The sequence below is a fragment of the Pseudomonas lini genome (assembly GCF_001042905.1).
Taxonomy (GTDB): domain Bacteria; phylum Pseudomonadota; class Gammaproteobacteria; order Pseudomonadales; family Pseudomonadaceae; genus Aquipseudomonas; species Aquipseudomonas lini.
Genome location: NZ_JYLB01000003.1, coordinates 341726 through 399396 on the forward strand (window position 1 = coordinate 341726; position 57671 = coordinate 399396).

52 protein-coding genes and 1 pseudogene (2 of these 53 running past the window's edge) are annotated in these 57671 nt (G+C 59.0%); 37 read left to right on the plus strand and 16 right to left on the minus strand.

Annotation, left to right across the window (positions count from 1 at the left end; genetic code table 11):
* The 5 genes and pseudogenes from pcsA to TU81_RS10265 all read left to right on the plus strand — a co-directional run.
* A protein-coding gene (pcsA, locus tag TU81_RS10245) for a phosphatidylcholine synthase (RefSeq protein ID WP_038983922.1) crosses the window boundary here: on the plus strand, window positions 1-451 show its 3' portion. 272 nt of this gene lie to the left of the window's left edge; the window shows 451 of its 723 coding nt (coding positions 273-723); its start codon lies off the left edge, out of view; it ends in the stop codon at window positions 449-451.
* An 11-nt stretch (window positions 452-462) separates the two neighbouring features.
* A pseudogene (locus TU81_RS10250) lies at window positions 463-844 on the plus strand (DUF488 domain-containing protein).
* A gap of 327 nt (window positions 845-1171) precedes the next feature.
* Window positions 1172-2353: a DUF4236 domain-containing protein gene (locus tag TU81_RS10255; protein ID WP_162232624.1), complete on the plus strand. Its 1182-nt coding sequence runs from the start codon at window positions 1172-1174 to the stop codon at window positions 2351-2353.
* Between the two features lie 64 nt (window positions 2354-2417).
* Window positions 2418-2876 carry a GNAT family N-acetyltransferase gene (locus tag TU81_RS10260; protein ID WP_048394897.1) on the plus strand — a complete coding sequence of 153 codons (459 nt, stop codon included), beginning with the start codon at window positions 2418-2420 and terminating at the stop codon, window positions 2874-2876.
* Window positions 2877-3278: 402 nt separating this feature from the next.
* Window positions 3279-4205, plus strand: a complete 927-nt coding sequence (locus TU81_RS10265; protein WP_048394898.1) for a universal stress protein — start codon at window positions 3279-3281, stop codon at window positions 4203-4205.
* Between the two features lie 116 nt (window positions 4206-4321).
* Here the strand turns inward: TU81_RS10265 and TU81_RS10270 are convergent, their stop codons facing one another.
* From TU81_RS10270 to TU81_RS10290, 5 genes are all read right to left on the minus strand, one after another.
* Window positions 4322-5134 (minus strand): class I SAM-dependent methyltransferase, encoded by an 813-nt coding sequence (locus tag TU81_RS10270; protein ID WP_048394899.1) that lies wholly within the window; start codon window positions 5132-5134, stop codon window positions 4322-4324.
* Window positions 5135-5171: 37 nt separating this feature from the next.
* Window positions 5172-5444 (minus strand): DUF4242 domain-containing protein, encoded by a 273-nt coding sequence (locus tag TU81_RS10275; RefSeq protein WP_048394902.1) that lies wholly within the window; start codon window positions 5442-5444, stop codon window positions 5172-5174.
* Between the two features lie 185 nt (window positions 5445-5629).
* The gene (locus tag TU81_RS10280; protein ID WP_048394903.1) at window positions 5630-6841 is read right to left on the minus strand and encodes a cytochrome c biogenesis protein DipZ; all 1212 of its coding nucleotides are present in this window, start codon (window positions 6839-6841) and stop codon (window positions 5630-5632) included.
* Window positions 6842-7013: 172 nt separating this feature from the next.
* The gene (locus tag TU81_RS10285; protein WP_048394904.1) at window positions 7014-7235 is read right to left on the minus strand and encodes a hypothetical protein; all 222 of its coding nucleotides are present in this window, start codon (window positions 7233-7235) and stop codon (window positions 7014-7016) included.
* 48 nt (window positions 7236-7283) lie between these two features.
* Complete coding sequence (locus tag TU81_RS10290; protein WP_048394907.1) at window positions 7284-7547, minus strand: DUF2790 domain-containing protein; 264 nt, start codon at window positions 7545-7547, stop codon at window positions 7284-7286.
* A 302-nt stretch (window positions 7548-7849) separates the two neighbouring features.
* On the opposite strand from TU81_RS10290, the gene TU81_RS10295 reads away from it, so the two are divergent.
* Entirely contained in the window at window positions 7850-8590 is a 741-nt protein-coding gene (locus tag TU81_RS10295; RefSeq protein WP_007896007.1) for a response regulator, read from the plus strand.
* Window positions 8587-9897, plus strand: coding sequence for an ATP-binding protein (locus TU81_RS10300; protein ID WP_048394909.1), 1311 nt, complete (start codon window positions 8587-8589; stop codon window positions 9895-9897). Before TU81_RS10295 ends, TU81_RS10300 begins: the two co-directional genes overlap by 4 nt.
* 138 nt (window positions 9898-10035) lie before the next feature.
* On the opposite strand, the gene TU81_RS10305 is transcribed toward TU81_RS10300, so the two are convergent.
* Both TU81_RS10305 and TU81_RS10310 read right to left on the minus strand, forming a co-directional pair.
* On the minus strand, window positions 10036-10794 hold the full coding sequence (locus TU81_RS10305; protein ID WP_048394911.1) for an HvfC family RiPP maturation protein: 759 nt from the start codon (window positions 10792-10794) through the stop codon (window positions 10036-10038).
* A 3-nt stretch (window positions 10795-10797) separates the two neighbouring features.
* Window positions 10798-11625, minus strand: a complete 828-nt coding sequence (locus TU81_RS10310; protein ID WP_048394913.1) for an HvfB family MNIO-type RiPP peptide maturase — start codon at window positions 11623-11625, stop codon at window positions 10798-10800.
* Between the two features lie 300 nt (window positions 11626-11925).
* Here TU81_RS10310 and TU81_RS10315 point away from each other — a divergent pair, with 300 nt between their 5' ends.
* A complete protein-coding gene (locus TU81_RS10315) occupies window positions 11926-12972 on the plus strand; it encodes a class I SAM-dependent methyltransferase (RefSeq protein WP_048395324.1) in 1047 nt (348 codons plus the stop codon).
* A gap of 129 nt (window positions 12973-13101) precedes the next feature.
* On the opposite strand, the gene TU81_RS10320 is transcribed toward TU81_RS10315, so the two are convergent.
* Window positions 13102-13998 (minus strand): LysR family transcriptional regulator, encoded by an 897-nt coding sequence (locus TU81_RS10320; RefSeq protein WP_038983949.1) that lies wholly within the window; start codon window positions 13996-13998, stop codon window positions 13102-13104.
* 283 nt (window positions 13999-14281) lie between these two features.
* On the opposite strand from TU81_RS10320, the gene TU81_RS10325 reads away from it, so the two are divergent.
* From TU81_RS10325 to TU81_RS10345, 5 genes are all read left to right on the plus strand, one after another.
* The gene (locus TU81_RS10325; RefSeq protein WP_007896014.1) at window positions 14282-14980 is read left to right on the plus strand and encodes a CoA transferase subunit A; all 699 of its coding nucleotides are present in this window, start codon (window positions 14282-14284) and stop codon (window positions 14978-14980) included.
* Between the two features lie 36 nt (window positions 14981-15016).
* Window positions 15017-15682 carry a CoA transferase subunit B gene (locus tag TU81_RS10330; protein ID WP_038983951.1) on the plus strand — a complete coding sequence of 222 codons (666 nt, stop codon included), beginning with the start codon at window positions 15017-15019 and terminating at the stop codon, window positions 15680-15682.
* 11 nt (window positions 15683-15693) lie between these two features.
* Complete coding sequence (locus TU81_RS10335; protein WP_048394915.1) at window positions 15694-16875, plus strand: acetyl-CoA C-acetyltransferase; 1182 nt, start codon at window positions 15694-15696, stop codon at window positions 16873-16875.
* A 181-nt stretch (window positions 16876-17056) separates the two neighbouring features.
* On the plus strand, window positions 17057-17812 hold the full coding sequence (locus TU81_RS10340; RefSeq protein WP_048394917.1) for a hypothetical protein: 756 nt from the start codon (window positions 17057-17059) through the stop codon (window positions 17810-17812).
* Window positions 17813-17899: 87 nt separating this feature from the next.
* Complete coding sequence (locus TU81_RS10345; protein ID WP_048394919.1) at window positions 17900-18487, plus strand: DcrB/PsbP domain-containing protein; 588 nt, start codon at window positions 17900-17902, stop codon at window positions 18485-18487.
* A gap of 11 nt (window positions 18488-18498) precedes the next feature.
* Here TU81_RS10345 and TU81_RS10350 read toward each other — a convergent pair whose 3' ends face one another.
* Both TU81_RS10350 and TU81_RS10355 read right to left on the minus strand, forming a co-directional pair.
* A complete protein-coding gene (locus TU81_RS10350; protein ID WP_048394921.1) occupies window positions 18499-19215 on the minus strand; it encodes an alpha/beta hydrolase in 717 nt (238 codons plus the stop codon).
* Window positions 19216-19459: 244 nt separating this feature from the next.
* Complete coding sequence (locus TU81_RS10355) at window positions 19460-20239, minus strand: ABC transporter substrate-binding protein (protein ID WP_038983958.1); 780 nt, start codon at window positions 20237-20239, stop codon at window positions 19460-19462.
* A gap of 322 nt (window positions 20240-20561) precedes the next feature.
* On the opposite strand from TU81_RS10355, the gene TU81_RS10360 reads away from it, so the two are divergent.
* Window positions 20562-21203, plus strand: a complete 642-nt coding sequence (locus TU81_RS10360) for a type 1 glutamine amidotransferase (RefSeq protein WP_048394923.1) — start codon at window positions 20562-20564, stop codon at window positions 21201-21203.
* A 117-nt stretch (window positions 21204-21320) separates the two neighbouring features.
* On the opposite strand, the gene TU81_RS10365 is transcribed toward TU81_RS10360, so the two are convergent.
* On the minus strand, window positions 21321-21755 hold the full coding sequence (locus TU81_RS10365; protein ID WP_038983962.1) for a rhodanese-like domain-containing protein: 435 nt from the start codon (window positions 21753-21755) through the stop codon (window positions 21321-21323).
* Between the two features lie 101 nt (window positions 21756-21856).
* Here TU81_RS10365 and ftrA point away from each other — a divergent pair, with 101 nt between their 5' ends.
* Window positions 21857-22831: a transcriptional regulator FtrA gene (gene ftrA / locus TU81_RS10370; protein ID WP_048394924.1), complete on the plus strand. Its 975-nt coding sequence runs from the start codon at window positions 21857-21859 to the stop codon at window positions 22829-22831.
* 133 nt (window positions 22832-22964) lie between these two features.
* On the opposite strand, the gene cobF is transcribed toward ftrA, so the two are convergent.
* Together cobF and TU81_RS10380 are read right to left on the minus strand one after the other, a co-directional pair.
* On the minus strand, window positions 22965-23720 hold the full coding sequence (gene cobF / locus TU81_RS10375) for a precorrin-6A synthase (deacetylating) (RefSeq protein WP_048394926.1): 756 nt from the start codon (window positions 23718-23720) through the stop codon (window positions 22965-22967).
* Entirely contained in the window at window positions 23720-24292 is a 573-nt protein-coding gene (locus TU81_RS10380) for a histidine phosphatase family protein (protein ID WP_048394928.1), read from the minus strand. The genes cobF and TU81_RS10380 overlap by 1 nt, the downstream gene beginning before the upstream one ends.
* Before the next feature lie 341 nt (window positions 24293-24633).
* Between TU81_RS10380 and TU81_RS10385 the strand changes: the two genes are divergently transcribed.
* From TU81_RS10385 to TU81_RS10420, 8 genes are all read left to right on the plus strand, one after another.
* The gene (locus TU81_RS10385) at window positions 24634-25488 is read left to right on the plus strand and encodes a MurR/RpiR family transcriptional regulator (RefSeq protein ID WP_038983970.1); all 855 of its coding nucleotides are present in this window, start codon (window positions 24634-24636) and stop codon (window positions 25486-25488) included.
* A gap of 2 nt (window positions 25489-25490) precedes the next feature.
* Complete coding sequence (locus tag TU81_RS10390) at window positions 25491-26135, plus strand: isochorismatase family cysteine hydrolase (protein ID WP_038983971.1); 645 nt, start codon at window positions 25491-25493, stop codon at window positions 26133-26135.
* Window positions 26132-27463, plus strand: a complete 1332-nt coding sequence (locus TU81_RS10395) for a type I glutamate--ammonia ligase (protein WP_048394929.1) — start codon at window positions 26132-26134, stop codon at window positions 27461-27463. Before TU81_RS10390 ends, TU81_RS10395 begins: the two co-directional genes overlap by 4 nt.
* The gene (locus tag TU81_RS10400; RefSeq protein WP_048394932.1) at window positions 27447-28199 is read left to right on the plus strand and encodes an N-formylglutamate amidohydrolase; all 753 of its coding nucleotides are present in this window, start codon (window positions 27447-27449) and stop codon (window positions 28197-28199) included. Before TU81_RS10395 ends, TU81_RS10400 begins: the two co-directional genes overlap by 17 nt.
* 57 nt (window positions 28200-28256) lie before the next feature.
* Window positions 28257-29606, plus strand: coding sequence for an APC family permease (locus TU81_RS10405; RefSeq protein WP_038983976.1), 1350 nt, complete (start codon window positions 28257-28259; stop codon window positions 29604-29606).
* A gap of 119 nt (window positions 29607-29725) precedes the next feature.
* On the plus strand, window positions 29726-30742 hold the full coding sequence (locus TU81_RS10410) for an arginine N-succinyltransferase (protein ID WP_048394934.1): 1017 nt from the start codon (window positions 29726-29728) through the stop codon (window positions 30740-30742).
* Between the two features lie 61 nt (window positions 30743-30803).
* A complete protein-coding gene (astA, locus tag TU81_RS10415; protein WP_038983980.1) occupies window positions 30804-31838 on the plus strand; it encodes an arginine N-succinyltransferase in 1035 nt (344 codons plus the stop codon).
* Window positions 31839-32065: 227 nt separating this feature from the next.
* The gene (locus TU81_RS10420) at window positions 32066-32935 is read left to right on the plus strand and encodes an isocitrate lyase/PEP mutase family protein (RefSeq protein ID WP_048394936.1); all 870 of its coding nucleotides are present in this window, start codon (window positions 32066-32068) and stop codon (window positions 32933-32935) included.
* Between the two features lie 215 nt (window positions 32936-33150).
* Here the strand turns inward: TU81_RS10420 and TU81_RS10425 are convergent, their stop codons facing one another.
* Window positions 33151-34392, minus strand: a complete 1242-nt coding sequence (locus TU81_RS10425; RefSeq protein WP_048394938.1) for a M20/M25/M40 family metallo-hydrolase — start codon at window positions 34390-34392, stop codon at window positions 33151-33153.
* A 289-nt stretch (window positions 34393-34681) separates the two neighbouring features.
* Window positions 34682-35755 carry a diguanylate cyclase gene (locus TU81_RS10430; protein ID WP_048394940.1) on the minus strand — a complete coding sequence of 358 codons (1074 nt, stop codon included), beginning with the start codon at window positions 35753-35755 and terminating at the stop codon, window positions 34682-34684.
* Window positions 35756-35954: 199 nt separating this feature from the next.
* On the opposite strand from TU81_RS10430, the gene TU81_RS10435 reads away from it, so the two are divergent.
* From TU81_RS10435 to hglS, 5 genes are all read left to right on the plus strand, one after another.
* The gene (locus TU81_RS10435) at window positions 35955-36881 is read left to right on the plus strand and encodes an alpha/beta fold hydrolase (protein ID WP_038983986.1); all 927 of its coding nucleotides are present in this window, start codon (window positions 35955-35957) and stop codon (window positions 36879-36881) included.
* A gap of 144 nt (window positions 36882-37025) precedes the next feature.
* Window positions 37026-38525 (plus strand): glycolate oxidase subunit GlcD, encoded by a 1500-nt coding sequence (gene glcD / locus TU81_RS10440; RefSeq protein ID WP_038983988.1) that lies wholly within the window; start codon window positions 37026-37028, stop codon window positions 38523-38525.
* The gene (gene glcE, locus TU81_RS10445) at window positions 38525-39574 is read left to right on the plus strand and encodes a glycolate oxidase subunit GlcE (protein WP_038983990.1); all 1050 of its coding nucleotides are present in this window, start codon (window positions 38525-38527) and stop codon (window positions 39572-39574) included. The genes glcD and glcE overlap by 1 nt, the downstream gene beginning before the upstream one ends.
* Window position 39575: 1 nt before the next feature.
* Window positions 39576-40793, plus strand: coding sequence for a glycolate oxidase subunit GlcF (gene glcF, locus TU81_RS10450; protein WP_038983992.1), 1218 nt, complete (start codon window positions 39576-39578; stop codon window positions 40791-40793).
* 128 nt (window positions 40794-40921) lie between these two features.
* Window positions 40922-42313: a 2-oxoadipate dioxygenase/decarboxylase HglS gene (gene hglS / locus TU81_RS10455; protein ID WP_038983993.1), complete on the plus strand. Its 1392-nt coding sequence runs from the start codon at window positions 40922-40924 to the stop codon at window positions 42311-42313.
* 157 nt (window positions 42314-42470) lie between these two features.
* Here the strand turns inward: hglS and TU81_RS10460 are convergent, their stop codons facing one another.
* Window positions 42471-43148 carry a type 1 glutamine amidotransferase domain-containing protein gene (locus tag TU81_RS10460; protein WP_038983994.1) on the minus strand — a complete coding sequence of 226 codons (678 nt, stop codon included), beginning with the start codon at window positions 43146-43148 and terminating at the stop codon, window positions 42471-42473.
* A 101-nt stretch (window positions 43149-43249) separates the two neighbouring features.
* On the opposite strand from TU81_RS10460, the gene TU81_RS30275 reads away from it, so the two are divergent.
* The 9 genes from TU81_RS30275 to TU81_RS10495 all read left to right on the plus strand — a co-directional run.
* Entirely contained in the window at window positions 43250-43423 is a 174-nt protein-coding gene (locus tag TU81_RS30275; RefSeq protein ID WP_156877865.1) for a hypothetical protein, read from the plus strand.
* A 126-nt stretch (window positions 43424-43549) separates the two neighbouring features.
* Entirely contained in the window at window positions 43550-44065 is a 516-nt protein-coding gene (locus tag TU81_RS10465; protein ID WP_007900657.1) for an Hcp family type VI secretion system effector, read from the plus strand.
* 131 nt (window positions 44066-44196) lie between these two features.
* Window positions 44197-46239 carry a type VI secretion system Vgr family protein gene (gene tssI / locus TU81_RS10470; protein WP_048394951.1) on the plus strand — a complete coding sequence of 681 codons (2043 nt, stop codon included), beginning with the start codon at window positions 44197-44199 and terminating at the stop codon, window positions 46237-46239.
* Entirely contained in the window at window positions 46229-46966 is a 738-nt protein-coding gene (locus TU81_RS10475; RefSeq protein ID WP_048394953.1) for a DUF4123 domain-containing protein, read from the plus strand. Before tssI ends, TU81_RS10475 begins: the two co-directional genes overlap by 11 nt.
* Window positions 46966-51690 (plus strand): RHS repeat-associated core domain-containing protein, encoded by a 4725-nt coding sequence (locus tag TU81_RS10480; protein ID WP_048394954.1) that lies wholly within the window; start codon window positions 46966-46968, stop codon window positions 51688-51690. The genes TU81_RS10475 and TU81_RS10480 overlap by 1 nt, the downstream gene beginning before the upstream one ends.
* 11 nt (window positions 51691-51701) lie before the next feature.
* The gene (locus tag TU81_RS30280; RefSeq protein ID WP_151152235.1) at window positions 51702-52154 is read left to right on the plus strand and encodes a hypothetical protein; all 453 of its coding nucleotides are present in this window, start codon (window positions 51702-51704) and stop codon (window positions 52152-52154) included.
* 589 nt (window positions 52155-52743) lie between these two features.
* Window positions 52744-53550, plus strand: coding sequence for a hypothetical protein (locus TU81_RS30760; RefSeq protein ID WP_048394958.1), 807 nt, complete (start codon window positions 52744-52746; stop codon window positions 53548-53550).
* 24 nt (window positions 53551-53574) lie between these two features.
* A complete protein-coding gene (locus tag TU81_RS10490) occupies window positions 53575-54312 on the plus strand; it encodes a DUF4123 domain-containing protein (RefSeq protein ID WP_048394960.1) in 738 nt (245 codons plus the stop codon).
* Window positions 54312-57671 carry the 5' portion of an RHS repeat-associated core domain-containing protein gene (locus tag TU81_RS10495; protein WP_048394962.1) on the plus strand. Its footprint extends 1323 nt past the window's final position, so 3360 of the gene's 4683 nt are visible here — the first part of the coding sequence; its start codon is at window positions 54312-54314; the stop codon falls past the right edge of the window. The genes TU81_RS10490 and TU81_RS10495 overlap by 1 nt, the downstream gene beginning before the upstream one ends.

The window sequence follows — 57671 nt, forward strand, 5'->3', positions numbered from 1 at the left end:
GTTCATCTACCGTTACATCCCGTTGCCGGACTACACCCTGCTGCTGACCGTGTCGCTGATTCTGGTGTCGTCGCTGTTTTGCTTCTGCAACGTCAACATGAAGAGCAAAGACAACTACTTCCAGGGCTTTCCCGCCGCATGGAACGTGGTCGCGTTGTGCCTGTACATCATCGACCCGTCGCCATGGATTACCTTTCTCACCGTCATCGGCCTGGCGCTGTTGACCGTGACCCGAATGAAGTTCCTGCACCCGTTCCGTGTGCGCCGGTTCATGCCGATCAACATTGCCGTGACGGCCATCTGGCTGCTGTGCAGCTTGTCGCTGGTGGTCAACCACCCGGTTATCAACCCGCTGGTGATGGGCCTGTGGCTGCTGATGTCGGCGTACTTCCTGGGGATCTGCTTCTGGCGCACGGCGCTGGAGTGGTTCGACAGCTCGCGGCTCAAATAGGCACTGCGATCATGCCCATCCACATCGTCCAGCTCGGCTCACCCCGCACCGCGCACGAAGGCCTGCGCCTGGGTACGCCGCCCGCCTCGGGGCGTACCAAAGGCCGAATTTGCCAGCCGGGATTTTTACGACGTGTGGCAACCGCTGCTGTCCCCCAGTCCCGAATTGGTGGCCGAAGCCAAAGCGGCAGAAGATGCCAAAGCCTGGGGAGCCTTCAAGCGCAAATTCAAGGCCGAGATGAACGAACCCGCGCCCAGCCAGATGCTCGACCTGCTGGCCGCCCTCTCCCATCAAACGTCGCTGGCTTTGGGGTGTTATTGCGAGGAAGAGGCGCACTGCCACCGTTCCGTATTACGGGAATTGCTGGAGGCACGGGGCGCGAAGGTTGTTTAGATAAAGAAAACACCACAAATCCCCTGTAGGAGCGAGCGGTGCGGCGATCCGACTTGCCCGCGAAGAAGCCAGCCCATTCAGCATCATGATGACTGACACACCGCCATCGCGAGCAAGCCTGCTCGCGGTTGCCATCAGTGATTCACAGGCGTGGTTGTGCTCGGCTTGCGGGTTTGGTTGCTTCTTTGGGGGGGGGATGGATTGGGGTAATGATCAAGCCCCCGGTCAGCTACCAACCTCAACCAAAAGCCTTGTCAGCCACACAATTCCGGACGATTCTGATTAGCCATCACGGAAGACATGCTTAGGCATATCAGGAGAATGACCATGCCAGTGCGATTCAGGAAATCCATCAAGCTTGCTCCAGGAATCCGCATGAATCTGAGTGGCTCAGGAGTGGGATGGACACTTGGCCCACGGGGTTCCTCCATTGGAATCAGTAAGAGAGGTACACGCTTAAACAGTAGTTTCATGGGGTTTTCTTCCAGTCAAAAACTCACTGGCCCCAAAAAGTCGTCCAGACCTGCAATCGATTCCAAGTCCCAAACGCTGATCTCCCTGACGTGCGAAGTGGACGACGAGGGAAATTTGTCTTTTCGTGATGCCAATGGTGATGAGCTCCCTGAACACGTCATTGACGCTGCGAAAAAGCAAAATCGGGAAGTCATCCTTTCCTTCATTCAACGCAAATGCGATGACATCAATAACGGCATCGAACTGCTCAGTAACATTCACCTCGACACCCCTAATTGTCTTTCCCGTCCGACCTTTACCCCTATGGTTTTCGACGAACCAGAGCCAACACAGCGAAGCCCTAAAAAACCATCACTGTGGGATCGACTGTTCAAAAAGCGGATGCAGCGGATTACGGACCAGAATGCCCATCTTCATGCCGCTTTTCAGGTCGAGTTATATGATTGGCAGCAGCGCAAGGATCTCTTTTACCAACAGGCAGAAATCCATAAGCACATCATTGAGAAAGGAATCTATAACAACACGGCAGACATGGAGGTATGGCTGGAGGACGTTCTGCAAGGCATTACCTGGCCTCGTGAAACCTTGGCTTCATTCGAGATTACTGAGTCAGGTGATAGCGTTTTGTTTGATGTGGATTTTCCGGAACTGGAGCACATGCCGGGAAACACAGCTACTGTGCCGGTCAGAGGCCTGAAGCTTGCCGTTAAACCGATGTCCCCAACAGCAATTCAGAAGCTCTACATGGCACACATCCACGGTGTGGCATTCAGAATCATCGGTGAGACCTTCACCGCCCTGCCTTTGGCTAACACAGTAGTTCTGTCGGGCTACTCGCAACGACCGAATAAAGCCACAGGACGGGTGGGTGATGAATACCTATTGTCGGTGCGCGTAACAAGGAACGAATGGATGAAAATTGCTTTCGATCAATTGGCTCATATTGATGTAGTAGCGTCACTTGAACAATTTGAGCTACGCCGTCAGATGTCCAAGACCGGGATTTTCAAGCCCATTGAGCCTTTTAGTAACTGACACTTCACCCAGAATCCCGGTGCCTGACAATGGGTGCCAAAGACACAAGGAATGAGGTCTTCAAGTGAACACTCAGATTCGAACCGCAACCCCCGAGGATGCGCCAGCCATAAGCCGGGTTATCGTTCAGTCGCTGCGCCGCTCCAATGCCCAGGATTACCCAGCCGAAGTGATTACTCAGGTAGAGAAAAGCTTTTCAACCGAGGCCATTCTCTCCTTACTCACTCAACGCCAGGTCTTTGTCGCAACCATCGATCAATGTGTAATCGCCACCGCCAGCCTTGATCGCGACGTTGTGCGCAGCGTCTTCGTCGAGCCACAGCATCAAGGCAATGGTATTGGCGGACAATTGATGGCAATGATTCGAACCGTCGCCATCAATAACAAAATCGAGATGTTACGTGTCCCATCCTCGATTACCGCAGAAGGTTTTTACTTCAAGTTGGGCTTTCGAAAAGTTCGCGATGAACTCCATGGTACCGAGCGCACGATTGTCATGGAGCAGGCCATTAATTACTCGTAAGGGCTGTATCTGCTTGAGGTGTGTCAGACCAGACCTTTATCGACTGGAAGGCCGTCATCGCGAGCAGGCTCGCTCCCACATTAAAACGTCGGCGTAACACCCATCGCATCAACACCACAAATCCCTGTAGGAGCGAGGCTTGCCCGCGAAGAGGACAGCCCATTCAGCATCCATATCGACTGCCCCACCGCTATCGCGGGCAAGCCCGTCCCACATTAGAACTCCGGCGTACCCCCATCGCATGAACACCGCCGATTCCGTTACTTGCATTGGAGCATTGCACTGCCTTGTACGGCCCGTTCGAGCGGCCAAGCCCCCCAGAGACGGATCATGGTCAATAATCAAGGGATTGAGATGTATTAAACGACCACCGTCTGCTCGTTTACCCACGGGAGGTTTGTCATGTCTGGTCAAGCACGTTTCATGCTGGTCGCCTCGCCCCTGATGGAACACAGCCCCGCCTTCGACCGGGCCGCTGCACTGGCCAAGGCTGAGGATGCGGCCTTGCACATCGTGGCTTTCGATTATCTGGAAGGCCTGGCGACCGCCGGCTTGGTCAATGAAAAGGCTCTGGAGCAGATGCGTCTGGGGTACGTCGAGCGCCACCGCCAGTGGCTTGAGGAACAGGCCCGCCCCCTGCGCAAGATCGGTGTGCATGTCACCACTGAGGTGGCCTGGGTCGAACGCCCGCTGGAAGAAATCCTGACCCACCTCAAAGAGCAGCCGATGGATGTGCTGATCAAGGCGCTGGAACATCAATCGCGGCTGTCGCGGCTGGTATTTACCCCTCTCGACGTGCATTTACTGCGCGAATGCCCGGTGCCGCTGCACTTCGTCAGCCATGCCATTCATGCGTTGCCGCGCAAGATCGTTGCGGCGGTCGACCCCTTCCATAGCGATGATCAATACAAAAGCTTCAACGACCGGATTCTGCACGAAGCGTCAAAACTGGCGAGCGCCTGTAATGCCGAACTCGACGTGGTGTACGCCTATGACCTTTCGTCTATCAGTTCGGACGAATTCAGCTTCGAAAACGGTTCGGCGTTTTTCGCTTCGGACAAGCCCAAGACCCTGTTCAACTTCCAGGAGGATGCCTTCAACGAATTGGCCGCGCGCAATGGCATCGCCCCGGAGCAACGGCACATGCTCATGGGCAGCCCGACCAAGGTGCTGACTCGCTACGCCGATACCAATAATGTCGACGTGATTGTCATGGGCCGAGTCGGCCATCGCGGCATGGGCCGGTTGATCGGCAGCACGGTGGAACATCTGCTGTACAAAATGCCGTGCAGTGTGTGGGTGGTGTACACCGAGCGACTGGATGAGTGATTGCGCCACACGCGGTCCCCTGTAGGAGCTGCCGAAGGCTGCGATCTTTTGATCTTCAAGACCAAAATCAAAAGATCGCAGCCTTCGGCAGCTCCTACAGGGACCGCGTCAGAGGTTTAACGCCGAGTAATCACCACCTCCAGGTATTCACTTGGCACCACCAGCGACCGTTCCCCCGCCCTGTTCAGGCGATTCAGCAGTTCGGTCAGGTCGTTTTCCAGGGCCGCGCCCTCTTCGGGTGGCAGGGTCGCAAAGGCCTTGTGAACCGGCCCATACCAGGTACGGAAGATGTCGATCCAGTGCGCGGCCGAGCGATAGCGGAAGTTGAACAGCCGCCGTGTCACTTGGAGCTGGAAGTCGCGCTGGTCGAAGTGCGAGTTTAACCAGGCTTCGGTGCCCCAGTTCGAAGGTGGTTGCGCTCCCGGCGGTGGCGGCATGTGGCGGCCCAGGGTCTTGAACACCTGGCCGATGTAGCCTTCAGGCGTCCAGTTGGCAAGGCCGATCCGCCCGCCAGGACGGCACACCCGCGCCAGTTCCGCTGCAGCCTTGGGCTGATCGGGCGTAAACATCACGCCAAAGGTTGAAAGCACGGCATCGAAACTGGCGTCCTCGAACGGCAAATCCTCGGCATCGGCCACCTGAAAGGTCACGTCCAGGTGCTCCGCCCGTGCGCGGTCTTCGCCGCGTTCAAGCAGTTTGGCCACGTAGTCGGTGGACGTGACCTTGCAGCCCCGGCGCGCGGCAGCGAGCGTTGCGTTACCGTTGCCGGCGGCGACGTCCAGCACCTGCTCATCACAGAGCAAGTCGCAGGCTTCGGCCAGTTGTTCGCCGACGATCTGTAAGGTGGTGCCGATCACGGCGTAGTCGCCGCTGGCCCACGTGACCATCTGACGGTTTTTCAGGGCAGTGAGGTCAATGGGGGTACTCATGGAGTCTGCTCCGTTGCGGGTTGGAACACGTCCCGGCTCACTCCGCCGTGGTGGGATCGATGATGTTCATGACCCGGGAAACGCTGTTGATGGGAAATTCACCTTTTTGGGCGTGCTCCCTGATCAGTCCCTCGTTCGGCGCGATGTACACGCAGTAAATCTTGTCGCCAGTGATGTAACTCTCCAGCCACTGCACCTCTGGCCCCATCTCACGTAACACATCGCAGGATTTTTGCGAGATCGCTTTGAGCTCCTGTTGCGGCAGTCCGCCGGCACCCGGAAGCTCGCGTTCAATAATGTATTTAGGCATGGCAACTTCCTTTTCTTGGTGGTGATGAGGGGAGTCGACAGTGACCCCGTCCACAAACTATCGCTCCCGGATACGTCGGCGTCCTGCCGATCGTCCGGAGAATTCACGAAATATGGCATTCTCCGATGCATGGTCAGCTATCTGTAACGCGGCATTAACAGATCGCCTTGCTTCGCCGAAACGGGTTACGCGGCAGGCGCTTTGGCCTCTTCCAGCAGTTGCCGAATCATCTGTTCCTGAGTCTCGTACCGTCCCTCGCCAAAGTGGGTGTAACGCACCTGCCCCTTGGTATCGATCAGGTAGTGAGCGGGCCAGTACTGGTTGTCGAAGGCGCGCCAGATCGCATAGTTGTTGTCGATCGCCACCGGGTAGGTGATGCCGAGTTTTTTCACCTGATCGCGGACGTTGTCGATGATGCGTTCGTAACCGTATTCAGGGGTGTGCACGCCGATCACCACCAGGCCGTCCTTCTCATATTTCTTCGCCCAGTCCTTCACGTAGGGCAAGGTGCGCTGGCAGTTGATGCAGTCGTAGGTCCAGAAGTCCACCAGCACCACTTTGCCGCGCAGGGAATCATTGCTCAGCGCTGGCGAGTTGAGCCATTCGACCGCGCCGGAAAGTGACGGCATCGGGCCTTTGGCCGTGTCCATGGTCGAGTCGGCCTTGACCTTGCTGACGAAGTAATCGACCACTTTCGGTACGGTCTCCAGCACCCGCTGTTCAACCGTGGTGACGCCTTCGGACGAGGTGCTGGCGAGCAACGTGTTGTCGGCGCCAGTGGAGATGACAGCTGCTGCGACCAACACCGCAGCCCCCGTGCCGCGGCGCAGCCAACCGGTGAGCGGAATCGACGGTTTCAAGCGATTGACCAGGCCGCGACCGGCGAAGATCAAAGTGCCCAGGGACAACGCGCTGCCCAGGCCGTACGCCACCAGCAGCAGACTGGTCTGGGCGTTGGCGCCTTGCAGCATTGCGCCGGTGAGGATCACCCCGAGGATCGGCCCGGCACACGGCGCCCAGAGCAGCCCCGTGGCGACGCCGATCATGAGCGAGCCAAACGGACCGGAGACTTTGCGAGTGTTGGGATCGATGCGATTGCCCAGCAGCACGAACGGGCGCGCCAGCCAGCCACCGATGCGGGCGGAGATCAGCGACAGGGCGAACAGCACCATCACGATCAGCGCCACATGGCGGCCGGTGTTGCTGGCTTGCACCACCCAATCGCTGCTGACCACGGCCAGGCTGGAGATCAGGGCGAAGGTCAGGGCCATCCCGCCAAGTGTGAGCAGGATCGAAGAACGCGTGCGTTTAACACCGGCAAACAGAAACGGCACGACCGGGAGGATGCAGGGGCTGAGGACGGTCAAAATGCCGCCCAGGAATGCGATGAGAAACATGGGGATCACCTCGAGAATGTGAAGGGCGAAATCACCGCAGTGCCCATGTGGGAGCGGGCTTGCTCGCGAAGGCGGAGTGTCAGTCGACATCAATGTTGAATGTACTGGCCTCTTCGCGAGCAAGCCCGCTCCCACACTGGAACGGCGGGAATTGACAGAACTGTGCCAGGCTTCAGGCCTCCAGTTGCTGGCCCTGTGGCGTCCGGTTGTAGCCATCCTCTGCAATCAGTTGCCCTTGCGGTGTGCGGCTGGAACCATCCTCAGTCAGCAGCGGAGTCAGTTGGAAGCAGGTGCTATTGCCAAAGGTATTTTGTTCAACCGCAGCGTTGGCATGGGCGGCGACGCCCGCTACGGAGAAAACGATGGCGGTCAAAAAGCGGGTGACGTTGTTCATGATGTTCTTCCTGTTTCAAAGGGGATGGGCAATGGGTAGTCGAAGGACTCAGTTGCCTTCGTTGCAGCCGTCAGCGAATTTGCTGTAATCCAGTACCTGGGTTTTTCCTTGGGAATCCAGGTAGGTCATCCGGGCATTCACAATCCCGCAGGCAGGGGTGGCGTCTTGTTTCATCGACAGCACTTTCTGGATGTCCAGATGTGTGCCGTAGGTGTAGGTTTGAGGGGTGACATCGGCTTCGGCGCGGGCCGACAAGGTGCAGATGTTCAGGGCGGCAAACAGGCAGGCGGCGTAGACGGCTTTGGTGTTCATGGTGATTTCCTCAGGGCTTCAATAGGTCAATCGTTGATTGAGCGAGGCGGTTTGGGTTTGCCTCGATGGAACCTATTTGAAACCCGCGAGGTATCTCGTCTATGTCCAAAACAGGCGCGGGTAAATCGCTGTGTATCCGCGCAGGCTGGAGATACACAGCGATACAAAACACCCGAAATCAGCCATTTTTACGTCCCCGTGTATCTTTCGGCACGCCAGATACACTGCAATACAATCGGCGGCAGGCGAGCGGACCGAGGCTCGATAGACTGCGCTATATCCCCCACTTAGAGGCTTGGCTCATGGAACACGTCGATCACATTCTCATCGTGGACGATGACCGCGAGATCCGGGAACTGGTAGGCAACTACCTGAAGAAGAACGGCCTGCGCACCACCGTGGTGGCGGATGGACGGCAGATGCGCTCGTTTCTGGAGTCCACGCCGGTGGACCTGATCGTGCTCGACATCATGATGCCGGGCGACGATGGCCTGGTGCTCTGCCGCGAGTTGCGCGCGGGCAAACACAAGGCCACGCCGGTGCTGATGCTCACTGCTCGCAATGATGAAACCGACCGCATCATCGGCCTGGAGATGGGTGCCGACGATTACCTGGTCAAACCGTTCGCCGCCCGTGAACTGCTCGCCCGCATCAACGCCGTGCTACGACGCACGCGGATGCTGCCGCCGAACCTGGTGATCACCGAAAGCGGTCGCCTGCTGGCGTTCGGTCGCTGGCGCCTGGACACCTCGGCCAGACATCTGCTGGATGAGGACGGCACCATGGTCGCCCTCAGCGGCGCGGAATATCGCCTGCTGCGGGTGTTCCTCGATCATCCTCAGCGGGTACTCAATCGCGACCAATTGCTCAACCTGACTCAAGGCCGTGATGCCGATCTGTTCGACCGCTCCATCGATTTGCTGGTGAGCCGCTTGCGTCAGCGCCTGCTCGACGATGCCCGGGAACCGGCCTACATCAAAACCGTGCGCAGTGAAGGCTATGTGTTTTCCCTGCCGGTGGAAGTGCTCGGTGCGCCGTCATGAATTTTGCGCTGCACTGGCCTCGCACACTGGCCTCGCGGCTGTCGCTGATTTTCCTGATCGGCCTGATCCTTGCCCAGGCGCTGTCCTTTGGCGCTCAGTACTATGAGCGTTACGAAAGTGCGAAAAATACGATGCTGGGCAATCTGGAAACCGACGTCTCGACCTCCCTCGCCATCCTCGACCGCTTGCCCGCCGACGAGCGCGCGAACTGGTTGCAGCGTCTGGAGCGCACCAACTACAGCTATCTGCTGAATGAAGGCTCGCCGGGCACGCCGATGGCAGCCCGCGATGTGCCGATTGCAGTGACCTCGATTCAGGACGCCATCGGCCATGAATACCCGCTGACCTTCACCGACATCCCTGGCCCGAAAAAACACTTCCAGGCTCACCTCAAACTGAAGGACGGCAGTCCTGTCACTATCGACGTGCGACCTTCGATGGTGCCGTTGTCGCCGTGGTTGCCGGCGGTATTGCTGGGGCAACTGGCGCTGATGATTGCCTGCACCTGGCTGGCCGTGAGAATCGCCATCCGCCCGCTCACACGCCTCGCCCAAGCAGTGGAAACCCTCGACCCCAACACCCACGCCATACACCTGAACGAAAAAGGCCCGACTGAAGTCGCCTACGCCGCCCGGGCTTTCAACGCGATGCAGGCGCGCATTGCGGCTTATCTCAAGGAGCGCATGCAACTGTTGGCGGCGATTTCCCACGACCTGCAAACCCCGATCACCCGCATGAAACTGCGCGCCGAATTCATGGATGACTCCAGCGAGAAAGACAAATTGTGGAATGATCTCGGCGAGATGGAACACCTGGTGCGGGAAGGCGTGGCCTATGCCCGCAGCATTCATGGTGCCACCGAGGAGAGTCGTCGCACCGATCTGGATTCATTCCTCGACAGCCTGGTGTTCGACTATCAGGACATGGGCAAAAACGTGCAGCTCGACGGCAAAAGCGCAGCCGTGATTAACACCCGACCGCATGCCTTGCGACGGGTACTGGTGAACCTGATAGACAACGCGCTGAAATTCGCCGGCGCGGCAGAGTTGTGGGTGGAAACGAAGGCTGATGGCAGCTTGTCGGTGAAGGTAATGGACCGTGGGCCGGGGATTGCCGAAGAGGAATTGGCGCAGGTAATGGAGCCGTTCTACCGCGTGGAGAATTCACGTAATCGCAGTACGGGAGGGACCGGTTTGGGGTTGGCGATTGCGCAGCAATTGGCGTTGGCGATTGGCGGATCGCTGACTTTGAGCAATCGCGAGGGCGGTGGGTTGTGTGCGGAGCTCAAGTTACCAAAGCCCCAGTAAACACCACGAATCCAATGTGGGAGCGGGCTTGCTCGCGAAGGCGGTGTGTCAGTCGACATAGATGCTGAATGGGATGGCCTCTTCGCGAGCAAGCCCGCTCCCACATTGGATGTGTGGTGTTTGGGGGATTGTGTGCGGTCAGGCCGCCATGCCGATCACCCCTTCCCCGTGCATCTGCCGCAATAACGCCAATCCGCTGTCGATAAACTCCGGCGCCCCAACCATCCCCGCCTCCACCGCCAGCCCTTCCAGCTGCGCTTGGCCATCGAGCTGAGGAAACTCACCGATCCGCTGCAACAACCGCCACGCCAACGGGCTCAGTTTGGAGAAGCGCACATTCCAGTCCTCGGTCCGACGAACCAATAGCAACGTTGGTTGGGCCGGCGGCGAGTCAGGCCGGTAATCCGGCCCCACTAATTGCACCGGCCAGCCATACGCCAATGGCCAAGCCAGCGGCGAAACCTGCAACGGTCGATCCAGCAGCAACCCGGCATCGCTGGCCCGCAACGGCTCGGCGTCGGATTGTTGCAGCGCCATTTCGACCCATTCGTAATGCGCGAGCTCAACCATGAATGGCGGCCACGCGCCATCGCTCAACGCCAGCGCCTCAGAGGCGAGGAACTCGACAAATTCCTGGGCGATCTCGCCGAATTTTGGTGTTTGAGCCCGGTAGTCCCGCAGGAAGATCCGCACCAGCGAACGCCAATGATCATCGCCGAGAATCTTCACCAGCACCGGAAAAGTCCCGCTGAGTAATGACGACAGATTCGAAAACACCAGGTCGCGATAAACCTGCGCCCGTGCCGCGTCCATCCCGGCAGGCGGCGCGCAGTGGTCGGGGTCGCGCAGGTAGCGAGTCAATGTGTTTTGCTGCTGATACAGCGTCGATTTATCCACGGTTCACCCCTCACCTTGCAGGCGGCGAATGGTCTGTAACTCGCTCACCAAGTCGGAAAATTCGGGAAAGTTGAAATCTCGCTCCAGCAGTGTCGGTTGCACACCAAACCGCGCATACGCCTCGGCCAGCAACGACCAGACCACCGGTTTGACCGAGGCACCATGGGTGTCGATTTTCAGCGTGTCGGATTCATCAAAATGCCCCGCCACATGCATGGCAACCACCCTCCCCGCGTCGATGCCGGCCAGAAACGTCTGCGGATCGAAACCGTGATTAATCGAGTTGACGTAGACATTGTTGACGTCCAGCAGCAGGTCACAATCGGCTTCACGCAACACTGCGTTGGTGAACGTCAGTTCGTCCATGTCCTGCTGCGGCGCGGCGTAGTAGGAGACGTTTTCCACCGCAAGGCGTCGACCGAGAATGTCTTGGGACTGGCGGATTCGAGCGGCAACGTGATGCACCGCTTCTTCGGTAAACGGCAACGGCAGCAGATCGTAAAGATGCCCGTCATCGCTGCAGTAGCTCAGGTGTTCGCTGTACAGCGGCACGTTGTAGTGATCGAGGAAAACCCGCACTTCCTGCAGGAACTTAACGTCCAGCGGCGCCGATCCGCCCAAAGACAAGGACAAGCCGTGACAGGACAACGGATAGCGTTCGGCCAGGGCGCGAAACGCCGCGCCGTGAGCGCCACCGATGCCGATCCAGTTTTCCGGCGCGACTTCCAGAAAGTCGAAAGCGCCCGGCAGGGCCGTTTGAAGGTCCTTCATTAAACCGCGGCGCAAGCCTAGCCCGACGCTCGCCTTCGCTGATGTGAGGGAAGTCTGCATAGTGTCGATTTCATCCTGGGATCCGGTCTCCAGCGCCTGAAAACTCAGGGCTGGCCGGTAGGCCCAGTCAAGCGCCGCGGTGTATCGGGCCTGTGTTCACAAACGCGGTTTTTATCAGGCCACTGTATCGGACAGGCAGTCAGATACAGTGGGATACACGAACTAAACTCAATGGTTACCCCCATCCGGGGGGTCCAGGGCGCGGTTATCGTCCTGTTCATTCCCACGATCACCGCCCAAAGGTGCATGCCTCGACAAACAATGCCTCTGGACCGTGATCCTGCTGAAGGAGCACACATGATGGACGAGGCCAAACTCAATGATTTCATGGGCAAACTGGTAAACGACATGGGCGGCGCGGCGATGCTCGCCAACGTCATCCTCGGCGAAGAACTCGGTCTGTACCGGGCCATGGCCGACAGTCAGCCAGTCACCCCCGAAGCACTCGCCGAAAAGACCGGCTGCAACACCCGCCTGCTGCGTGAATGGCTCAGCGCGCACGCCGCCTCCGGTTATATGGAACACCACGACGGTCAGTTCCGCCTGCCCGAAGAGCAAGCCCTGGCGCTGGCGATCGAAGATTCACCGGTCTATGTGGCCGGCGGAGTCGGGGTGGTCGCGTCGTTTTTCCATGACAAGGACAAACTGGTCAACGCCATGCGCGGCAACGGCGCCCTGCCTTGGGGCGATCACCATCCGTGCATGTTCAGCGGCACCGAGCGGTTCTTCCGCCCAGGGTACAAGGCGCACTTGGTCAGCGAGTGGCTGCCAGCCCTCGACGGGGTGGTCGCCAAACTGGAAACCGGCGCCAAGGTAGCGGACATCGGCTGCGGCCACGGCGCCTCGACCGTGATCATGGCCCAGGCGTTTCCGAATTCGCGGTTCGTCGGTTTCGACTACCACGCGCCTTCTGTCACCGTCGCCACCCTGCGCGCCGAAGAAGGTGGTGTGGAAGGCCGGGCGCGGTTCTTCCAGGGCACCGCCAAGAGCTATCCGGGCGACGACTATGACTTGGTCTGCTACTTCGACTGCCTGCACGATATGGGCGACCCGGTCGGCGCCGCAAAGCATGCCTATGAATCGCTGAAACCCGACGGCACGGTGCTGCTGGTAGAGCCCTTCGCCAACGACACGCTCGACGCCAACACCACTCCGGTGGGACGACTGTTCTACGCCGCCTCGACCTTTATCTGCACGCCCAACTCGCTGTCCCAGGAAGTCGGCCTCGGGCTCGGTGCCCAGGCAGGCGAGGCACGGTTGCGCAAGGTCTTCACCGAGGCGGGATTCACACAATTCCGGCGGGCCACGGAAACGCCGTTCAACCTGATTCTGGAGGCGCGTAAATAAACACCGCTGACTGCTAATTGTAGGAGCTGCCGAAGGCTGCGATCTTTTGATCTTCAGCGATTCCAATATCGCCAAATCAAGATCAAAAGATCGCAGCCTTCGGCAGCTCCTACGGGACCGTGTTGGATTTCAGAGGGAAAGTTGTTGGCCGAGATTTTCGGCCTTGAGAATATCGAACAACGCCTGCGCCGCCGCCGACAGTTCATGCCCCGTCGTCAGCACCCCGATCGCGCGTTCCACCACCGGGTCGCGCAGGGTAATGCAACGCGCGCCCAACTCGCGCATCTGCCCGGCGCACAACGCCGGCACCGCGCTTACGCCCAATCCGCTGGCCACCATCCGCCCGACTGTCGCCAATTGATGGCTTTCAAATTCCACCGGCAATTTCATGCCGCGCGTCTGTAAATGTTCTTCGAGCATCACCCGCACCGTCGACGGTCGCTGCAAGGTAATGAACGGTTCCTTGAGCAAGGTCTGCCAATCAATGTCGTCCAGCTCCGCCAGCGGTGAATCGAGGGGCACCACCGCCACAAACCGGTCGATGTACAACGGAGTAAATTCCAGCGACGAGCTCTGGGTCGGTTCGAACGCCACACCCAATTCCACCTGACGGTCGCGGACCATTTCCAGCACCTGCTCGTTGATCACGTCGTTCACTGTGACGTTGACCTTGGGATAACGCGCGCGAAAGGTCTTGAGAATCGGCGGCAGCAGGTTACCGGCAAACGACGGCATCGCCGCCAGGGTCACGCGGCCGCGCTGGAGGGTGAAGCGTTGGCGCAATTCATCCTCTGCGTTGTCCCAGTCCGCGATCAACCGACGAGCCAGTGGCAGCAGCGATTCACCTTCGGCGGTCAGTGCAACATTGCGGGTATTGCGCGTGAACAAGCGCCCGCCCAAGCCCTCCTCCAGCGCCTTGATGGTCAGGCTCAACGCCGACTGGGACAGGTGCAGCCGCTCGCACGCCACGGCAAAACTCAAACTCTGGGCCACGGCCAGGAATGCACGGATCTGTTTGACGGTCATGACCACTGTCTCCCACGTAATTTCAATGTCTGCGCGCGTTCGGCGAACCACCGCCGCTCAATGTAGGAGCTGCCGAAGGCTGCGATCTTTTGATCTTGATCTTTTGCGATCTAGGTCGTCGAGAATCAAAATCAAAAGATCGCAGCCTTCGGCAGCTCCTACGCATTAGTGAGTTTTATCTATCAATCAACCTTAAAAATCAACTTAACAAATAAATCCTCCAGCGAGACACTCCCTCCCCATCCGGCTAGCCAGCCGCCCACAAAGAATAAAAGAGGTGCATATGGCAGGGTTCGACAAGCGCGTGTATTCCTATGAGGAAGCGATGGCAGGTCTTGAAGACGGCATGACCGTGATCTCCGGCGGCTTCGGCCTGTGCGGGATTCCGGAAAACCTTATCGCCGAGATCCAGCACCGCGGCACGCGTGATCTCACCGTGGTCTCCAACAACTGCGGTGTCGACGGTTTTGGCCTCGGTGTGCTGCTGGTAGACCGGCAGATCCGCAAGGTGGTGGCCTCCTACGTCGGCGAAAACGCGCTGTTCGAGAAGCAACTGCTGAGCGGCGAAATCGAAGTCGTCCTGACCCCTCAAGGCACCCTCGCCGAAAAAATGCGTGCTGGTGGTGCCGGCATCCCGGCGTTTTTCACCGCCACTGGCGTCGGCACTCCGGTGGCCGACGGCAAGGAAGTCCGCGAATTCAAGGGCCGCCAGTACCTGATGGAAGAATCCATCACCGGTGACTTCGCCATCGTCAAAGGCTGGAAAGCCGACCACTTCGGTAACGTGGTCTATCGCCACACCGCCCAGAATTTCAACCCGCTGGCCGCCACTGCCGGCAAGATCACCGTGGTCGAAGTCGAAGAAATCGTCGAACCCGGCGAGCTGGACCCGTCGCAGATCCATACCCCTGGCATCTACGTCGACCGGGTCATTTGCGGCACGTTCGAGAAGCGCATCGAACAGCGCACCGTGCGTAAGTGATCCCCTGCCCCCGGACCGAATGAAGGAATAACAACAATGGCACTTTCCCGCGAACAAATGGCTCAGCGCGTCGCCCGCGAAATGCAGGACGGCTACTACGTGAACCTCGGCATCGGCATTCCGACCCTGGTCGCCAACTACATCCCGGAAGGCATGGAAGTCATGCTGCAATCGGAAAACGGCCTGCTCGGCATGGGCGCGTTTCCGACCGACGCCGAAGTCGACGCCGACATGATCAACGCCGGCAAGCAAACCGTGACCGCGCGTATTGGCGCCTCGATTTTCTCGTCCGCCGAATCGTTCGCAATGATCCGCGGCGGACACATCGACCTGACCGTGCTGGGCGCGTTTGAAGTGGACGTCGAAGGCAACATCGCCTCCTGGATGATCCCTGGCAAACTGGTCAAGGGCATGGGCGGCGCGATGGACCTGGTGGCCGGTGCGGACAACATCATTGTCACCATGACCCACGCCTCCAAGGACGGCGAGTCGAAACTACTGTCGCGTTGCAGCCTGCCGCTGACCGGCGCCGGTTGCATCAAGCGCGTGCTGACCGACCTGGCCTACCTGGAAATCCAGGACGGCGCGTTCATTCTCAAGGAGCGCGCGCCGGGCGTCAGCGTCGAAGAAATCGTCGCCAAAACCGCTGGTAAACTGATCGTGCCTGACCACGTCCCGGAAATGCAGTTCGCTGCCCAGTGAGGAATTCTTCCATGCAAGAAGTTGTGATTGTTGCCGCCACTCGTACTGCCATCGGCAGCTTCCAGGGGGCGCTGGCCAATGTGTCCGCGGTTGACCTCGGTGCTGCGGTGATCCGCCAACTGCTGGCGCAGACCGGGCTGGACCCGGCGCAGGTCGATGAAGTGATCATGGGCCAGGTGCTGACCGCTGGCGCCGGACAAAACCCGGCGCGTCAGGCCGCAATCAAGGCCGGCCTGCCCTTCGCCGTGCCGGCCATGACCCTGAACAAGGTCTGCGGCTCGGGCCTGAAAGCGCTGCATCTGGCGGCTCAGGCGATTCGCTGTGGCGATGCCGAAGTGATCATCGCCGGCGGCCAGGAAAACATGAGCCTGGCCAATTACGTCATGCCCGGTGCCCGCACGGGCTTGCGCATGGGTCACGCACAGATCGTCGACACGATGATCAGCGACGGTTTGTGGGATGCGTTCAACGATTACCACATGGGCATCACCGCTGAGAATCTGGCCGAGAAATACAGCCTGACCCGTGAGCAACAGGACGCCTTCGCGGCCGCCTCGCAGCAGAAAGCCGTGGCCGCCATCGAAGCCGGGCGGTTTGCCGACGAGATCACGCCGATCCTGATCCCGCAGCGCAAGGGCGATCCGCTGTCCTTCGCCACCGATGAACAGCCTCGCGCCGGCACCACCGCCGACTCCCTGGGCAAACTGAAAGCGGCCTTCAAGAAAGACGGTTCGGTGACTGCTGGCAACGCTTCTTCACTGAACGACGGCGCCGCTGCGGTGATTCTGATGAGTGCGCAGAAAGCCAAGGCGCTGGGGCTGCCAGTGCTGGCGAAAATCGCCGCATATGCCAACGCAGGCGTCGACCCGGCGATCATGGGCATCGGCCCGGTGTCGGCCACTCGTCGTTGCCTGGACAAGGCCGGTTGGTCCATCGATCAACTGGACCTGATCGAAGCCAACGAAGCCTTCGCCGCGCAATCTCTGGCCGTAGCCAAGGATCTTGAATGGGACTTGAACAAGGTCAACGTCAACGGCGGCGCCATTGCCTTGGGCCATCCGATCGGTGCCTCGGGTTGCCGGGTGCTAGTGACCTTGCTGCATGAAATGATCAAGCGTGATGCAAAAAAAGGTCTGGCCACCCTGTGCATCGGTGGTGGTCAGGGCGTGGCATTGGCCATCGAACGAGTGTAAGCCTTAGCCCCCTTTGACGAAGGGGCGACTCCCGAAGATCAAAAGATCGCAGCCTTCGGCAGCTCCTACAGGAGCACGCATCCCCATGTAGGAGCTGCCGAAGGCTGCGATCTTTTGATTTTGAACAATCCATCGTCCGCAATGCTAACGTGGCCGGCTCACACCGAATGGAGACGCGTGCGTGCTGATGCTCAAACTGCTGGTGATTCCGGGATTTCTGTTGCTGATTTCCCTGGCCGGTAAACGCTGGGGTCCTAGCGTGGCCGGTTGGCTGTCGGGGTTGCCGGTGGTAGTCGGGCCGATTCTGTTTTTTCTCGCCATCGAGCAAGGCGTGATGTTCGCTGCTCAGGCGGCGACAGCAGCGTTATCGGCAATGTTCGCGATGATTGCTTTCTGCGTGACCTACGCCCAGGTTGCACAACGTTTGAGCTGGCCGTGGACGCTGACGATTTCGCTGCTGGTCTGGGCCATGGCTGCCGGTGTGCTGTCACTGATCCCGCCGTCGTTGGTGTTCTCGGTGATCGCGGCCGCCACCGCATTGCTGACCGCGCCATACCTGTTTCCCTCGGTGCAGCCCATCGCTTCAGGCCCGGTGCCGAAGTCCGACAAACTGCTGCTGCGCATGATGGCCGGCGCCATGCTCACATTGGCCGTGACGTTGCTGGCCAGCACCGTCGGTGAACGCTGGAGCGGTCTGCTCGCGGTATTCCCGGTGCTGGGCAGTGTGATGGCGGTGTTCTCCCAGCAGACTCGCGGCCCGGCGTTTACTGCAGCGTTACTCAGGGCGACGGCAACCGGGATGTATTCGTTTGCGGCGTTTTGTCTGGTGCTGGCGTTGGCGTTGCCGAGATTGGGATGGCTGGGGTTTGTCTTGGGCATAGGCGTGTCGTTGGGGATGCTGGTGATCACCAAACGACTGGCATTGCGTCCAAAGTGAGAACGTAGCAGGCTGCGGCAGCTGCTACCGATCGCGATCCATGGGATGATCGCCGTCAAAGCGCGGATCATCCCCAGGAGAGTTTGAATGTCATTGTTGAGTAAAAAAGCCGTTGTTCTGCTGCTGATGGCGGCTACCAGTCTGGGTGCCTTGAATGTGCAGGCGGCCAAGGCCACTGCCAGCGACAAAGCGCCGGCCCAGAAGGTCTCGATGCTCGGCGGCAAGTTCACCTTCACCCTGCCCAAGGGTTTCATCGCCAACCCACTGCCAGCCGGCGATGCGGCCACCGGCACTGCCGGGGCGACAGGCACGATGTACACCAACCAGACCACCAAAACCGTGGTGATCGCCGCTGAAAACACCATCCCCGGCGGCGCCAACGTCAAGGACAACGACGGTGAGTTCCTCGACGCCACCGTGTCCGCGTTCGCCACCGAGCAACGCAACGCCTTGCCGGATTTCAACAAAACCAGCGAAAAAAGCCTGACCCAGAAAGGCACGGGCCTGGGCCTTCGGCAGATCGACAGCACCGCTACCCAAGGCGGTGGCATGACCCTCGACAGCACGTTGATGGCCGCTTCCGGCACACGCATGGCCATCGTTCAGATCATTTCCCGCCCCACCGACAAAACCGGCCACGAAACGCTGGTGAAACAAATCGTCAGCGGCAAATAAACCCGACCGATTCAGGGATTGAGGCGCTGCAACCAGGCACTCAAATCCTTCACCTCGGTGGCGCTGATGCTGTGACCGACACCCGGATAGGCATGAAACTCGGGCTTGAGTGACAGGCGCTGCAACAGGGTGTCGGCCTCAGTACCGTCGTTGTAGGGCAGGAGTGTGTCGGCGGTGCCATGACCGATGAAAATCGCCAGCTGCTGGCGTTTTTCATCTGGTTTGAGCCCGGACCTGAGCACCGGCAGAATTCGCCCGCTCAGTGCCGCAATTCCGCCCACCACCTCGGGATGACGCAACGCGACCTCGTAGGACATCATCGCGCCCTGGCTGAAACCCACCAGGAATACCTTGTCCGCTTCGGTGTGATATTTCTTCGCCGCTTGTGCGACAAAATCCCTCAGCACCTGCCCGCTGGCCTTCAGGTCGTCCGTCTCGCCGTCATAGGCGCCCTCGCCCTTCTGGCGAAACCACTGGTAACTGCCCTCCTCCAACGTCATCGGCGCCCGCACCGACAGGTAGTTGTACTGCGGCGGCAATTCATCCTTGATGTCGAACAGGTCCTGCTCGTTACTGCCGTAACCGTGCAGAAAAATCACCAGAGGTTGGTTGCGGGATTCAGCGTGGGCCTGCTCCAGGTACTTGAGCGGCAGATCAGTGTGCAGTGGGGTTTGAGCGTGGACGGCGGCGGACGCCAGGAGCGTGAGCAGAGCGAGTAACTTCAACATAAACCTTCCTTCACAGAGCGCAGGATTCGGGGCAAAGCCTAACATCTCTTTCCGCCGACGCACTGTCTCCCGCCGATACACCGTCCCACCGTAGGAGCTGCCGCAGGCTGCGATCTTTTGATCCTGCTTTTAAAACAAGATCAAAAGATCGCAGCCTGCGGCAGCTCCTACGAGAAATGTGTTTCTCAGGGTAATAAAAAAAGTGGCCACCGCGTCAACAGTGGCCACTTTTTTCTACAGCCTATTAATGGCCGTAAACGTCAAAAGCGAAGTACTTGTCCTGCACTTGCTTGTACTTGCCGTTGGCGCGGATTTCAGTGATGGCGGTGTTGAATTTGTCCGCCAGCGCTTTATCACCCTTGCGCACAGCGATGCCGGCACCGCCGCCGAAATACTTGGCGTCTTCATAGGTCGGGCCTACGAAGGCGAAGCCTTTACCGGCGTCGGTTTTCAGGAAACCGTCGTCCAGGTTGACCGAGTCGGCCAGCATCGCGTCGAGGCGACCGGCGACCATGTCCAGGTTGGCTTCCTGCTGGGAAGCGTAACGCACCAGGTTGATGCCGGCCGGCACCAGCACTTCAGTGGCGAAGCGGTCGTGGGTGCTGGCGCGCAACACACCGACTTTCTTGCCTTTGAGCTCGGTCAGCGGGTCCTTGACGTCGGTGCCTTCCTTCATCACGAAGCGCGCCGGGGTGTGGTAGTACTTGATGGTGAAATCGACGTTCTTCTTGCGATCATCGGTGATGGTCATGGACGACAGGATCGCGTCGATTTTCTTGACCTTCAGGGCCGGGATCAGGCCATCGAACTCTTGCTCGACCCAGGTGCACTTCACCTTCATCTGCTCACACAGCGCATCACCGATGTCCACGTCAAAACCGGTGAGTTTGCCGTCCGGGGTTTTCATCGAAAATGGCGGGTAACCGGCTTCGATACCGAGGCGAATCGGCTTGGCGTCATCGGCCACAGCCGTCAGGGACAACATCGACAGTGCCAGGGCACCGAACATCACTCGCTTCTTCATTTATAACTCCTGTGTGCGGAGGCTTTTATTGGCAGCTTTCGATTGGCAACTTTCGGTTAGTGAAGACCGAAGTGGCCGGCAGTCTAGAGTGGCTTCAGGAGGGCCAATTATGTTTAAGCGACAAATATTTATAGAAAAACAGCCGAGGGATTCAAGGCACTTGAAGCGTGCGCCAAGGTGGTGCAAGGGCTGTAGGACAATCCTTTGTTTCAGACAAAACCTACAAGGTTTCGGGCGTGATCCGATTGAACAGTCGCACTGGCGATGAACAATTTTTTGCGGCACATTGACCCCGCCAACCCATTCCCGGAAGAGAAGCGTGATGCCCATGTTGAATCTGATCCAGCATCATCCTGCCGAAGGTCCTGGCGCCATTGCCGAATGGGCCCGGGCCCGTGGCATTACGCTGAATGTGTTTCGCGCCGACCTCGGCCAGTTACCGCCGGTGAGTGCGGCACCCGCGATCCTGTTGGGCGGGCCTTATGAGTCCAATGCCGGGCCGACATGGCTGGAAGCGGAGCGTCAATGGCTGGCGGGCAGTCTGAATCAGGACGCGCCGGTGTTTGCGATTTGTCTGGGCGCGCAATTGCTGGCGCTGAGCCTGGGAGGGAATGTGCGGCGCATGGCTCGCCCCGAAACTGGCTGGACCACCGTGACCTTTGCGGATGGCCAGACGCTGAAGGTGCTGGAATGGCACGAAGACGCGATCGATCTACCGACAGAGGCGCAATTGCTGGCCAGCAGTGACGTGTGTGAGCAGCAGATGTACCGCGTCGGGGCGACGCGGGTGGGGTTGCAGTTCCATCCGGAGTGGAATGCTGAATCGGTGGCAATGCTCAATGAGCACTTTGCCGAGGAATCGCCGCTGCCTCGGGGGTCAGAGGACAGCGCTGCCTATGCAACCGTGTTTGGCTGGTTGCAGGAGACGCTCGACCAATGGTGGGCGGCGCGGACGGCAGTTTGAATCAAGATCAAAAGATCGCAGCCTTCGCCAGCTCCTACAGGGGACGTACAGCCGCAATTTCACCGGTGTACACGGTCAATGTAGGAGCTGGCGAAGCCTGCGATCTTTTCGGCTATATCAACATTCGCAGCCGATCACGGTACTGACCGGCTGTTGCACCGCAACACTCAATTCAAACCCCTCATCCAGCCACCCGGTCACCCCGCCGATCATCTCCTTGACCGGGTAACCCAGCGCCGCCAGTTTCACCGCGGCCTTGTTGGCGCCGTTGCAGTGGGGCCCTGCGCAATAAACCACAAACAACGTGGCCTTCGAATAAGCCGCCAGGCCATCAGCCGTGATCAGTCGACCCGGGATGTTGATCGCGCCCGGCACATGACCGCGTTCGAACGCCAACGGTCCGCGCACGTCCACCAGGACAAAATCCACTTCGCCGGCCTGTTGGCTGCCATGGACGTCGGAACAATCGGTCTCGAAGGTCAGACGGTTGCTGAAATGCATCAGGGCAATGGCTGACGGGGCGGCGGGAATTTCGCGAACCAGGCTGGGCATGGGTTGTACTCCAAAGTCTCGGTGGGTGTGGGAAGACTTTATCTGCCCCGCGCTTGCCGCTACAGTGGCGCACAAGACACTCACCGGGAATTTTCCGCCAAATGCAGCCCACCCCTGGATTGGTCGCGATTCTGGCCTACGACGGCCTCTGCACCTTCGAATTCGGCATCGCCGTGGAGATCTTCGGCCTGGCGCGACCGGAGTTCGATTTCCCTTGGTATGCGCATCGTATCGTCGCTGTCGACCAAGGGCCGATGCGTGCCATGGGTGGCATTCAGGTGCTGGCCGACGGCGGGATGGAACTGCTTGAAGAGGCCCGGACCATCATCATCCCCGGCTGGCGCGACCGCAGCGCGGCGGTGCCTGAACCTTTACTCGCCGCCCTGCGCCAGGCCCATGCCCGGGGCGCGCGATTGCTGTCGATCTGTTCCGGGGTATTCGTACTGGCGGCCACCGGTTTGCTCGACGGTCACGGCGCCACGACGCATTGGCGCTACACCGCTGAACTGGCCGAGCGTTTTCCGGACATTCAGGTGGACCCGGACGTGCTCTATGTCGACTCGGGCCAATTGATCACCTCAGCCGGCAGTGCCGCCGGCATCGATGCCTGCCTGCACCTGGTCGCGCGGGATTTCGGCACTCAGGTGGCCAACTCGGTGGCGCGGCGGTTGGTGATGTCGCCGCAACGCACCGGCGGCCAGGCGCAGTTCATTCCGTCACCGGTCAGCCCGACGCCGCGCAGCGATCTGTCGCGGGTCATGCAATGGGCGCGGGAACGTCTGCACGAACCGCTGGAAGTTCGTGACCTTGCCAGCGAGGCGGCCATGAGTGAGCGCACCTTCCTGCGGCGGTTCACTGAAGCCAGCGGCCTGCCGCCCAAGGCATGGTTGCAACATGAGCGCTTGGCTCGGGCTCGCGAATTGTTGGAGAGCACTCGCCAGAACACCGAACAGATTGCCCAGCACTGTGGTTATCGATCGGTGGAGAGTTTTCGGGTGGCGTTTCGCAGTGTGGTCGGTGTGCCGCCGTCGGTGTATCGGGAGCGGTTTGGGCGCGAGGTAAAGGTGGTTTTTTGAGTGTGTTTGAGGGCCTCATCGCGGGCAAGCCCGCTCCCACAGGATTTGTGTGTTGAACACATTATCTGTGAACAACACAATCCCTGTGGGAGCGGGCTTGCCCGCGAAGGCGTCACCCCAGCCCCCCATTATCTCAAGACTTGCGCAACAAATAGGTATCCATAATCCACCCATGCTCCAGCCGCGCCGCCTTGCGCACTCGCTCAATCTCATCCGCGACATCCTTAAGCTTGCCGTTAATCAGGATTTCATCCGGTGTCCCCAGGTAAGCCCCCCAGTAAATCTCCGTCTCCTGATCGGCCACGTGATGGTAGGCATCTTGCGCATCCAGCATCACCACCAGGCTGTCGGCGTCACTCACCTGCCCCGCCGCCAACCGCCGGCCGGTGGTGATTTCAATCGAGCGACCGATGCGATTCAACGGCACCTTATGTTGCGCCGCCAACGCCTGCACGCTGGTGATTCCGGGAATTACCTCGAACTCGAACACACACCGGCCTGACGCCAGAATCGCCTGCAGAATCCGAATGGTGCTGTCGTACAACGCCGGGTCGCCCCACACCAGAAAACCGCCACACTGGTCGTCAGTCATTTCCTCGTTGATCAGCCGTTCGAAGGTCTGCTGCTTGGCGCGGTTCAGGTCTTCGACGCTGGCCTTGTAGTCCACATCCCCGCGTTCCCGCTCCGGGCTGTGGGCTTCGACGAAGCGGTAGTCGTGATCGGTGATGTAGCGCTCACAGAGCTCGCGGCGCAGGTCGATCAGCTTGTCTTTGCTCTGGCCCTTGTCCATGAGGAAAAACACATCGACGCAATTCAGCGCCTTCACCGCCTGCATGGTGATGTAGTCGGGGTTGCCGGCACCGACACCGATGACCAGAAGTTTTTTCATCAATGTGCTCCCTCGGGGTCCGTGCCCATCAAGCGTAGCCGCCAGCGACCGTTGAACCGCAACTCGATGGCCGACAACGGTTCGACATCGATCTGGTTGAACGCCGCGCCCTGCAGCACCTGCATCAGTGCTGCGCGAATGACAAACGGATGGGTGATGGCAACGATATGCCCCGGCGTCGCCTCAAGGGTGCTCAACCACGCAGCCACCCGCTCACCGAGTTGTGCCACCGACTCTCCACCGTGAGGCGCCGAGGTCGGGTCATTGAGCCAGGCCTGGAGCGTCTCCGGTTCGGCTGTTTGCAGGTCATCGATCGACGAGCCTTTCCAGCGTCCGAAATCGCAATCTGCCAGCGCCGCGACAATCTCCACATCGTCGCCAAACAGCTCAGCAGTTTGCCGGGTCCGTAGTTCCGGGCCACAGAGCACACGGGGGGTACCCTTGAACTGACGGCAACGAGAACCCTGCGCCGATTGCCAATCCATTTCCAACGGCTCATTCGTAGGAAAACACGCCAATTTTTGTGCGACGGTTCGAGCGTGGCACATCAGGGTCAAGCGGGTCGCCTGCACGGAAGATCACTCTGTCGATGGGGTGGATGACGGCACGATGCCGAGAACAATCGGCCCATTGTGCCGCAAGAAGCGCGATCCAGGGCGCTTCGTTTCAAGCAGTCGATCGGGTTGGCGGCCCCATTTTATCCCTGAAAAGTAGCGATCTCTGACACCACTATCGGCGATGTCCTACAAAACCAGTCGACATACGCGTAGCCCCCGGCGCACGGGGTTTTCGCCCCATTTTTGGACTTTTAAAATCCTCGGAAAAATTCACTAGACATGTAGCACACGTTACATAAATACTATTTTAGCAATTTATGAAACGAAACCGACACACCCATCCAGCAGGAGCCCGGATGCCCTCTCTCAGAGACCTGATCACCGATCCCGGCGTGGAACTCACACCGTCGGAACGCAAAGTCATACGTGCCTTGCTGGATCAATACCCGCGTAACGGGCTGGGCCCGATGTCACGCCTGGCCGAACATGCCGGTGTCAGCGATCCGACCATCGTGCGGCTGGTAAAGAAGCTTGGTTTCAGCGGTTATGCCGACTTTCAGGAAGCCTTGCTGAGCGACATGGATGACCGCTTGCGCTCCCCCAGTACCCTGCTGCAACCCCGCGCCCATCTCAAAAAAGATGATCCCTGGGGCCACTATCTGGCGAACAGTCATCGGGCATTGGTCGACACCCAGGCGCTGACCCAACCCGAAGATGTACGAATTTTGGTGGAATGGCTGCTCGACACCCGCCATCAGGTCCATTGCTTTGGCGGCCGCTTCAGCAGTTTCCTCGCCAACTATTTGCTCAACCACCTGCGCCTGTTGCGGCCCGGTTGTTTTGCCCTGGAAGACAACGCGCAATTGCCCGACCGCTTGTTCGACGTGCAGCGTCAGGACGTGGTGCTGGTGTTCGACTATCGCCGCTACCAGTCCCAGGCCTTGCGGGTCGCCAATGCCGCGAAGAGCCGACATGCGCGGGTCGTGCTGTTCACCGATATCTACGCCTCACCGCTGCGAGAAATGGCCGACCTGATCATCAGTGCACCGGTGGAATCGGCGTCGGCTTTCGACTCGATGGTTCCGGCGCTGGCCCAGGTTGAAGCACTGGTTGCCTGCCTGTCCCTGCGCAGCCCCGATCTGGCCGATCGCCTGGAAGGCATCGATGCCCTGCGGACCGACTTCGACACCCACTTGCTGGAGGAAAAATAAGGATGTTCACGCTCCCCCACCACTCGCCCCGGGACTTGCCATTTGCCGCCGACCACACCGCGCTGTTGCTGGTGGACATGCAACGTGCCTGGCTTGAGCCGCAGTTCGATCCGCACCTCAACGGGCCGGATGCCGAATACTTTCTGACCCGCGCCCACATGCAAGTGGTGCCCAATCAACGCCGGTTGCTCAGTGCCTTTCGTAATGCACGACAAAACGTGCTGCACACGCTCATCGAAAGCCTCACCGCCGATGGTCGCGATCGTTCGCTGGATCACAAACTCTCGGACATGCACCTGCCCAAGGGCAGCTCGCAAGCTCGAATCATCGATGACCTGACACCGATCGAAAACGAAATCGTGCTGCCCAAGACCTCTTCCGGGGTCTTCAACTCCACCAACATCGACTACGTGCTGCGCAACCTTGAAACCCGACACCTGATCATCGCCGGCATCGTCACCGACCAATGCGTCGACATGGCCGTGCGCGACGCCGCCGACCGCGGTTACCTGGTGACGCTGGTCGAAGATGCCTGCGCCACCTACACCGAACAACGGCATCACGCCTGCCTGAACGCCATCAAGGGCTACTGCTGGATCACCGATACCCAAACCGTGCTCCGCCGGTTACAGGAGATGCAGCCATGAGCGCACGCCTGTCGCCACTGCCGATGACCACGATCGTCACCACCGACCTGATTGGCGTGACGCGCGGCCGTTCCTTTCCCACCGACGAACTCGATGCCTATCACGTGGTGGGCTGCGGCTGGGTGCCGGCCAACAGCGCCCTGACTCCGCAAGACATCATCGCCTCCAGCAATCCATGGGGTGCTTATGGAGACTTGCGGCTGATCCCGGATTTGAGCAGTCGCGTGACCGTCAACAACGGCCCGGACGCCAATGCCCCGGCGCTGGACTTCATTCACGGCGACATTCGCGAAACCGATGGCCGCCCATGGGGCGCCTGCCCGCGCACGCTGTTGCGCAACGAAGTGGAGCGTTATCGCGACGAACTGGGACTGCAGATCAACGCCGCGTTCGAACATGAATTCAACCTCGGCAGCGGCGCGGTTGAGCGTCTGGCGTTCTCTCTTGAGGCGCAGCGCCAGGGCGCCGAGTTCGGCGGCTGGTTGCTCAGCGCACTGCGTGCCGGCGGTGTGGAACCAGAGATGTTCCTGCCGGAATACGGCAAGCACCAATACGAAATCACCTGCCGCCCGGCCCTTGGCGTCGCCGCCGCCGACCGTGCGGTGAACGTGCGCGAGATCACCCGTGAGATCGCCCGGCAAATGGGCCTGGACCTGAGTTTCGCGCCCAAGACCTCCGGGCAGGCGGTGTGCAATGGCGTGCATCTGCACGTGAGTCTGCAGGATCTGGCCGGCCACCCGGTGATGTATGACGCCGGCACCACCAACGGCCTGTCGACCCTCGGCCAGCATTGGGCCGCCGGCGTTCTGCACTATTTGCCGGCGCTCTGCGCCTTTACCGCGCCGACGCCGGTTTCCTACGAGCGTTTGCAGCCCCATCACTGGAGCGCTTCCTACGCCTGCCTCGGCCAACGCAACCGCGAAGCGGCGCTGCGGATTTGCCCGACTGTAAGCCTGGGCGGCAAAGCCCTGGCGGCGCAGTACAACCTGGAATTTCGCGCCATGGACGCCACCGCCTCGCCGCATCTGGCCATGGCTGCGTTGCTGATCGCCGGGCGCCTGGGCATCGAACAGCGCCTGACCCTGAACGCGATCACCGATGAAGTGCCCGATGCCCTGAGCGAAGAACAACGCCAGGCCCGCGGCATCGTCGCCCTGCCCGCGTCCCTGTCCCAGGCCCTGGAATGCCTGCGCAATAGTGAGGCGCTGATCGAAGCCCTGCCGAGCGCTTTGCTGGACACCTGGTTCGCCCTTAAAACCGAGGAACTGAGGCTGACGGAACAGCTCTCGCCCGCCGATCTTTGTGAGCACTATGCGCGCCTGTACTGAGTCCGCCGAACTGGGGTTCTACACCGAGCCTGCGTACACCCTGAGCCGGGAAGCCTCCGGGCACCCGCTGATTCTGGTGTGTGAACACGCCAGTCGTTTCATCCCGGCCAAGCTAAATGACCTGGGCTTGAGCCATGAAGCCGCCCGCGAACACATCGCCTGGGACATCGGCGCCCTGGCGCTGGCCGAGGGTTTGTCCGAAGCACTGGGCGCGACCCTGTTGGCGGCCAACTATTCACGGCTGTTGATCGACCTCAATCGCCCACGCCATGCGCCGGACAGCATTCCATTGCAGAGCGAGATTTATCAGGTGCCGGGCAATCGGGATCTGGACGAGGCCACCCGCGAATACCGCCGGCACTGCCTGTTCAAGCCGTTTCATACACGCCTGCAAACCTTGATCGACGCCCGCGTGGCGCAAGGTCGACCAGTTCGCGTGGTGGGGATTCACAGTTTTACGCCGATCTATTACGGCCAGCCACGCGCGCTGGAAGCCGGCGTGTTGTACGGACAGGCCGGGGAATACGCGCAGCGAGTGATCGACGGGTTGAGTCGGCATCCCTTGAAAGTCGCGGGTAATCAGCCGTACAAAGTCGATCCGCTGGGTGACATGACCGTGCCGGTTCACGGCGATGCACGAGGGCTTGAGTCGGTATTGATCGAGGTACGCAACGATCTGCTGCGCACGCCCGAAGACATCGGTCGCTGGACCGACTATCTGGCGCCACTGCTGTAGAGCAATAGCTTCAAACTCGCAGCCTGCAGCTGCTTTCATATCAAGGAGAAGGGCTTCATGGAAATAGAAGAATTCGGCTACAAGCAGGAGTTGAAACGTAGCCTGTCGCTGACGGACCTGGTGGTGTACGGGATGATCTTCATGATCCCCATCGCCCCGTTCGGCGTTTATGGTTACGTCAACGCCGAAGCCCCGGGGATGGTGCCGCTGGCCTACATCATCGGCATGGTGGCGATGCTGTTCACCGCCCTCAGTTACGGCAGCATGGCCCGGGCCTTTCCGATTGCGGGCTCCGTGTATTCCTACGCTCAACGCGGCCTCAACCCGCATGTCGGGTTTATCGCCGGTTGGCTGATGCTGCTCGATTATTTGCTGATTCCGCCGCTGCTCTACGTCTACGCGGCGATGGCGCTGAATCATTTGTACCCGGACATCCCGAAAGTCGGCTTCATCCTGGCCTTTCTGGTCAGCGCCACCTTCGTCAACCTGCGGGGCATTACCTTCACCGCGCGGATGAACATCGTCTTTCTACTGGCGCAGCTGGTGGTGCTGGGGATCTTCCTGTTCTATGCCTGGAATGCCCTGCACAACGGCGGCGGTAACGGTCAACTGACCTTGGCGCCGCTGTACAACCCCGAGACATTCAACTTCGCCCTGCTGATGCAAGCGGTGTCGATTGCGGTGCTGTCGTTTCTCGGTTTCGATGCGATTTCCACCCTCGCCGAAGAGATCAAGGGCGACCCGGGCCGCAGTGTCGGCAAGGCTGCGCTGATCACATTGCTGGTGATGGGCGTGATCTTCGTCGTGCAGACCTGGATTGCCACGGATCTGGCCGCCGGCCTGGGCTTCAAGTCCGCCGACACTGCGTTCTATGAAATCGCCGAAATCGCCGCCGGCAGCTGGCTGGCAACCTTGACCGCCGTGGCCACCGCCCTGGCCTGGGGCGTCGCGGTTGCGATCACCTCGCAAGCGGCGGTTTCACGCCTGCTGTTCGGGATGGCCCGGGACGGCAAACTGCCGAAAGTGCTGGCCAAGGTGCACCCGAAACACAACACACCGTATGTGAGTATCTATCTGGTGGCGGCGCTGTCGCTGGTGATCTGCTACCTGTTTATCAACTCGGTGGACACCCTCACCTCCCTGGTGAACTTCGGCGCCCTGAGCGGCTTTATGTTGCTGCACCTGACCGTAATCAACTATTACTGGCGTCGGCAGAAGTCCGGCCAGGTGGTCCGTCACCTGATCTGCCCGGTGATCGGCTTCATCATCGTCGCGGCCATCATGTACAACATGGGCGTCGATGCACAGAAACTCGGCCTGATCTGGATTGCCCTGGGGCTGGTCTATCTATTCTTCCTCAACAAACTGGGTGCCAGCACGGTCCTACCCGACCCAAGCAATGGCTGACAAGAAAAAGGGCAGCGTCTGACATGAATTCAGGCGACTGCCGATTTAACGCGTGGAAACCGACAGTGATAGTCAGGTTCGGTGCAAATCGCTGAACCCTTTGATACAGGAGTACATCCATGCTGGTCTTACGCCCGGTGGAGTTAACCGACCTGCCCCAGTTGCAGCAACTGGCGCGCGCGAGTCTGGTGGGGGTCACGTCCTTGCCGGACGACACCGAACGCCTGCGCGAGAAGATTCTCGACTCCTGCGCTTCGTTCGAGAAAGACGTCCAGGGTCCTGGCCCGGAGAACTACTTCTTCGTGCTGGAAAATCTTACGACCCGCCGTCTGGCAGGCTGCTCGGAAATTCTCGCCACTGCCGGGTTCAGCGAACCGTTCTACAGTTTGCGCAACCGTCATTTCACTAGCGCTTCACGGGAGTTGAACATCGAGCACGGGGTGCCGGCGTTGTCGTTGTGCCACGACCTCAGTGGTCATACGTTGCTGCGCGGTTTCCATATCGACGCAGCTCTGGAGCGCACGCGGTTTTCCGAATTGCTGTCCCGGGCGCGGCTGCTGTTCATCGCCGCACACGAGGCGCGCTTTGCCGAAGCGGTGATCACCGAAATCGTTGGCTACAGCGACGAACAGGGCCAGTCACCGTTCTGGGATGCGCTGGGCAAGCATTTCTTCGACCTGCCGTACGTCGAGGCCGAGCGGCTTTGCGGTCTGCAGAGCCGGACATTTCTCGCCGAACTGATGCCGCAATACCCGATCTACGTGCCGATGCTGCCCCCGGCGGCACAGGCCTGTATCGGCCGGATTCATCCCGACGGTCAGGAGGCCTTCGACATTCTTGAACGCGAAGGCTTCGAGACCAACAGCTACATCGACCTGTTCGACGGTGGCCCGACGTTGTATGCACGCACCTCGAACATTCGCTCCATCGCCCAGAGCCAGACCGGCACGGTGCACCCAGGCTCGGCCATCGATGCGCGCGGCAGCTACCTGGTGAGCAACGATTCGTTGAAGGACTACCGCGCCATTGTCGCCGAACTGGACTATCGCGCCGGGCAACCCGTGGCCTTGAGCGCCGAGATGTGCGCGGCCCTGAATGTGACCGACGCCGGTGCGATCCGGTTGATCGCCCTGTGAGCCGCCACCGGCCCCGTGCCCAACGACAGCGCCCGAACAAGCGCGAAGAAGGAGCTGCATCATGATTGTCCGCCCGGTTCAAGTCACCGACCTGCCCGCCCTGCTGGATCTGGTGCAACGGGCCGGCCCCGGGTTCACCACCCTGCCGGCCAGTGAGGAACGCCTGACCCACCGAGTGCGCTGGTCTCAGCGCACCTTTGCCGAACAGGTCGAGCGTGCGGACGCCGATTACCTGTTCGTGCTCGAAGACGACGATCAACAAGTGGTCGGCGTCAGTGCCCTGGCGGGAGCCGTCGGCCTGCGGGAGCCCTGGTACAACTACCGGGTCGGACTGACGGTCAGCTCGTCGCCGGACCTGGGTATTCAGCGCCAGATCCCTACGTTGTTCCTGAACAACGAAATGACCGGCCAATCGGAAATCTGTTCGCTGTTTCTGCGACACGATCAACGTCACGGCAATAATGGTCGACTGCTGTCGCTGGGTCGTCTGCTGTTCGTTGCCGAATTCCCCCACCTGTTCGGCGACAAGCTCATTGCCGAATTGCGCGGCAGTGCCGACGAACAAGGCTGCTCACCGTTCTGGGACAGCCTGGGCCGGCACTTCTTCAAGATGGATTTCAGCCATGCCGATCACTTGTCGGGGCTGGGCAGCAAAGCGTTCATCGCCGAACTGATGCCGCGCCAGCCGCTCTACACCTGCCTGCTCACCGAACAGGCCCAAGCGGTGATCGGCAAGCCGCACCCGAACACTGAGCCTGCCCTGAAGATTCTCACTGCCGAAGGGTTTACTCATAAGGGTTACATCGACATCTTCGACGCCGGCCCGGTGATCGAAGCCCCGGTGTCGAAAATCCGCACAGTGCGCGACAGCCAGTCGCTGGTGTTGGCCATCGGCACACCCGACGACCAGGCGCCAGTGTGGCTGATCCACAACCGCCGCCTGGAAAACTGCCGCATCACCACTGCCCAGGCGCGAATGGTCGGTAATAGCCTGATCGTCGACCGGCTCACCGCCAAACGCCTGCAACTGCAACCCGGCAACTCGGTCCGCGCCGTGCCGCTGCGTAACCAACAGCGGCAGGCGGTGGCGGCGTGATCGGAAAAGATCGCAGCCTGCGGCAGCTCCTACATCATTCTTTACCCGCTCGCATCGATCGTTGAACATCCTGTAGGAGCTGCCGCAGGCTGCGATCTTTTGATCTTGCATCCCTAGGCCGGCAAATTCGTCATCATTCTTTACCCTTCCCCGTGATAGCCTTTTGTTCCTTCGGCGTTGACACTTTTGCTCAAGCCCTTCCATTCCTTTGTATTGGTGGAACTCATATGTCCAGGCTGTCACATCAAGATTTGCGCCGTAATTTCCGCCAACTGTTCGCTTCCAACGCCTGCTATCACACCGCATCGGTCTTCGACCCCATGTCGGCACGTATCGCCGCTGACCTGGGTTTTGAAGTGGGGATCCTCGGTGGTTCGGTTGCGTCGTTGCAGGTGCTGGGTGCCCCGGACTTTGCGTTGATCACCCTGAGCGAGTTCGCCGAGCAAGCTACCCGCATCGGCCGCGTGGCCCAATTGCCGGTGATCGCCGACGCCGACCACGGCTATGGCAACGCGCTCAACGTCATGCGCACCATCGTCGAACTCGAACGCGCCGGCATCGCCGCCCTGACCATTGAAGACACCTTGCTGCCCGCGCAATTCGGCCGCAAATCCACTGACCTGATCGGGGTCGCGGAAGGCGTCGGCAAGATCCGCGCGGCTCTGGAAGCCCGGGTCGACTCGGAAATGGCGATCATTGCGCGGACCAATGCCGGGATCCTGCCAGTTCAGGAAATCATCAGCCGCACCCAGCAATACCAACAGGCCGGGGCGGACGGAATTTGCATGGTGGGCGTGCGGGACTTCGACCACCTCGAACAAATCGCCGAGCACCTGAGCGTGCCGCTGATGCTGGTCACCTACGGCAACCCACTGCTGCGCGACGACAAACGCCTCGCCGAACTGGGCGTGCGCGTCACCATCGACGGCCATGGTGCGTACTTTGCCGCGATCAAGGCGACTTACGACAGCCTGCGCGAACAACGACAGATCTTTACTCAGGCGTCGGACCTGAGCGCCACTGAACTGACTCATACCTATACGCAGCCTGAGGATTACATTCGTTGGGCGGAGGAATACATGAGCGTCAAGGAGTGAGGGTTCGGCTGAAATGATGGTGTGGCATCTTCCCCTGATGCCGGTAAGTTAAGGCGCAGAACCTGTGGGAGCGTGGCTTGCCCGCGAAGAACGATGACGCGTAATACCTGAAAAACCGCGGCGCATTCTTCGCGGGCAAGCCACGCTCCCACAGGATTTTCGTCGCTCAAATTTCTTAGCTTACCTGCACCTGCATGGGAGGGTGATCTAGCCGATTACTTCTTGGTCAACTCCATAATCATCCGCGACAACAGATAAATCCTCGGTGCCACGCTCTCGACCTCGGCGTATTCCTCGGGCGTATGGATATTCCCGCCGACAATCCCGAACCCGTCCAGCGTCGGTGTACCCACCCCGGCCGAGAGGCTGGCATCCGCCGCCCCGCCGCTGCCTTCTTCCGTCAACTTGCGGCCAATTTCGCCGTAAATCCCTTGGGCTATGGCCATCAAGCGATCCGACTCCGCCGTTTGCGGCATCGGCGGCAAGCCGCGTTTAAGGGTGGTAGTCACTTCAGTCTCGGAAATCAGTTTGTCTTTCGAGACCCGCGCCAGATCCTTTTCGATCCGGTCGAACTCTTCCGGCACCGCTGCCCGCACGTCAGCCTTGGCGGTGGCCTGATCCGGAATCACGTTGGTGCGGTCGCCAGCGTTAAGCACGGTGAAGTTGATGGTGGTTTTCTTTTCTGCATCGCCCAGTTTGCCGAGTTGCAGAATCTGGTGCGCGGCTTCCATGGCCGCGTTACGCCCCAGTTCCGGCGCGACGCCAGCGTGAGATGCCTTGCCTTTGACCTCGACCAAGGCGGTGGCGCTGCCTTTGCGCCATACCACCAGGCCATCGGCCGGGCGACCCGGTTCGAGGTTGAGGGTCACGTCGTGGGCCTTGGCGGTTTTCTTGATCAGGTCGGTGGCGACGTCCGAGCCGGTTTCTTCGCTGGCGTCGAGCAGGAAGGTGATTTGCGCATAGTCCTTGAAATCGAGGTTTTTCAGGACTTTCAGCGCATAGATCCCGGCGACGATGCCGCCCTTGTCGTCCATCACGCCCGGCCCGTAAGCGCGACCTTCCTTGATCTGGAACGGGCGCGCGGCGGCCGAGCCTTCCTTGAACACGGTGTCCATGTGCGCCATCAGCAGGATTTTCGCCGTACCAGTACCTTTGATAGTGGCCAGCACATGGTTGCTCTTGTCCGGGGTGTTGGGCACGAGTTCGATGGTGGCGCCGAGTTTCTTCAACTCTTCAATGGCGATGTCACTCACCTGGGTCAGGCCCGGTTCATAGCCGGAGCCGGAGTCGATATTCACCAAGCGTTCCAGCAGTTTCAGGGCTTCACCCTTGTACTGTTCGGCATCGGCGAGGACTTGTTTATGGGGTTCGGCGAAGGCTGAGGGGGTGAAGGCGCCGAGGGCGAGGGTCAGGCCGAGGCTGGTGGCCAGGAGGGAGCGAGAGCGTTTGAACGTCATGAATCGATCCTTGTTTCGTGTCGGGGTCGAAAATACCCTACCTGACTACGACACAAGGCTCTACACCGGATGCGACACATACAAACCTGAATGACCACGAATCCCCTGTGGGAGCGGGCTTATGTGGCGAGGGGGCTTGCCCCCGTTGGGGAGCGAAGCGCCCCTAAAACCAGTCACCGCAATCTTGAATTAGACAGCGGTGACTGGTTTTACGACTGCTTCGCAGTCGAACGGGGGCAAGCCCCCTCGCCACATAAGCCCGCTCCCACAGGGATTCGTGGTGATTGGGTTACACCGAATCGAGCAACGCTTTATGCGGCTTACCATCGCCGTGGCAAATGACGCGGTTGCGGCCGGTGGTCTTGGCTTCGTAGAGCGCCTGGTCGGCGTCGTTGAGCCACAGGGTCGCGTCGTCGTGGGCCGGGTTGAAGGCTGCCAGGCCGATGCTCAAACTGACTTTCAACGCCGGGTTCTGCTCGTAACCCAACGTGGCGAAACGATCACGCAGCGCATCCATCGCCACGGCCGCGCGGTCCAGCGGCAGGCCTGGCAGCAGCACGCAGAATTCGTCGCCGCCATAGCGCCCGGCGACATCCGCGGCACGCAGGTTCTGCTTGAGCATTTTGCTCAGCCGACGCAGAACGATGTCCCCAGCGACATGGCCGTAGGTATCGTTGATGGTTTTGAAATGGTCGATGTCGATCAGCGCAATGGCCCCGCCCTGCTGCTGGCGTTGGCAACGCTGAAACTCGATTTCCAGTTGATCTTTCCAGGCACCGTGATTCAGCAGGCCGGTCAGGCTGTCGGTGCGGCTGAGCGCCAACAGTTCACGCTTGTGTCGGCCAAGGGTATGGGCCTGACGAAAGCAGATCCAGCCCAGCGCCATCGGATAAATCGACAGTAAAGGCAAACAGGCGTACAGCTGCATCGGACTGGTTTGCGGGACAAAAGCCGGCATGAACACCAGCAGCCCGAGGCCAATCCCGAGCAGTTGCGCGACGGCGCCCTTCAACAGAAAACGCAAACCGCCGATGGCTACGTTGTTCATCGCCATCATCGACAGGGTCGCCGCGCTGGGCAGCGGATTGAACTGCATGGCGGCCACCCAGAAACCGCCGAGAAACGCGTCCACCAGGATGTTGCGGTGTTCGGCACGAAAAGGAATTTCCGCCCGACGCGCCCACTGATAGGCCACATGCGGCCAGAGCAGCCCGTTGAGCAGCATCACCCCCCAGACCCAAGGCGCCGGGTTGAGTGGGTACATCCCTGCGCCGACACACAACAACCCAAGGGCCAGACCCAAGGTTCGCGACGCATACAGCCTCCTGGCCAGTGAAAGTCCCTTTCCTCCTTTTTTTTCCATAGAGGCCTCTAGCGGAGCCTGACAACACACGGGTTGAAAGTGTGTTAGGAAGTCTATCAGGGCAGCGGCAAATAGCCATCACCGGTTGGCGGTCTGAATAGCATGACCTCCCCATGAGCTGAATGCCCACTGTTTGGTCTATACATGAAGGGAAGGATCGATAAACAACCTGCCCTGATCACTGCAAAGGAATAGCCTGATGCTTTTGTTGGTTGTCACTATCGCCGTCTTCGTGGCCTGGAGCTGGTTGAGCTACCCGGCCATCGGTTACTGGCTCTATGACTTGAACATGGCGCTGGAGGCCCGGCTGTACCGGTTGCACAAGATCGTCGTGCCAATCCCTGAAATGACCGTTTCGACCTGGCAAGGCGGGCCTTACGAAGCCTCCAGCAGCGTGCTGATGCTGCACGGCTTCAGCGCCGACAAGAACATCTGGCTGCGCTTCGCCCGACATTTTGTCGACGACTACCGGGTGATTATTCCTGACCTCGCCGGCCATGGCGAAACCGGCTTCAAGGCCGGCGGTGGCTATGACATTCCGGTCCAGGCCAAACGATTGATCCAGTTGCTCGATATCTGTGGGGTCGAAAAGGTGCATGTGATCGGCAACTCCATGGGCGGCTACATCGCGGCGTGGCTGGCGGTCACTTACCCGGAGCGCATTATCTCGCTGGCGCTGCTCGACCCCGCCGGCGTCACCGCCCCGGAGCTCAGCGACATGGAGCGACACCTGGCCCGCGGCCACAACCCGTTCTTGATTCATTCCCGGGAGGAATTCCAGTATTTCTACGCCATGACCATGGCCTCACCGCCATGGGTGCCGGGGATCGTGCTGGACGCCGTCGCCCAACGCTATGAACAGCAGCGCGACGAGTTGGAAGAAATCTTCAGGGACTTTCACGCCAGCCCGCCGATGGAGCCGAAACTGCCCGACATCAAATGCCCGGCGCTGCTCCTGTGGGGGCGCAAGGACCGCTTGATCGACGTCAGCAGCGTACCGGTCTGGAGCAAGGGCATCGCCGATCTGCAGGTGGAAATCTGGGACGGTGTCGGCCATATGCCGATGGTTGAACAACCGACCAATACGGCGCAGTTGTACCGGGAGTTTTTGGAAAGGAAAAACTGATGAGATCCCTTGTGGTAAAGGGGTCTCCCCCCTGTAGAAGCTGCCGCAGGCTGCGATCTTTTGACTTTGCTTTATAAAGGCAAGATCAAAAGATCGCAGCCTGCGGCAGCTCCTACAGGGGGATTTCGCGCTGGGTGGTGAACGATGAACATTCTTTACGACGAACGCATCGACGGTGTTCTGCCCAATGTAGACAAGGCTGCGTTACTCAAGGCCTTGCAGCAGGAGGTGCCAGACCTGGACATTCTCTGGCGCGAAGAAGAACTCAAACCCTACGAATGCGACGGTCTGTCGGCCTATCGCACCACGCCGATGCTGGTCGCCCTGCCCCGGCAGCTGGAGCAAGTGCAGGCGCTGCTCAGGCTCTGTCATGCCCGTAACGTGCCGGTGGTGGCGCGCGGGGCCGGCACCGGGTTGTCCGGCGGTGCACTGCCGTTGGACAAAGGCGTGCTGCTGGTGATGGTGCGGTTCAACAACATTCTGCAGATCGACCCCGCCGCCCGTACCGCACGGGTTCAGCCGGGTGTACGTAACCTGGCGATTTCCCAGGCAGCGGCGCCCTTCGGCCTGTATTACGCGCCGGACCCGTCCTCGCAAATCGCCTGCTCCATCGGCGGCAACGTCGCGGAAAACGCTGGTGGCGTACATTGCCTCAAGTACGGCCTGACCGTGCACAACCTGCTGAAACTCGAAGTATTGACCCTTGAAGGCGAACACCTGACCCTCGGCGCCGATTCGCTGGACGCGCCGGGCTTCGACTTGTTGGCGTTGTTCACCGGGTCCGAAGGCTTGCTGGGGATCATCACCGAAGTCACGGTCAAACTGCTGCCCAAACCCCAAGTCGCCAAAGTCCTGCTGGCGAGTTTCGATTCAGTGGAAAAGGCCGGTCGCGCGGTGGCCGAGATCATCGCCGCAGGGATCATTCCCGGTGGCCTGGAGATGATGGACAACCTGGCAATCCGTGCCGCCGAGGATTTCATCCATGCCGGTTACCCGGTGGACGCCGAAGCGATTCTGCTGTGCGAACTGGACGGTGTCGAAGCTGATGTCCACGACGACTGCGAACGAGTCCGCGAGGTGTTGCAAACGGCCGGCGCCAGCGAGGTGCGCCAGGCCCGGGACGAAGCCGAACGCGTGCGGTTCTGGGCCGGGCGCAAGAACGCCTTCCCGGCAATTGGCCGCCTCTCGCCGGATTACTACTGCATGGACGGCACCATCCCCCGCCGCGAATTGCCTGGTGTGCTCAAGGGCATCGCCAGCCTGGCGCACGAGTACGGCTTGCGCGTGGCCAACGTTTTCCATGCCGGCGACGGCAATATGCACCCGCTGATCCTGTTCGACGCCAACCAGCCCGGTGAACTGGAACGGGCCGAAGCCCTCGGCGGCAAGATCCTCGAACTGTGCGTGAAAGTCGGCGGCAGCATCACCGGCGAACATGGCGTAGGCCGGGAGAAAATCAATCAGATGTGCGCACAGTTCAACAGTGACGAGTTGACGCTGTTTCATGCCGTCAAAGCCGCGTTCGATCCAAAAGGCCTGCTCAACCCCGGCAAGAACATCCCGACCCTGCACCGCTGCGCGGAATTCGGCGCGATGCACATCCACGCCGGGCAACTGCCGTTCCCTGAGCTGGAGCGTTTCTGATGCCGGACTTCGATGCCAGTGAAGCCCTGCTGGAGCAGGTCAAGCAGGCGCGGGAAAACGCCACGCCGCTGCGCATTCAGGGCGGTAACACCAAGGCGTTTCTTGGCCGTGAAGTGGCCGGAGAAATACTCGACACCCGCGCCCATCGCGGCATCGTCAGCTACGACCCGACGGAACTGGTGATCAGCGTTCGCGCCGGCACGCCGCTGAGCGAACTGTTTGCCGCACTGGACGCAGCGGGGCAAATGCTGCCCTGCGAGCCACCGTCGTTCGGCGAAGGCGCCACTGTTGGCGGGATGATCGCCGCGGGACTGTCCGGGCCGCGGCGCCCGTGGTCCGGTTCGGTGCGGGATTTTGTCCTCGGTACCCGGGTGATCAGCGGCCTCGGCACCCACCTGCGCTTCGGCGGTGAAGTGATGAAAAACGTCGCCGGCTACGACCTCTCGCGCCTGATGGTGGGCAGTTATGGCTGCCTCGGGGTGCTGACCGAAGTCTCGCTCAAAGTGCTGCCCAAACCCCGGCAATGCTTGAGCATCAGCCTGGACATCGACTGCGCCCGCGCCTTGGCCAATCTGGCGCAATGGGGCCAGCAACCGCTGCCCATCAGCGCCGCCAGCTACGACGGTCAGCGTTTGTATCTGCGACTGGAAGGCGGCGAAGGTTCGGTCACGGCCGCCCATCAACGGCTCGGCGGCGAACCCTTGGACTCCGGTTATTGGGCCGACCTGAACGAACAACGACTAGACTTTTTTAATGAGGGCTTGGCGCTGTGGCGCTTGTCATTGCCCAACAACCTCGGGCCTTTGGACTTGCCCGGTGAGCAACTGATCGACTGGGGCGGCGCGCAACGCTGGTTGAAATCCGCGGCCGACGACATTCAGTCGCGAGCCCTTGAACTCGGCGGCCACGCCACCTGTTTCAGCCATGGCGTCAGCGAAACGCCATTTCAGCCGCTGCCCCCGGCACTGCTGCGCTATCACCGGCAACTCAAGGCGCAACTGGACCCGCAAGGGCTGTTCAACCCTGGGCGGATGTACGCGGACCTTTAGCATGCAAACCAATCTCAGCGAACAGTCCAAACTACTGCCCCGCGCCGAAGAAGCGGACAAGATTCTGCGCACCTGTGTGCATTGCGGGTTCTGCAACGCGACGTGCCCAACCTATCAACTGCTGGGCGACGAACTGGACGGGCCGCGCGGGCGCATCTACCTGATCAAGCAAGTGCTCGAAGGCGCCCCCGCCACGGCCAAAGCCCAGTTGCACCTGGATCGCTGCCTGACCTGCCGCAACTGCGAAACCACCTGCCCGTCCGGGGTGGATTATCACAACTTGCTGGACATTGGCCGCGCCGTGATCGATAAAGCGGTGCCGCGCCCGGCCAGTCAGCGACTGTTGCGCCAAGGGTTGCGGGGATTGGCGCCGAATCCGAATCTGTTCAGGACTTTGCTGCAAATCGGCGCCACATTCCGGCCGTTGCTGCCAGGGGGCGTTGCGGCGAAGTTGCCCCACGACCTCCCCGCCACGGGCGAGCGCCCTGTCCCTCGGCATGCTCGCCGGGTGCTGATGCTCGAAGGCTGCGTGCAACCTGGTCTGTCGCCGAACACCAATGCCGCGACCGCGCGGGTGCTGGATCGGCTGGGGATCAGCGTGATCCCGGCGTCAGACGCTGGCTGTTGCGGCGCGTTGGACTATCACCTCGACGCCCAAGCCATGGGCCTGGACCGCGCCCGACGCAACATCGACGCTTGGTGGCCGCACCTGGAAAACGGCGCCGAAGCCATCGTGCAAACCGCCAGCGGCTGCGGCGCCTTCATCAAGGATTACGGGCATCTGCTGGAGCGCGACCCGGTCTATGCGGCCAAAGCCCAGCGGGTCAGCGAATTGGCGCTGGACCTGGTGCAAGTGCTGGCCGATGAACCTTTGGAACGGGTTTGCGCAGCCACCGACCAGCGGATCGCCTTCCATTGCCCCTGCACCTTGCAGCACGCCCAAAAACTCGGCGGCGCGGTAGAAGCCGTGCTGACGCGGTTGGGCTTCAATCTCACGGCGGTACCCGACAGTCATTTGTGTTGTGGCTCGGCCGGTACCTACTCGATCACCCAACCGGAACTGGCGCGGCAACTGCGCGACAACAAACTCAACGCCCTGGAAAGCGGCCACCCCGAGATCATCGCCACCGCCAACATCGGCTGTCAGAGCCATCTCAACAGCGCCGGACGAACGCCAGTCAGGCACTGGATCGAATTGGTGGACCACGTGCTGCGCTGACTGAGCACTCCTGCGTTGCAAGAACAGTCCTTGGCAGAATGAAGTTCGTCAGAAACTTCGTTTGTCGGCGCCGCCGAAGGCTGCGATCTTTTCCGGCATCCGTTACGTCACTGCGCCAGGAAATTTTCATGAGCCATCCGAACTTCGTCAGCCCTGACCTGATCCGCCAACGCTTCTCCAAAGCGATGTCCGACATGTACCGCGAAGAAGTGCCGCTGTACGGCGCGCTGATGGAACTGGTGGAACAGACCAACCGCCACGTGCTGGACAGCGATCCGCAAATCGCCCGACAGCTGCACAGCACCGGCGAGATCCAGCGGCTGGACCTGGAACGCCATGGTGCGATCCGCGTCGGCACCGCCGCTGAACTGGCGACCCTCGCCCGCCTGTTTGCGGTGATGGGCATGCAGCCGGTGGGCTATTACGACCTGACCCCGGCCGGCGTGCCGGTGCATTCCACCGCGTTCCGTGCCGTGCATGAGGCGGCATTGCAGGTCAGCCCGTTCCGGGTGTTCACCTCGCTGCTGCGCCTGGAACTGATCGAAGACGCCGAATTGCGGGCCTTTGCCCAGTCGGTGCTGGACACGCGCTCGATCTTCACCCCGGCGGCATTGGCCCTCATTGAGCGCGCTGAAACCCAGGGTGGCCTGACCGAATACGAGACGCAGGACTTTGTCGCACAAGCCCTGGAAACCTTCCGCTGGCACCACAGCGCCACCGTCACCGCTGAGCAGTATCAGCAACTCAGCGCCCAGCATCGACTGATCGCCGACGTGGTGGCGTTCAAGGGCCCGCACATCAACCACCTGACACCACGCACCCTGGACATCGACATTGTGCAGGCGCAAATGCCCGCCCATGGCATCACCCCCAAAGCGGTGATCGAAGGCCCGCCCCGCCGCCAATGCCCGATCCTGCTGCGCCAAACCAGCTTCAAGGCGCTGGACGAGCCCATCACCTTCACCGATCAAGCCCAGACCCGTGGCAGCCATAGCGCCCGTTTCGGTGAAATCGAGCAACGCGGCGCGGCGCTCACCCCCAAAGGCCGGGCGCTTTACGACCGCTTGCTCAACGCCGCACGGGATGAACTGAAGGATTTCCCCAACGAAGCCAATGCCGCACGCTACAACGCGCTAATGACGCAGCACTTCGGCGAATTCCCTGACACCGTCGAGGAAATGCGCCAACAGGAACTGGCGTACTTTCGCTACTTCGTGACGGAAAAAGGCCTGGCGGCAGATGGGCTGAAAGGCGCGTCGCTGGAGGATTTGCTCAAAGGCGGCTATGTGCGGGTTGAACCGCTGGTGTACGAAGACTTTTTGCCAGTCAGCGCGGCTGGGATTTTTCAGTCGAATTTGGGGGATGCGGCGCAAACCCACTATGGCGTGCACTCGAACCAACAGGCGTTCGAAAAGGCCTTGGGAAGGTCGACGATTGATGAACTGGGGTTGTATGCCGAGACGCAGCGGCGGTCGATCGAGGAGTGTATTGCAGCACTGGGTTTGAACGTTTCCGAATAGACGTGATGGCCGCAAAAAAGATCGCAGGCTCCGCCAGCTCCTACGGGGGCTGGGTACACCCGTTGCATCGCGGTTGCACAAAGGGATTGGGGCACCCGTTGCATCGCGGTTGCACACGCTCGAGGTAGGAGCTGCCGCAGGCTGCGATCTTTTGATCTTACTCCAGCTTCGCCAACAAAGCCTTGGCGACCGCTTCCGACGAGGCCGGGTTCTGACCGGTCAGCAACAGACCATCCGCGATCACGTAACTCGCCCAGTCATCTGCCTTGGAGTAAAGGCCACCATTGGCCTTGAGCATGTCTTCCACCAAAAACGGCACAACATCCGTCAACTGCACAGCAGCTTCCTCGGAATTGGTGAAGCCTGTCACCCGCTTGCCTTTGACCAACGGCTGGCCGTCCGCATCCTTGACGTGGCGCAACACCCCCGGCGCATGACAAACAGCCGCAACCGGTTTGCCCGCGTTGTAGAGCGCCTCGATCAGCGCAATTGAAAAGGTGTCTTCAGCCAGATCCCACAACGGGCCATGCCCGCCTGGATAGAAAACAGCGTCATAGTCCTCGGCCCTCACGGTGTTCAGCACCCCGGTAGACGCCAATGCGGACTGGGCAGCGGAATCCTTGTGAAAGCGATCGGTGGCCGCGGTTTGCGCGTCGGGCTCATCACTCTTGGGGTCCAGCGGTGGCTGGCCGCCCTTGGGTGAGACCAGGGTCAGCTGCGCGCCAGCGTCCTTGAAGGTGTAATACGGTGCGGCGAATTCTTCGAGCCAGAAGCCGGTTTTCTTACCGGTGTCACCCAATTGATCGTGGGACGTTAAAACCATCAGGATTTTCATGTCGTTCTCCAGTCGATGTCAGGGTTATTCAGTGATCTCGGCGCTGGGTTTGACCATCGGACAGCGCTGTTCGTTGCGCCCATTGTCGGGGGTGACGGCTCATGGCCTTGATGCGCAAGAAGTTGCGCAACTATGTCGGGGAAAAGTCCCCCAGCGACGCTGGACGCCAGGTTTATCAAGCCCTCCAGCCAAGTGCGCAAGAAGTTGCGCACCACTGCGCAACTTCTTGCGCACTTTTTCAGCTGATCTTTGCCAAAAACCTCTCCGGCGTTTGAAAAATTACCTCAACCATCTGATTTATATAGCGTTAATCATTTCTGGCACGGTCCTTGATAACAGTCAGGCACCCACCGGGCGATACCGCCTCCCGGGCACCCTAACTTTTAGCAAGGAGCACATCCATGGCTACACCAGCGTACATGTCCGTTACTGGCGAGAAACAAGGCCTGATCACTGCCGGCGCGTTCACCGCCGACTCGGTTGGCAACACCTACCAGGAAGGTCACGAAGACCAGGTCATGGTTCAGGCTTTCAGCCACGACGTGATCATCCCGCGCGACCCACAGTCCGGCCAACCGACCGGTCAGCGTGTACACAAGCCAGTCGTGATCACCAAGGTCTACGACAAGTCCTCGCCACTGCTGCAAGCGGCGCTGACCTCCGGCGAGCGCATGAGCGAAATCGTTATCCAGTGGTACCGCACTTCGGCTCAAGGCACCCAAGAGCATTACTACACCACCAAACTGGAAGACGCGATCATCGTCGCCATCAACAACAAAATGCACAACTGCCAGGATCCGTCGAACTCGCACTTCACGCACCTGGAAGAAGTGCAATTCACCTACCGCAAAATCACCTGGACCCACGAAGTATCCGGTACTTCGGGTTCCGATGACTGGCGTGTTCCAGTCGCTTAATCGCGGCTGACGGTTCCAAACATCGGCCAGCTCTGCTGGTCGATGTCATTTGCGTCTTCCAAGAATTTTCGCGTCCGCAAGCGCCCGTTTGGGTGTCGGCGTGCGCCGCAGCACTGCACGAGGAACAAGGGATGTTCGCGCCGGCCAATCAGACTCACTTTGCCCTGACTGTCGAAGGTCTGGAAAACGATCTCCAGGTCCTTGGCCTGCAAGGTCGGGAAGCCATCAGCCAGCCTTTTGTATTTGAGGTGGAGCTGGTCAGTGAACAGCCGTCCCTGGACCTCGAGACCCTGCTGCACAAACCGGCCTTTTTGCAGCTCTCGCCGGATGGCAGCGGCATCCATGGCCAGATCTATCGCGCCGCCCAAGGCGATTCGGGCAAACGCCTGACCCGCTACGCGGTGACGCTGCGTCCGCAGCTGTCCTACCTGGCGCACCGCATCAACCAACGCATCTTCCAGAACCTCTCCGTACCGAAAATCATCGGCAGCGTCCTCGAAGAGCACGGCATCCAGAGCAATGCCTACGCATTCAAGGTCGGGGCGATTTATCCCGAGCGCATTTATTGCGTTCAGTACGATGAATCGGACCTGCAGTTCATCCAGCGCCTGTGCGAGGAAGAAGGTATCCACTACCACTTCCAGCACAGCGCCACGGCCCACAAGCTGGTGTTCGGCGATGACCAGACGGTGTTCCCGAAACTCGCGCCCGTGGCCTATCAGCAAGACTCCGGCATGGTCGCCAACGACCCGGTGATCAAGCGCTTCGACCTGCGCCTGGAAACCCGCACCAGCCGCACCACCCGCCGCGACTACGACTTCGAAAAACCGCGCCTGACGCTGGAAAGCGAAAACCGTGGCGACGCCCTGCCCGACCTCGAAGACTACGACTACCCCGGCCGCTTCATCGACCGCGAACGCGGCAAGCACCTGGCCAAACGCGCCCTAGAGCGTCACCGTAGCGACTTCCAGCTCGCCGAAGGCAAAAGCGATCAGCCGTTGCTGGTCAGCGGCCACTTCCTGGCGCTGACCCAACACCCGAAAGCCAAATGGAACGACCTGTGGCTGCTCACCGAAATCCTCCACGAAGGCAAACAGCCGCAAGTGCTGGAAGAGTCGGTCACCAGCAACACGACCCAGCTCAAGGACGATTTCCACCAGGGCTACCGCAACCGCTTCCAGGCCACTCCCTGGGACGTACCGAACCGCCCGCCGCTGAACCACCCCAAACCACGGATCCTCGGCAGCCAGAGCGCCGTGGTCACCGGGCCCAAAGGTGAAGAAATCCACTGCGACCAGTACGGCCGCGTCAAAGTGCAATTCCACTGGGACCGCGAAGGCCAGGCCGACGACAAGACCAGCTGCTGGCTGCGCGTCTCCTCCGCCTGGGCCGGCGCCCATTACGGCGGCATCGCCATCCCACGGATCGGCATGGAAGTGCTGGTCAGCTTCCTCGAAGGCGACCCCGACCAACCGCTGATCAGCGGCTGCCTGTACCACAAGGAAAACGTCGTCCCGTACGCCCTGCCGGCGAACAAAACCCGCAGCACATTCAAGACCCTGAGTTCTCCGGGCGGCGGCGGTTTCAACGAACTGCGCATCGAAGACAAAAAAGGTCAGGAACAGATCTTCCTGCACGCCCAGCGCGACTGGGACGAAAACGTCGAACACGACCAGAAAATCCGCGTCGGCAACGAACGCCACGACACCGTCGAGAAAAACAGCTACAGCGAATTCAAGGCCGAAGAACACCACACCGTCTACGCCGACCGCAAAGTCGAAACCCGCGCCAACGACCACCTCACAGTGGGCGTCAACCAGCACATAAAGGTCGGCACCGGCCAATTCATCGAAGCCGGCCAGGAAATCCACCTGAGCAGCGGCATGAAAGTCGTGCTCGAAGCCGGCAGCGAACTGACCCTCAAGGGCGGCGGCAGCTTCATCAAGATCGACGCCAGCGGCGTGACGCTAAGTGGGCCGGTGATCAACATGAACTCCGGCGGCAGCCCCGGCAGCGGGACCGGAGCGGCGCCGTTGATGCCTGGGGCGTTGAAACAGGCTGATGCGGATAAGGCTGGCGCGGTTCTGAGCCCGGCGCAGATCAATACGCTGAAACGCAATGCGCCGTTCTGTGAAGAGTGCGAGAAATGCAAGGCAGGTGCCTGTGCGATCTGATCTGTTGACTCCTCAAGCGTGGTTGGCTGAACGGCCGGTGCAGACGGGCGAGCGTTTGTACTTGATCGTTAGCGCGGCCAGCAATGCCGAAGCGCTCAAGACGCTTTATCTAAATGAACCGACAACCCAGGCGATCCCGATCTGGGGCGGTACACCCTATGCGGGTTGGCAGCCAGTGATGCCATACCTCACCGAGTTGAAACCCAACTCAAGCTTCCTGTCATGGATTGCCGAAACCGACGCCCTCGATTGGGGGTGGCTGGCCGTTTCCAGGAGCGAATCGAACGTGGTGTTCGAACATCTGCGTAGCCTCACTCAGGTTCGGATGCCGGATGGGACTGAAGTGTTTTTCCGGTTCTGGGATGGGCGGCATATCTATCCGATTCTGGAAGGGTTGGGTGATGCGGCAGGTGAAGTGCTCCCGGTGTTTGACCGGTATTTGATTAACGGGAAGCGACTGGAGGTTGGGCCGCGGGTTGTGCCGCCACCGAAGGATTGGCCGTGGTGGGAAGTGCCACAGACATTGCTCGATGGCTTGGCCAAGAAAAACCCGTCAACCCTGATTGGCAACTTGATGCAATGGCTGGAAGAGGAACGTCCAGACATCTACGCCGCTTACCCCGAGAGCAATTTAAAGCTGAAGATCGCACGTTTCGTGCGCCGGCCCGACGCTCCGCAAAACCTGAATGAAGCACTGTTAAACCACCTGATTTTGGAGCAAGGCTGATGGATCGCGTTGCCTTTGTTGATAACCAATTGACCACCTTCAAGGACAGTCTGAAGCTTTACCGTGAGGTGACCGAAAGCAATTTCGCCGAGTGGCTGGATAAAGGCCCTCAGTTCTTTGACAAACCAGCCTTATTGGGAATGAACAGAACCGTCAAACTCGGCAGTGCGAGTGCGACAGTCAGCACAAAAGATAGCGATTTTTCGTCCACCGTCGCGGTATGCCCGAAAGACGGCAAATTACTGATTGAAAGTAAATTCGTATCCCTCCATGACATCCCCGTTGGCAACATTAAGGTCGATGTAACACCAGTACAGGGTGGCAACCCAGTTCCTGTTGACTTGGACGAACAAGGTAAAGGTGTTTTCAAAGGGATCCCGGGAAAGAAATACTATGTCCGCGTTCAGAGCAATGTAACCAAAGATCAGATCACCGAGCTCTTCGACTCCTACGACGGTTTAACCCAGCAGCTGCAAACATGGCTGGAAGCTGAGTGGAGAAACTATAAGCCGCTATGGCCGACCCAGGCATTGTCGACAACTTTTCTTGCTCAACTCAATGGCACCGCCAAAGGCAGCTTGGAGGCAATCAAGGGTGCGTTTGATGGCATAAAACGCATATTTGAGATTCTGAAGGACCCTGAGAAATTTGCAGGTGAACTAGGTCAGAGTGCTACCGACCTGATCAAACTTGCGAAAGAAACACCTGCTGCCATGGAAAAAATAATGCTTCTGGCAAGTGACCAGGCTGCCCTATTTTTGTTGCTGAAAACTGCGGTTATCTGGCTTCTTGAATTGCCACCTAGTGTCGTCGCGGGCAAGTTCTCCGAGCAGGCCTCCAACATTCTGGTAACAATCCTTATCGACATCGTGTTGGCAGTGGTGTTGACGTTTGCGGCAGAAGGGTCAGGTATTGCCTATCTGGGCGTCCGCCTGGCGACCTACGGAGCAAAAATCCTTAACGCAGTAACCGGTTTCATTAAAGCCGTTTTCAAGATCCTGAAAGCTTTCATGGAGTCTATTGAGAAATACAAGAAAGTAGCCGCCCGCGCGGCCGTTGGCGCCTTTGAAAAAGGCAAGGTGAAAATCGGTTGGGATCGCCAAAATCACGCAAAAGTGCGAGAGCATGAACACATTGACGACCATTCCAAACAATCAACAAATCCTGATGAAAAAAGCGCTGCCTGCGCCAAGAAAACCTGCACCAATGGTTGTCCCGTATCGATGGTCACGGGCGAAGAGTTATTGACCCTCACCGATGGCGAGCTCGGTGGTTTGTTGCCCTTCAGCTGGACGCGACTCTATCGCACCAGCGCCGCAGAAATCGATTGCGGTCTCGGCTACGGCTGGAGCCATGCCTTGGCCCAACGCGTTGACATCCAAGAAGACGAAGTCCTCTGGACCGACCATGAGAACCGCGTCACCACGTTCCCGCTGCCAAGCGTGCAGCGTCCAGCGATCACCAACAGCCTCTCGGAAGCGGCCATTTTCATCGGTGACGACCCTTCCGAGCTAGTTCTCACGCAGGCCGGCGAACGCAAGCAGTTCTATCATTTCCGCTACAACAGCAAGGGCGCCACGCTTATCGCCATCAGCGACGATTATGGCAATCGCCTGCAAATTACCCGTGACATCCACGGGCGAATTAAGCGTGTCGACAACGGTGCCGGTCGCGCCCTCCTCGTGCGTTATGACCGCAAGCACATCGTCGCCATCGACTATCAGCAGTTCAGGCCGGCGGACAATCTGGAAGATGCCTGGAGCACCGTTCAAACCCTGGTCACCTATGGCTATGACGCCCAGCACCGCCTGATCGAAGCCAGAAACGCAGCGGGCGAAGCAGAACGCTACGCCTACAACGATCAAAACGTCATTCTTGAGCGCCAACTGGCAGGTGGTGCGAGCTTCTACTGGGAATGGGAAAAGGAAGGCAAGTCGGCACGCTGCATCCATCACTGGGCGAGCTTCTCGCAGATGGACGCGCACTACGCCTGGGATGACAAGGGCAGCGTCACGGTCACGAATGCCGACGGCAGCGAAGAAATCTACACCCACGATGATCAGGCGCGACTGGTAGCTAAAGTCGACCCGAACGGCGCGGAGCACCTCAAGGCCTACGATGATAAGGGCCGGCTGATCGCCGAATCAGATCCGCTGGGTGCAGTCACCGAGTATCAGTACAACGAAGCCGGACGACTGGTCGCAGTGATTCCACCGGAAGACGCACCGACACAGTACGAATACAGCAATGGATTTGTCAGCGAAGTGCTACGGGGTGAGTCGCTATGGAAGTACCAACGCAACGATCAGGGCGACATCACCGAACAAATCGACCCGGACGGCAACTCGACCCACTACAGCTACAACCGCCAGGGCCGTCTGCTGGAGATCCGTCATCCTGATGGCAGCCGTCATCAATTGGGCTGGAACAATCTTGGCCAACTGCTCGAAGAACATCTGCCCGACGGCGGTCAGCGCAAGTATCGCTACGACGCATTGGGTCGACAGATTACTCGTCAGGACGAAAGCGGCGCGATCACCCACTATCAATGGGACGCGGCGAACCGCCTCGCGCAAATCACTCTACCCGGCGGTGCGACTCGTGCGTTCACCTACAACGCTTACGGCAAAGTCACCGCCGAACGCGATGAACTAGGCCGCGTTACCCGCTACGAATATGCGGATAACCTGCATCTGGTCAGCCGTCGCATCAACCCGGACGGCAGCCAACTGCGTTACCGCTACGAAAACTCGCGTCTGTTGCTCAGCGAGATAGAAAACGAACGTGGCGAGCACTACCAGCTCGATTACTACCCTAACGGCCTGATCCAGCAGGAAACGGGCTTCGACGGTCGCCGCACCGCCTACGAGTATGACCTCAACGGCCAACTGCTGAAGAAAACCGAATTCGGCGATGACGGCAGCGAACTGGTTACCGAGTACCAGCGCGACGCCGCGGGCCGCCTGCTGGTAAAGACCCTGGCCGATGGCGAAGAAATTCACTACAGCTACGATGCATTGGGTCGCCTGGTAAACGTCGACGACGGCCACTGGCCTCTCGCCTACGAATATGACCCGCAAGACCGCCTGATCACCGAACACCAAGGCTGGGGCACCACGCGTTACGAGTATGACAAACTCGGCCAACTGAGCCACTGCCGCCTCCCCGACGGCAGCAAGCTCGACTACCGCCACCAATCCGGCGGTCGCTTGGGCAGCATCGACCTCAACGGCTCGCGCCTGACGACTCACCAGTTCAGCGCAGGCCGCGAGCAGCAACGTCAACAAGGCCTGCTGCTCAGCCAATACCAGTACGACGAACAAGGCCGACTGCAAGCCCACACGGTGGGTCAGCAAGATCGCAACCTGTTCCAGCGGCGCTACGCCTACGATGCCAATGGCAATCTCGCCGGCATCGACGACAGCCGCAAAGGCAATCGCAGCTACCACTACGACCCGCTCGACAGACTGATCAACGTCCGTGGCACCACCCCGGAAAGCTTCGCCCACGACCCGGCGGGCAACCTCCTGGGCCAAGGCGACCAGCCAACTGCAAACCTGGCCAACGTCAAAGGCAATCGCCTGCTCATGCAGGGCGACCGCCACTACGACTACGACGCCTACGGCAACCTGGCGCGGGAACGTCGAGGAACCGGGCAGAAACTCGTCACCGGATATCACTATGACTGCCAGCACCGCCTGATCGGCGTCAGCCTCCCCGGCGGCAGTAATGCAACCTACAAATACGACGCCTTTGGCCGCCGTATCGCCAAGATCGTCGATGGCCACACCACAGAATTCCTGTGGCAAGGCGAACGTCTCATCGCCGAAAGCGCCAACAACCGCTATCGCAGCTACATCTATGAACCGGGCACCTTCCGCCCATTGGCCATGCTCGATGGCGAAGGCCCGCTCAAAGCCGAACCGTTCTACTACCAACTGGACCACCTTGGCACCCCGCAGGAACTCACCGACTACAGCGGCCAGATCATGTGGTCGGCGAAATACCGCGCCTACGGCAACCTCGCCACTCTCGACATTGCCGAAATCGACAACCCACTGCGCTTCCAAGGTCAGTACTTCGACGGGGAAACGGGCTTACATTACAACCGGAATCGCTACTACAATCCGGGCACTGGGCGGTACCTGACGCCGGATCCGATCAAGCTTGCGGGTGGGTTGAACAACTACCAGTACGTGCCTAACCCTACTGGGTGGGTGGATCCGTTGGGATTGAGTGGAGAATGTCCGGACACAGAAAAATGCAGAATTCCAGTAGAGGACCCCTCTAGTCCGACAGGAGCAAGTGTCGACTCAGGTGAAAGCCGCGCACCTGATGCTTCTGGACGTAAATATAGGGTTGGTCAAAGTACAGCAAACCCGAAAGATATTAATTTCACACAACCAGGTGTAAACAAAAACGGCCAAGGTTACGAGCAGGAGATGCGTAATGGCACTTGGGATTGGCAACGATCAGGCCCCATCCGAGTAATGGAGGTCGATGGTCAGCTCGTGTCTTATGACAATCGACGACTCAGAGCAGCTCAAATGGCGGATCTAGAAAAGATACCTATTGAAATTGTAGCGGCTGAAGACATCATGCCAGGGTCAAAAAAGACCTGGGAAAAAGCATTTAAGATGCGAAGAAATGAACAACGCAACTGGGTGGATGGTCAACCAGCACCCGCTACAGGCATTAAAACTCTGCCTAAAATTAACGAATAGGTAAAAATAAAATGTTTCGCGAAGACAAAGAAAAAGTACAAAACCACTGGCAAGAAGAGATATACCCTCGTCAAAACTCCATAACGTCAAACAATGGATTCTATTGCCTATTTGAGACGTCAGAGAAAGAGCAATCGTTAAAAAACAAAACTTGGCTGCCTGCATTAGATTTTTCTTCAGTCGAAAATGGGCTTTGTGAAGGCTTGGCGACTATTTACACGACAGAAGACTCTAAAGGCAACATCATACAATGCGGCGAGTGTCTAGCATCCGGAGAAGATGGTTTTATCTCACTGACAAAAAAAGACACTGATGAACTGGTTTGGTTAATTGTATTAAGCACAACAAATCCTTTCGACAGAATAGAACTGCATGACGAATTCATTCATGCAACTTCTTCGAGCGGAATAAAGGTGACAATCCCACCAGAACGTCCAGATAAGCTTGCCATCCAGTGGAAATAATACAAAAAATTCAAAAAGACTAATATAGCAAAACCTGCCCAAGACACTGATAACACCAGCCACGACTTAGTCTTTTTACTCAATGATGAAAAAACGGGCAAACCGAAGCAGAATATTCCCTATCGAATAACGCTTGAATCCGGGATTATTGTTGATGGTGTCACTGACAACAAGGGGATGACCCAAAAAGTCTCATCTAACAAAGCTGAAAAAGCCACTATCGAGGCCCCGTATTATGGCAACACAACAAGCGACGCTCACTCCAACCACGGATCAGACACCTGTAACTGTTAGCATCCCGACCAAGGAGCTAAGCGGCACGCAATGGGTGCACCAGAAGACGTACCTGAAATGGACGGTGTAAATATCGAGTGGGTCCATAGCACCCCAGCTTAATCAATCAGTGCTGCGACCAGCATGGCGTCGGGCTACGGGATTGTGTATCCGCCGGCACTTACAAATCGCCATACACAGCGAAAGGTCATAGACATGACAATATCCAACATGTCTGGAAAAACAATTTTAAACGCTTCTGGCGCCTCCGTTGTGATCACTCACTTAAGCGACTTGAATCCAGTAGGTACTACATATGGAGTTAAAAAGCTTGTTTCCGACCCTCCACATTGGTCAACCGATGGACATTAAACATACTCTTTTCATCATTCTGACTATTTTTTCAGGGTCAGCATTTGCCCAAGACACTGGATTTGGATTCGTTAAAAACAACCCAGACGGGCAAACTTATTTATATACAACCCAGAATATTTCAAGCAACGAAGTCATTTCAGTCCAATTTCCTCAGGATAGAACCGTTGCTTGCTGCAAATTAACAAAAACAACTGGTGAAAAACAGCAGCAGGGCGATGCAATGGACCTGCTCAACGAATCCGACATGCACATCTATGGGCTTGACATTCAATACACAGCACCTTTCATCGGCATAGCTGTAGTTGGTAAAAATGCAACCGAAAACGGCGTCTCAGCCGTTGAGATCAAGGACCAAGCTACAACTATCAGCACCTGTTTGAGTCAAGAAGGCGTTCATCTCTTCTCTAGAAAAAATGGGAGTTTGAACGGTCACTTGTATTTGAGCCTAGGTTACGATGCAGAGCCAACGTCAAATTCTTGCGAAACGGAAAATGCTGAGTCCGTTCCGACCGACGTCTCCGGCTACATCAAAAACAGAGACAACTGTGATTCTTTGCGCGGAGATATTCCTGAACGGGACCCCGCCGACCCGGACAACCTCAGCCGTGTCATCAGCGACATCAATAAATACTGCAAAGGCACAGATCAAAAACTGAAGCAGTTGAAAGAGAAATACTCCGGAAACGAAAGCATTGTGAAGTTGCTCTCGACTTACGAAGAAAATATTGAAGCGGATATGAGTTTTTAGATTCACTCATCAAGGACGGCTGTTGTGACATCTGAAAACACCAATCCACAGGTCTGGTTATCCGAAACCCCGCTACTGCCGGGTGAACGCCTTTACCTGATCATCAGTGCGGCCAGTGATGCCGAAGCGCTCAAGACGCTTTACCAAAATGAACCCACAACCCAGGCGATCCCGATCTGGGGCGGTACACCCTACGCGGCTTGGCAGCCAGTGATGCCCTACCTCACCGAGTTGAAACCCAACTCAAGCTTCCTGCCATGGATCGCCGAAACCGACGCCCTCGATTGGGGATGGCTGGCCGTATCCCGCTCCGAGCCGAACGTGGTGTTTGAACACCTTCGCAGCCTGACTCAAGTGAAGATGCCGGATGGGACGGAAGTGTTTTTCCGGTTTTGGGATGGGCGGCATATCTACCCGATTCTGGCAGGACTCGGCGATGCCGCCGGTGAAGTGCTGCCGGTGTTTGATCGGTACCTGATCAATGGGAAGAGCCTGGAAGTGGGGCCGCGCGCGGTGCCATCGGCGAAGGACTGGCCTTGGTGGGAGGTGCCGCAGAAGTTGCTCGACAGTCTCGCGAAACAAAACCCGTCGACCCTTATCGGCAACCTGATGCAATGGCTGGAAGAGGAACGTCCAGACATCTACGCCGCTTACCCCGAGAGCAATCTGAAGCTGAAAATCGCACGTTTCGTGCGCCGCCCGGATGCTCCGAAAAACCTTAATGAAGCACTGTTAAACCACCTGATTCTGGAGCAAGGCTGATGGATCGCGTTGCCTACGTTGACAACCAACTGAGCACGTTCAAGGACAGCTTGAAGCTGTATCAAGAACAGACCAAAACCTGGTACGCGAAAGCCGCCGACAAAGGCAGTCGAGCAACAGACCTGCCCTCCCTGCTCGGCATGGAGCGTGTGATAAAAGTCGGCAACACCAGCAAATCGGTGAGCATGACCGATGGCGACTTCGCCTCGAACGTTGCCCAGTGCCCGCTCAAGGGGCCGCTGCTGATCGAGAGCAAATTCGAATCGGTGTATGACATCCCGCTGGGTGACATCGAAGTCGAAATCGTTGCGGTAGAAGGCGGCGCTGTCAGCAAAGTCAAACTCGACGCACAAGGCAAAGCCAGCTGGACGGGCGGTGTTCCGGGCAAGTTCTACAAGATCCGTGTTCACAACGAAGTAACGCCGGCTCAGATCGATACCCTGTTCAAGTCCTATGACGGCCTGACCGGGCAACTGGAAGGTTTCCTGCGTAAGGAATGGGCCGGCTTCAAACCGCAATGGTCGAACATGTCCGCTTCGGGAACCGCCATGGCTGTCGGCAACGGCATCCTTGAAGGTGGTTGGGAAGCGATCAAAGGGGTCTGGGACGGCATCAGCCTGGTGCTCGATATCCTGCAAGACCCGAGCAAGTTTGCGAAAGACCTCGGTGCCGGCACACAAAAACTGGTAGCTCTGGCAAAAGAAGCGCCAGACGTCATGAAAAAAGCCATGCTGCTGGCCAGCGACGAGGCCGCGCTGTTCCTAATGGTACGCAGTGCCGTGATCTGGCTGGCCGGCCTGCCACCGATGAAGATGGCCGGTGACGCCGCAAAAATGACCACGGCGGCGGTCGTCGGCATCGCGATCGACATCGTGATTTCGATCGTGCTGACCATTGCTGCAGAGGGTACTGGTGTCATTTACCTCGCCGCGCGCTTGAAAAAGTACGGCGAAATCATCATCAAGGCCGTGACCGGTTTTGTGGAGTCGGTGTTCAAGATCATCAAAGGCTTCATGGAATACGTCGCGAAATACACTGCTGTGGCGGCTCGTGGCGTGACGGCTCAGGTGAAAAAAGGGGTGGCGCAGGTTCGTTTTGACGGGAAGAAAAACGCAAAACTGGGCAAGGGCAAAACCGGCGACGACGCTTCCAGGCAAGCCAAGACACCTGCCGACCAAAGCGCTGAGCCTGCGGCGAAAACCTGTACCGACAAGTGCCCCGTGTCGATGGTCACCGGTGAAGAGTTATTGACGCTCAATGATGGCCAGCTCGACGGCCTGCTGCCGTTTGAGTGGACACGTCTTTATCGAAGCAGCGCAGTGGAAATCGATTGTGGTCTGGGTTATGGCTGGAGCCATGCGCTGGCGCACCGAATCGAAATCAATGGCGACGAAGTCCTCTGGACCGACCACGAAAATCGGGCAACGCCATTTCCACTTCCAAACCAACAACGCCCGGCGATCACCAACAGCCTGTCACGGGCAGCGATTTTCCTCGGTGACGACCCGTCGGAACTGGTTCTGGCGCAAGCCGGGAGCCGTCCATCGTTCTACCACTTCCGTTACAACAGCAAGGGCGCAACCCTGATCGCCATCAGCGACAGCTATGGCAATCGGCTGCATATCACCCGTGACATCCACGGCAGAATCAAACGCCTCGACAATGGTGCCGGTCGCGCCCTGCTCTTGCGATACGACCGTAAACACATCATCGCCGTTGACTATCAGCAGTTCATTCCCGCCGACAATCTGGAAGACGCCTGGAACACCCTCCAGACGCTGGTCACGTACAGCTATGACACGCAGCACCGCCTGATTGAAGCGAGGAACGCTGCCGGTGAAGCCGAACACTATCGCTACAACGATCAACATGTGATTCTTGAGCGGCAACTGGCGGGTGGCGCGAGTTTCTTCTGGGAGTGGGAGAACGAAGGCAAGTTGTCACGCTGCATCCATCACTGGGCGAGTTTCTCGCAGATGGAAGCGCATTACGCCTGGGACGATAAAGGCAGTGTCACCGTTACCAACGCCGATGGCAGCGAAGAGGTTTACACCCACGACGATAAAGCGCGGCTAATCAGCAAGATCGATCCCGACGGCGCTGAACACCTGAAGGCCTATGACGAAAAAGGTCAGCTGATCGCAGAAAAAGATCCGCTGGGTGCTGTTACCGAGTATCGGTACGACGAAGACGGTTTGATGACCGCCGTTATTCCTCCAGAAGATGAACCCGTTTCGTATGAATACAGCAACGGGTTCGTCAGCGACGTGCACCGAGGCAAAGCCACCTGGAAATATCAACGCAACCATCAGGGCGATATCACTCAGCAGATTGACCCGCACGGGAATGCCACCCTCTACAGCTACGACCGCCAAGGCCGGCTGCTGGAAATCCGTCACCCCGATGGCAGCCGTCATCAACTGGGCTGGAACAACCTCGGCCAACTGCTGGAGGAGCATCTGCCCGACGGTGGCCAGCGCAAGTACCGTTACGACGCCTTGGGCCGGCAGATCACCCGTCAGGAAGAAACCGGCGCCATCACCCACTACCAATGGGACGCTGCCAACCGCCTCGCGCAAATCACCCTGCCCGGCGGCGCTACGCGTGCCTTCACCTACAACGCCTACGGCAAAGTCACTGCCGAACGCGATGAACTGGGCCGCGTCACCCGCTACGAATACGCCGATGGCCTGCACCTGGTCAGCCGTCGCCTCAACCCGGATGGCAGTCAGCTTCGCTACCGCTACGACAACTCACGTTTGCTGCTTACTGAAATCGAAAACGAACGTGGCGAGCACTACCACCTCGATTACTACCCGAACGGCCTGATCCAGCAGGAAACCGGTTTCGACGGTCGCCGTACCGCCTACGAGTACGACCTCAACGGCCAACTGCTGAAGAAAACCGAATTCGGTGACGACGGCAGTGAGTTGGTCACCGAATACCAGCGCGATGCCGCAGGCCGTTTGCTGGTGAAAACCCTGGCCGATGGCGAGGAAATTCACTACAGCTACGACGCCCTCGGGCGCCTCGTAAACGTCGACGACGGCCATTGGCCCCTCGCCTACGAATACGATCTGCAAGACCGCCTGATCACCGAACACCAAGGCTGGGGCACCTTGCGTTACGAGTACGACAACCTCGGCCAACTGAGCCACTGCCGCCTCCCCGACGGCAGCAAACTCGACTACCGCCACCAACCCGGCGGCCGCCTGAACAGCATCGACCTCAACGGCTCGCGCCTGACCACGCACCAGTTCAACGCGGGGCGCGAACAGCAGCGCCAACAAGGCCTGCTGCTCAGCCAATACCAGTACGACGAACAAGGCCGATTGCAAGCCCACACCGTCAGCCAGCAA

Bases quoted from the DNA above. Each gene is read 5' to 3' on its own strand.
- TU81_RS10255 (WP_162232624.1), top strand. From the start codon at position 1,172: ATGCCAGTGCGATTCAGGAAATCCATCAAGCTTGCTCCAGGAATCCGC.
- TU81_RS10265 (WP_048394898.1), top strand. From the start codon at position 3,279: ATGTCTGGTCAAGCACGTTTCATGCTGGTCGCCTCGCCCCTGATGGAA.
- TU81_RS10270 (WP_048394899.1), bottom strand. From the start codon at position 5,134: ATGAGTACCCCCATTGACCTCACTGCCCTGAAAAACCGTCAGATGGTC.
- TU81_RS10275 (WP_048394902.1), bottom strand. From the start codon at position 5,444: ATGCCTAAATACATTATTGAACGCGAGCTTCCGGGTGCCGGCGGACTG.
- TU81_RS10280 (WP_048394903.1), bottom strand. From the start codon at position 6,841: ATGTTTCTCATCGCATTCCTGGGCGGCATTTTGACCGTCCTCAGCCCC.
- TU81_RS10285 (WP_048394904.1), bottom strand. From the start codon at position 7,235: ATGAACAACGTCACCCGCTTTTTGACCGCCATCGTTTTCTCCGTAGCG.
- TU81_RS10290 (WP_048394907.1), bottom strand. From the start codon at position 7,547: ATGAACACCAAAGCCGTCTACGCCGCCTGCCTGTTTGCCGCCCTGAAC.
- TU81_RS10295 (WP_007896007.1), top strand. From the start codon at position 7,850: ATGGAACACGTCGATCACATTCTCATCGTGGACGATGACCGCGAGATC.
- TU81_RS10300 (WP_048394909.1), top strand. From the start codon at position 8,587: ATGAATTTTGCGCTGCACTGGCCTCGCACACTGGCCTCGCGGCTGTCG.
- TU81_RS10310 (WP_048394913.1), bottom strand. From the start codon at position 11,625: ATGCAGACTTCCCTCACATCAGCGAAGGCGAGCGTCGGGCTAGGCTTG.
- TU81_RS10315 (WP_048395324.1), top strand. From the start codon at position 11,926: ATGGACGAGGCCAAACTCAATGATTTCATGGGCAAACTGGTAAACGAC.
- TU81_RS10320 (WP_038983949.1), bottom strand. From the start codon at position 13,998: ATGACCGTCAAACAGATCCGTGCATTCCTGGCCGTGGCCCAGAGTTTG.
- TU81_RS10325 (WP_007896014.1), top strand. From the start codon at position 14,282: ATGGCAGGGTTCGACAAGCGCGTGTATTCCTATGAGGAAGCGATGGCA.
- TU81_RS10330 (WP_038983951.1), top strand. From the start codon at position 15,017: ATGGCACTTTCCCGCGAACAAATGGCTCAGCGCGTCGCCCGCGAAATG.
- TU81_RS10335 (WP_048394915.1), top strand. From the start codon at position 15,694: ATGCAAGAAGTTGTGATTGTTGCCGCCACTCGTACTGCCATCGGCAGC.
- TU81_RS10345 (WP_048394919.1), top strand. From the start codon at position 17,900: ATGTCATTGTTGAGTAAAAAAGCCGTTGTTCTGCTGCTGATGGCGGCT.
- TU81_RS10350 (WP_048394921.1), bottom strand. From the start codon at position 19,215: ATGTTGAAGTTACTCGCTCTGCTCACGCTCCTGGCGTCCGCCGCCGTC.
- TU81_RS10355 (WP_038983958.1), bottom strand. From the start codon at position 20,239: ATGAAGAAGCGAGTGATGTTCGGTGCCCTGGCACTGTCGATGTTGTCC.
- TU81_RS10360 (WP_048394923.1), top strand. From the start codon at position 20,562: ATGCCCATGTTGAATCTGATCCAGCATCATCCTGCCGAAGGTCCTGGC.
- TU81_RS10365 (WP_038983962.1), bottom strand. From the start codon at position 21,755: ATGCCCAGCCTGGTTCGCGAAATTCCCGCCGCCCCGTCAGCCATTGCC.
- ftrA (WP_048394924.1), top strand. From the start codon at position 21,857: ATGCAGCCCACCCCTGGATTGGTCGCGATTCTGGCCTACGACGGCCTC.
- cobF (WP_048394926.1), bottom strand. From the start codon at position 23,720: ATGAAAAAACTTCTGGTCATCGGTGTCGGTGCCGGCAACCCCGACTAC.
- TU81_RS10385 (WP_038983970.1), top strand. From the start codon at position 24,634: ATGCCCTCTCTCAGAGACCTGATCACCGATCCCGGCGTGGAACTCACA.
- TU81_RS10390 (WP_038983971.1), top strand. From the start codon at position 25,491: ATGTTCACGCTCCCCCACCACTCGCCCCGGGACTTGCCATTTGCCGCC.
- TU81_RS10395 (WP_048394929.1), top strand. From the start codon at position 26,132: ATGAGCGCACGCCTGTCGCCACTGCCGATGACCACGATCGTCACCACC.
- TU81_RS10400 (WP_048394932.1), top strand. From the start codon at position 27,447: ATGCGCGCCTGTACTGAGTCCGCCGAACTGGGGTTCTACACCGAGCCT.
- TU81_RS10405 (WP_038983976.1), top strand. From the start codon at position 28,257: ATGGAAATAGAAGAATTCGGCTACAAGCAGGAGTTGAAACGTAGCCTG.
- TU81_RS10410 (WP_048394934.1), top strand. From the start codon at position 29,726: ATGCTGGTCTTACGCCCGGTGGAGTTAACCGACCTGCCCCAGTTGCAG.
- astA (WP_038983980.1), top strand. From the start codon at position 30,804: ATGATTGTCCGCCCGGTTCAAGTCACCGACCTGCCCGCCCTGCTGGAT.
- TU81_RS10420 (WP_048394936.1), top strand. From the start codon at position 32,066: ATGTCCAGGCTGTCACATCAAGATTTGCGCCGTAATTTCCGCCAACTG.
- TU81_RS10425 (WP_048394938.1), bottom strand. From the start codon at position 34,392: ATGACGTTCAAACGCTCTCGCTCCCTCCTGGCCACCAGCCTCGGCCTG.
- TU81_RS10430 (WP_048394940.1), bottom strand. From the start codon at position 35,755: ATGGAAAAAAAAGGAGGAAAGGGACTTTCACTGGCCAGGAGGCTGTAT.
- TU81_RS10435 (WP_038983986.1), top strand. From the start codon at position 35,955: ATGCTTTTGTTGGTTGTCACTATCGCCGTCTTCGTGGCCTGGAGCTGG.
- glcD (WP_038983988.1), top strand. From the start codon at position 37,026: ATGAACATTCTTTACGACGAACGCATCGACGGTGTTCTGCCCAATGTA.
- glcE (WP_038983990.1), top strand. From the start codon at position 38,525: ATGCCGGACTTCGATGCCAGTGAAGCCCTGCTGGAGCAGGTCAAGCAG.
- glcF (WP_038983992.1), top strand. From the start codon at position 39,576: ATGCAAACCAATCTCAGCGAACAGTCCAAACTACTGCCCCGCGCCGAA.
- hglS (WP_038983993.1), top strand. From the start codon at position 40,922: ATGAGCCATCCGAACTTCGTCAGCCCTGACCTGATCCGCCAACGCTTC.
- TU81_RS10460 (WP_038983994.1), bottom strand. From the start codon at position 43,148: ATGAAAATCCTGATGGTTTTAACGTCCCACGATCAATTGGGTGACACC.
- TU81_RS30275 (WP_156877865.1), top strand. From the start codon at position 43,250: ATGGCCTTGATGCGCAAGAAGTTGCGCAACTATGTCGGGGAAAAGTCC.
- TU81_RS10465 (WP_007900657.1), top strand. From the start codon at position 43,550: ATGGCTACACCAGCGTACATGTCCGTTACTGGCGAGAAACAAGGCCTG.
- tssI (WP_048394951.1), top strand. From the start codon at position 44,197: ATGTTCGCGCCGGCCAATCAGACTCACTTTGCCCTGACTGTCGAAGGT.
- TU81_RS10480 (WP_048394954.1), top strand. From the start codon at position 46,966: ATGGATCGCGTTGCCTTTGTTGATAACCAATTGACCACCTTCAAGGAC.
- TU81_RS30280 (WP_151152235.1), top strand. From the start codon at position 51,702: ATGTTTCGCGAAGACAAAGAAAAAGTACAAAACCACTGGCAAGAAGAG.
- TU81_RS30760 (WP_048394958.1), top strand. From the start codon at position 52,744: ATGGAGTTAAAAAGCTTGTTTCCGACCCTCCACATTGGTCAACCGATG.